At 49.2% G+C, this 56,565-nt stretch carries 59 protein-coding genes, 14 tRNA genes, 4 rRNA genes, 2 pseudogenes and 1 other annotated feature (1 of these 80 only partly in view); of the genes and pseudogenes, 77 read left to right on the top strand and 2 right to left on the bottom strand.

Annotated features, from left to right (window positions below; all coding sequences use genetic code 11):
• From nusG to ABC395_RS24000, 51 genes and pseudogenes are all read left to right on the top strand, one after another.
• Positions 1-337, top strand: the 3' portion of a protein-coding gene (gene nusG, locus ABC395_RS24250; protein WP_009674510.1) for a transcription termination/antitermination protein NusG. 197 nt of this gene lie to the left of the window's left edge; the window shows 337 of its 534 coding nt (coding positions 198-534); its start codon lies off the left edge, out of view; the stop codon is at positions 335-337.
• Positions 338-516: 179 nt separating this feature from the next.
• Complete coding sequence (gene rplK / locus ABC395_RS24245; protein ID WP_103998020.1) at positions 517-942, top strand: 50S ribosomal protein L11; 426 nt, start codon at positions 517-519, stop codon at positions 940-942.
• A gap of 77 nt (positions 943-1,019) precedes the next feature.
• Positions 1,020-1,712 carry a 50S ribosomal protein L1 gene (gene rplA, locus ABC395_RS24240; RefSeq protein ID WP_009674490.1) on the top strand — a complete coding sequence of 231 codons (693 nt, stop codon included), beginning with the start codon at positions 1,020-1,022 and terminating at the stop codon, positions 1,710-1,712.
• 59 nt (positions 1,713-1,771) lie between these two features.
• Positions 1,772-1,921, top strand: a sequence feature (ribosomal protein L10 leader region).
• 62 nt (positions 1,922-1,983) lie between these two features.
• Positions 1,984-2,493, top strand: coding sequence for a 50S ribosomal protein L10 (rplJ, locus tag ABC395_RS24235; RefSeq protein ID WP_413006321.1), 510 nt, complete (start codon positions 1,984-1,986; stop codon positions 2,491-2,493).
• 45 nt (positions 2,494-2,538) lie between these two features.
• Positions 2,539-2,904 carry a 50S ribosomal protein L7/L12 gene (gene rplL / locus ABC395_RS24230; protein ID WP_009674515.1) on the top strand — a complete coding sequence of 122 codons (366 nt, stop codon included), beginning with the start codon at positions 2,539-2,541 and terminating at the stop codon, positions 2,902-2,904.
• A gap of 151 nt (positions 2,905-3,055) precedes the next feature.
• Positions 3,056-3,655 carry a class I SAM-dependent methyltransferase gene (locus ABC395_RS24225; protein ID WP_413006320.1) on the top strand — a complete coding sequence of 200 codons (600 nt, stop codon included), beginning with the start codon at positions 3,056-3,058 and terminating at the stop codon, positions 3,653-3,655.
• Positions 3,656-4,074: 419 nt separating this feature from the next.
• Positions 4,075-7,611, top strand: a complete 3,537-nt coding sequence (gene rpoB, locus ABC395_RS24220; protein WP_413006319.1) for a DNA-directed RNA polymerase subunit beta — start codon at positions 4,075-4,077, stop codon at positions 7,609-7,611.
• A 78-nt stretch (positions 7,612-7,689) separates the two neighbouring features.
• A complete protein-coding gene (rpoC, locus tag ABC395_RS24215; protein WP_413006318.1) occupies positions 7,690-11,310 on the top strand; it encodes a DNA-directed RNA polymerase subunit beta' in 3,621 nt (1,206 codons plus the stop codon).
• Positions 11,311-11,468: 158 nt separating this feature from the next.
• On the top strand, positions 11,469-11,720 hold the full coding sequence (locus ABC395_RS24210; RefSeq protein WP_413006317.1) for a ribosomal L7Ae/L30e/S12e/Gadd45 family protein: 252 nt from the start codon (positions 11,469-11,471) through the stop codon (positions 11,718-11,720).
• 158 nt (positions 11,721-11,878) lie between these two features.
• Positions 11,879-12,298, top strand: a complete 420-nt coding sequence (gene rpsL, locus ABC395_RS24205) for a 30S ribosomal protein S12 (protein ID WP_042235505.1) — start codon at positions 11,879-11,881, stop codon at positions 12,296-12,298.
• 42 nt (positions 12,299-12,340) lie between these two features.
• Entirely contained in the window at positions 12,341-12,811 is a 471-nt protein-coding gene (gene rpsG, locus ABC395_RS24200) for a 30S ribosomal protein S7 (RefSeq protein ID WP_016423665.1), read from the top strand.
• Positions 12,812-12,846: 35 nt separating this feature from the next.
• Entirely contained in the window at positions 12,847-14,922 is a 2,076-nt protein-coding gene (fusA, locus tag ABC395_RS24195) for an elongation factor G (protein WP_413006316.1), read from the top strand.
• A gap of 45 nt (positions 14,923-14,967) precedes the next feature.
• Positions 14,968-16,159, top strand: a pseudogene (tuf, locus tag ABC395_RS24190) (elongation factor Tu).
• A gap of 433 nt (positions 16,160-16,592) precedes the next feature.
• Positions 16,593-16,901, top strand: coding sequence for a 30S ribosomal protein S10 (gene rpsJ, locus ABC395_RS24185; protein WP_103998012.1), 309 nt, complete (start codon positions 16,593-16,595; stop codon positions 16,899-16,901).
• Positions 16,902-16,946: 45 nt separating this feature from the next.
• Positions 16,947-17,570, top strand: coding sequence for a 50S ribosomal protein L3 (gene rplC / locus ABC395_RS24180; RefSeq protein WP_103998011.1), 624 nt, complete (start codon positions 16,947-16,949; stop codon positions 17,568-17,570).
• Positions 17,571-17,586: 16 nt separating this feature from the next.
• A complete protein-coding gene (gene rplD, locus ABC395_RS24175) occupies positions 17,587-18,213 on the top strand; it encodes a 50S ribosomal protein L4 (RefSeq protein ID WP_103998010.1) in 627 nt (208 codons plus the stop codon).
• Positions 18,210-18,500, top strand: a complete 291-nt coding sequence (gene rplW, locus ABC395_RS24170; RefSeq protein ID WP_009676809.1) for a 50S ribosomal protein L23 — start codon at positions 18,210-18,212, stop codon at positions 18,498-18,500. The genes rplD and rplW overlap by 4 nt, the downstream gene beginning before the upstream one ends.
• A 30-nt stretch (positions 18,501-18,530) precedes the next feature.
• Positions 18,531-19,361 carry a 50S ribosomal protein L2 gene (gene rplB / locus ABC395_RS24165; RefSeq protein WP_413006315.1) on the top strand — a complete coding sequence of 277 codons (831 nt, stop codon included), beginning with the start codon at positions 18,531-18,533 and terminating at the stop codon, positions 19,359-19,361.
• Positions 19,362-19,409: 48 nt separating this feature from the next.
• Positions 19,410-19,688, top strand: coding sequence for a 30S ribosomal protein S19 (rpsS, locus tag ABC395_RS24160; protein ID WP_009676795.1), 279 nt, complete (start codon positions 19,410-19,412; stop codon positions 19,686-19,688).
• Between the two features lie 30 nt (positions 19,689-19,718).
• Positions 19,719-20,051, top strand: coding sequence for a 50S ribosomal protein L22 (gene rplV, locus ABC395_RS24155; RefSeq protein ID WP_016423663.1), 333 nt, complete (start codon positions 19,719-19,721; stop codon positions 20,049-20,051).
• 13 nt (positions 20,052-20,064) lie between these two features.
• Entirely contained in the window at positions 20,065-20,727 is a 663-nt protein-coding gene (rpsC, locus tag ABC395_RS24150) for a 30S ribosomal protein S3 (RefSeq protein WP_009676810.1), read from the top strand.
• A gap of 2 nt (positions 20,728-20,729) precedes the next feature.
• Positions 20,730-21,164 (top strand): 50S ribosomal protein L16, encoded by a 435-nt coding sequence (rplP, locus tag ABC395_RS24145; RefSeq protein WP_009676823.1) that lies wholly within the window; start codon positions 20,730-20,732, stop codon positions 21,162-21,164.
• Entirely contained in the window at positions 21,154-21,351 is a 198-nt protein-coding gene (rpmC, locus tag ABC395_RS24140; protein ID WP_009676819.1) for a 50S ribosomal protein L29, read from the top strand. The genes rplP and rpmC overlap by 11 nt, the downstream gene beginning before the upstream one ends.
• Positions 21,352-21,377: 26 nt before the next feature.
• Positions 21,378-21,641: a 30S ribosomal protein S17 gene (gene rpsQ / locus ABC395_RS24135; protein ID WP_217562938.1), complete on the top strand. Its 264-nt coding sequence runs from the start codon at positions 21,378-21,380 to the stop codon at positions 21,639-21,641.
• Positions 21,642-21,673: 32 nt separating this feature from the next.
• Positions 21,674-22,042 carry a 50S ribosomal protein L14 gene (gene rplN / locus ABC395_RS24130; RefSeq protein ID WP_009676804.1) on the top strand — a complete coding sequence of 123 codons (369 nt, stop codon included), beginning with the start codon at positions 21,674-21,676 and terminating at the stop codon, positions 22,040-22,042.
• A gap of 101 nt (positions 22,043-22,143) precedes the next feature.
• The gene (rplX, locus tag ABC395_RS24125) at positions 22,144-22,497 is read left to right on the top strand and encodes a 50S ribosomal protein L24 (protein ID WP_009676802.1); all 354 of its coding nucleotides are present in this window, start codon (positions 22,144-22,146) and stop codon (positions 22,495-22,497) included.
• 29 nt (positions 22,498-22,526) lie between these two features.
• The gene (gene rplE / locus ABC395_RS24120; RefSeq protein ID WP_009676826.1) at positions 22,527-23,069 is read left to right on the top strand and encodes a 50S ribosomal protein L5; all 543 of its coding nucleotides are present in this window, start codon (positions 22,527-22,529) and stop codon (positions 23,067-23,069) included.
• Positions 23,070-23,162: 93 nt separating this feature from the next.
• Entirely contained in the window at positions 23,163-23,348 is a 186-nt protein-coding gene (locus ABC395_RS24115; RefSeq protein ID WP_040953112.1) for a type Z 30S ribosomal protein S14, read from the top strand.
• Between the two features lie 32 nt (positions 23,349-23,380).
• Positions 23,381-23,779, top strand: coding sequence for a 30S ribosomal protein S8 (gene rpsH / locus ABC395_RS24110; RefSeq protein WP_413006314.1), 399 nt, complete (start codon positions 23,381-23,383; stop codon positions 23,777-23,779).
• Between the two features lie 29 nt (positions 23,780-23,808).
• A complete protein-coding gene (gene rplF, locus ABC395_RS24105; RefSeq protein ID WP_009676801.1) occupies positions 23,809-24,351 on the top strand; it encodes a 50S ribosomal protein L6 in 543 nt (180 codons plus the stop codon).
• Between the two features lie 52 nt (positions 24,352-24,403).
• Entirely contained in the window at positions 24,404-24,769 is a 366-nt protein-coding gene (gene rplR, locus ABC395_RS24100) for a 50S ribosomal protein L18 (RefSeq protein WP_413006313.1), read from the top strand.
• A gap of 28 nt (positions 24,770-24,797) precedes the next feature.
• Positions 24,798-25,295 (top strand): 30S ribosomal protein S5, encoded by a 498-nt coding sequence (rpsE, locus tag ABC395_RS24095; protein ID WP_009676829.1) that lies wholly within the window; start codon positions 24,798-24,800, stop codon positions 25,293-25,295.
• Positions 25,296-25,306: 11 nt separating this feature from the next.
• Entirely contained in the window at positions 25,307-25,492 is a 186-nt protein-coding gene (rpmD, locus tag ABC395_RS24090) for a 50S ribosomal protein L30 (RefSeq protein WP_009676811.1), read from the top strand.
• A gap of 31 nt (positions 25,493-25,523) precedes the next feature.
• A complete protein-coding gene (gene rplO / locus ABC395_RS24085; protein ID WP_009676816.1) occupies positions 25,524-25,964 on the top strand; it encodes a 50S ribosomal protein L15 in 441 nt (146 codons plus the stop codon).
• Positions 25,964-27,271, top strand: coding sequence for a preprotein translocase subunit SecY (gene secY / locus ABC395_RS24080; protein WP_009676812.1), 1,308 nt, complete (start codon positions 25,964-25,966; stop codon positions 27,269-27,271). Before rplO ends, secY begins: the two co-directional genes overlap by 1 nt.
• A gap of 85 nt (positions 27,272-27,356) precedes the next feature.
• The gene (locus ABC395_RS24075; protein WP_413006312.1) at positions 27,357-28,010 is read left to right on the top strand and encodes an adenylate kinase; all 654 of its coding nucleotides are present in this window, start codon (positions 27,357-27,359) and stop codon (positions 28,008-28,010) included.
• A complete protein-coding gene (gene map, locus ABC395_RS24070; RefSeq protein ID WP_326053522.1) occupies positions 28,007-28,759 on the top strand; it encodes a type I methionyl aminopeptidase in 753 nt (250 codons plus the stop codon). The genes ABC395_RS24075 and map overlap by 4 nt, the downstream gene beginning before the upstream one ends.
• Positions 28,760-28,769: 10 nt before the next feature.
• Positions 28,770-29,081: a KOW motif-containing protein gene (locus tag ABC395_RS24065; protein ID WP_413006798.1), complete on the top strand. Its 312-nt coding sequence runs from the start codon at positions 28,770-28,772 to the stop codon at positions 29,079-29,081.
• 3 nt (positions 29,082-29,084) lie between these two features.
• The gene (infA, locus tag ABC395_RS24060) at positions 29,085-29,303 is read left to right on the top strand and encodes a translation initiation factor IF-1 (RefSeq protein ID WP_009676800.1); all 219 of its coding nucleotides are present in this window, start codon (positions 29,085-29,087) and stop codon (positions 29,301-29,303) included.
• 88 nt (positions 29,304-29,391) lie between these two features.
• A complete protein-coding gene (gene rpmJ, locus ABC395_RS24055; protein ID WP_003333770.1) occupies positions 29,392-29,505 on the top strand; it encodes a 50S ribosomal protein L36 in 114 nt (37 codons plus the stop codon).
• Positions 29,506-29,525: 20 nt separating this feature from the next.
• On the top strand, positions 29,526-29,894 hold the full coding sequence (gene rpsM / locus ABC395_RS24050; RefSeq protein ID WP_016423661.1) for a 30S ribosomal protein S13: 369 nt from the start codon (positions 29,526-29,528) through the stop codon (positions 29,892-29,894).
• A 21-nt stretch (positions 29,895-29,915) separates the two neighbouring features.
• Complete coding sequence (gene rpsK / locus ABC395_RS24045) at positions 29,916-30,311, top strand: 30S ribosomal protein S11 (protein ID WP_016423660.1); 396 nt, start codon at positions 29,916-29,918, stop codon at positions 30,309-30,311.
• Between the two features lie 122 nt (positions 30,312-30,433).
• Positions 30,434-31,378 carry a DNA-directed RNA polymerase subunit alpha gene (locus ABC395_RS24040; protein ID WP_009676831.1) on the top strand — a complete coding sequence of 315 codons (945 nt, stop codon included), beginning with the start codon at positions 30,434-30,436 and terminating at the stop codon, positions 31,376-31,378.
• A 24-nt stretch (positions 31,379-31,402) separates the two neighbouring features.
• The gene (gene rplQ / locus ABC395_RS24035) at positions 31,403-31,765 is read left to right on the top strand and encodes a 50S ribosomal protein L17 (protein WP_009676799.1); all 363 of its coding nucleotides are present in this window, start codon (positions 31,403-31,405) and stop codon (positions 31,763-31,765) included.
• A gap of 123 nt (positions 31,766-31,888) precedes the next feature.
• Positions 31,889-32,659 carry a tRNA pseudouridine(38-40) synthase TruA gene (gene truA, locus ABC395_RS24030; RefSeq protein WP_413006311.1) on the top strand — a complete coding sequence of 257 codons (771 nt, stop codon included), beginning with the start codon at positions 31,889-31,891 and terminating at the stop codon, positions 32,657-32,659.
• Positions 32,660-32,833: 174 nt separating this feature from the next.
• Positions 32,834-33,271, top strand: a complete 438-nt coding sequence (rplM, locus tag ABC395_RS24025; RefSeq protein ID WP_042235549.1) for a 50S ribosomal protein L13 — start codon at positions 32,834-32,836, stop codon at positions 33,269-33,271.
• A gap of 20 nt (positions 33,272-33,291) precedes the next feature.
• Complete coding sequence (gene rpsI, locus ABC395_RS24020; RefSeq protein ID WP_009676832.1) at positions 33,292-33,684, top strand: 30S ribosomal protein S9; 393 nt, start codon at positions 33,292-33,294, stop codon at positions 33,682-33,684.
• 271 nt (positions 33,685-33,955) lie between these two features.
• A complete protein-coding gene (locus tag ABC395_RS24015) occupies positions 33,956-34,648 on the top strand; it encodes a phosphoadenylyl-sulfate reductase (protein WP_413006310.1) in 693 nt (230 codons plus the stop codon).
• A gap of 43 nt (positions 34,649-34,691) precedes the next feature.
• A pseudogene (gene sat / locus ABC395_RS24010) lies at positions 34,692-35,874 on the top strand (sulfate adenylyltransferase).
• A 66-nt stretch (positions 35,875-35,940) separates the two neighbouring features.
• The gene (gene cwlD / locus ABC395_RS24005; RefSeq protein WP_413006309.1) at positions 35,941-36,699 is read left to right on the top strand and encodes an N-acetylmuramoyl-L-alanine amidase CwlD; all 759 of its coding nucleotides are present in this window, start codon (positions 35,941-35,943) and stop codon (positions 36,697-36,699) included.
• 51 nt (positions 36,700-36,750) lie between these two features.
• Positions 36,751-37,860: an Mrp/NBP35 family ATP-binding protein gene (locus ABC395_RS24000; RefSeq protein WP_413006308.1), complete on the top strand. Its 1,110-nt coding sequence runs from the start codon at positions 36,751-36,753 to the stop codon at positions 37,858-37,860.
• A 22-nt stretch (positions 37,861-37,882) separates the two neighbouring features.
• On the opposite strand, the gene gerD is transcribed toward ABC395_RS24000, so the two are convergent.
• Both gerD and pdaB read right to left on the bottom strand, forming a co-directional pair.
• Positions 37,883-38,716, bottom strand: coding sequence for a spore germination lipoprotein GerD (gene gerD / locus ABC395_RS23995; protein ID WP_413006307.1), 834 nt, complete (start codon positions 38,714-38,716; stop codon positions 37,883-37,885).
• Between the two features lie 143 nt (positions 38,717-38,859).
• Positions 38,860-39,642 (bottom strand): polysaccharide deacetylase family sporulation protein PdaB, encoded by a 783-nt coding sequence (gene pdaB / locus ABC395_RS23990; protein WP_413006306.1) that lies wholly within the window; start codon positions 39,640-39,642, stop codon positions 38,860-38,862.
• A gap of 100 nt (positions 39,643-39,742) precedes the next feature.
• On the opposite strand from pdaB, the gene ABC395_RS23985 reads away from it, so the two are divergent.
• The 26 genes from ABC395_RS23985 (at position 39,743) to glmM (ending at position 55,739) form a co-directional block, all read left to right on the top strand.
• On the top strand, positions 39,743-40,354 hold the full coding sequence (locus ABC395_RS23985; RefSeq protein WP_413006305.1) for a stage II sporulation protein M: 612 nt from the start codon (positions 39,743-39,745) through the stop codon (positions 40,352-40,354).
• Positions 40,355-40,505: 151 nt separating this feature from the next.
• Positions 40,506-40,736, top strand: a complete 231-nt coding sequence (locus tag ABC395_RS23980; RefSeq protein ID WP_009676794.1) for a hypothetical protein — start codon at positions 40,506-40,508, stop codon at positions 40,734-40,736.
• A 316-nt stretch (positions 40,737-41,052) separates the two neighbouring features.
• A 16S ribosomal RNA gene (locus tag ABC395_RS23975) occupies positions 41,053-42,606 on the top strand.
• A gap of 146 nt (positions 42,607-42,752) precedes the next feature.
• Positions 42,753-42,869, top strand: a 5S ribosomal RNA gene (gene rrf, locus ABC395_RS23970).
• 91 nt (positions 42,870-42,960) lie between these two features.
• Positions 42,961-43,037: transfer RNA gene (locus tag ABC395_RS23965), tRNA-Ile, on the top strand.
• A 30-nt stretch (positions 43,038-43,067) separates the two neighbouring features.
• Positions 43,068-43,143 (top strand) — tRNA-Ala (locus ABC395_RS23960).
• Positions 43,144-43,341: 198 nt separating this feature from the next.
• Positions 43,342-46,258: ribosomal RNA gene (locus tag ABC395_RS23955) — 23S ribosomal RNA — on the top strand.
• Between the two features lie 174 nt (positions 46,259-46,432).
• Positions 46,433-46,549: ribosomal RNA gene (gene rrf, locus ABC395_RS23950) — 5S ribosomal RNA — on the top strand.
• The 16S, 23S and 5S rRNA genes sit together here with 14 tRNA genes alongside, the layout of an rRNA operon.
• A 5-nt stretch (positions 46,550-46,554) precedes the next feature.
• Positions 46,555-46,630: transfer RNA gene (locus ABC395_RS23945), tRNA-Asn, on the top strand.
• Position 46,631: 1 nt separating this feature from the next.
• Positions 46,632-46,704: transfer RNA gene (locus ABC395_RS23940), tRNA-Thr, on the top strand.
• 6 nt (positions 46,705-46,710) lie between these two features.
• Positions 46,711-46,782, top strand: a tRNA-Glu gene (locus tag ABC395_RS23935).
• A gap of 9 nt (positions 46,783-46,791) precedes the next feature.
• A tRNA-Val gene (locus tag ABC395_RS23930) sits at positions 46,792-46,867 on the top strand.
• A 4-nt stretch (positions 46,868-46,871) separates the two neighbouring features.
• Positions 46,872-46,947: transfer RNA gene (locus ABC395_RS23925), tRNA-Thr, on the top strand.
• Between the two features lie 8 nt (positions 46,948-46,955).
• Positions 46,956-47,030, top strand: a tRNA-Gln gene (locus ABC395_RS23920).
• 9 nt (positions 47,031-47,039) lie between these two features.
• Positions 47,040-47,115, top strand: a tRNA-Lys gene (locus ABC395_RS23915).
• Positions 47,116-47,127: 12 nt separating this feature from the next.
• Positions 47,128-47,211: transfer RNA gene (locus ABC395_RS23910), tRNA-Leu, on the top strand.
• A gap of 7 nt (positions 47,212-47,218) precedes the next feature.
• Positions 47,219-47,293, top strand: a tRNA-Gly gene (locus tag ABC395_RS23905).
• A gap of 11 nt (positions 47,294-47,304) precedes the next feature.
• A tRNA-Arg gene (locus ABC395_RS23900) sits at positions 47,305-47,381 on the top strand.
• 9 nt (positions 47,382-47,390) lie between these two features.
• Positions 47,391-47,467, top strand: a tRNA-Pro gene (locus ABC395_RS23895).
• Between the two features lie 7 nt (positions 47,468-47,474).
• A tRNA-Gly gene (locus ABC395_RS23890) sits at positions 47,475-47,548 on the top strand.
• Between the two features lie 209 nt (positions 47,549-47,757).
• Complete coding sequence (gene ppc / locus ABC395_RS23885) at positions 47,758-50,544, top strand: phosphoenolpyruvate carboxylase (protein ID WP_413006304.1); 2,787 nt, start codon at positions 47,758-47,760, stop codon at positions 50,542-50,544.
• A 128-nt stretch (positions 50,545-50,672) separates the two neighbouring features.
• Entirely contained in the window at positions 50,673-51,251 is a 579-nt protein-coding gene (gene sigW, locus ABC395_RS23880) for an RNA polymerase sigma factor SigW (RefSeq protein ID WP_009675029.1), read from the top strand.
• A gap of 81 nt (positions 51,252-51,332) precedes the next feature.
• Positions 51,333-51,932 (top strand): zf-HC2 domain-containing protein, encoded by a 600-nt coding sequence (locus tag ABC395_RS23875; RefSeq protein WP_413006303.1) that lies wholly within the window; start codon positions 51,333-51,335, stop codon positions 51,930-51,932.
• A 194-nt stretch (positions 51,933-52,126) separates the two neighbouring features.
• On the top strand, positions 52,127-52,942 hold the full coding sequence (gene cdaA / locus ABC395_RS23870) for a diadenylate cyclase CdaA (RefSeq protein WP_413006302.1): 816 nt from the start codon (positions 52,127-52,129) through the stop codon (positions 52,940-52,942).
• Positions 52,935-54,263: a CdaR family protein gene (locus ABC395_RS23865; RefSeq protein WP_413006301.1), complete on the top strand. Its 1,329-nt coding sequence runs from the start codon at positions 52,935-52,937 to the stop codon at positions 54,261-54,263. Before cdaA ends, ABC395_RS23865 begins: the two co-directional genes overlap by 8 nt.
• Positions 54,264-54,398: 135 nt before the next feature.
• A complete protein-coding gene (gene glmM / locus ABC395_RS23860; protein ID WP_413006300.1) occupies positions 54,399-55,739 on the top strand; it encodes a phosphoglucosamine mutase in 1,341 nt (446 codons plus the stop codon).
• Positions 55,740-56,565 lie beyond the last annotated feature (826 nt).

The raw sequence follows: 56,565 nt of genomic DNA, 5'->3' as shown, positions 1-56,565 counted from the left end.
CGTAGAGATGATTCAAACCGACGATTCCTGGTATGTTGTCCGCAACACGCCTGGCGTAACCGGTTTTGTAGGCTCGACGGGTTCCGGCTCTAAACCGACTCCGCTGCTTCCGGAAGAAGTCGAATCTATTCTGAAGCATATGGGAATGGAAGAACCGAAACCGAAGATCGATTTCGATCTGAAGGAAACGGTTCGCGTGAAGGTAGGTCCTTTTGCGAATTTCGTCGGCACTGTCGAAGAAATTATTGCAGACAAGAGCAAGCTCAAGGTTCATGTCAACATGTTTGGTCGAGAGACTCCGCTGGAGCTTGAGTTCCATCAGGTGGAGAAACTGTAGACTGCATCGATTCAAATCCCTCTATTGAGGAAGTTTCTCTTGCGGAATCAGGTTGCTGATTCTGGCTGGTTCCTTAAGAAAAGCTTAGCCAGATCTGTTTCTTTCGCGGATGGGCTTTTGCTGGTGGGAGGGAAATGATCCCGTCGAACCACACTACGTGCAAGGAGGTGTCATCACACATGGCAAAAAAGGTAATTAAAATGGTGAAACTGCAGGTTCCTGCAGGGAAAGCGAATCCGGCTCCGCCAATCGGTCCTGCTCTGGGTCAAGCTGGCGTGAACATTATGGCTTTCTGTAAGGAGTTCAATGCTAAGACTGCTGATCAAGCGGGTCTGATCATTCCGGTTGTTATCACTGTATTCGAGGACCGTTCGTTCACATTCGAAACGAAAACGCCTCCGGCAGCCGTACTTCTTCGTATCGCAGCTGGTGTCGAAAAAGGTTCCGGTGAACCGAACAAGAAGAAAGTTGCAACGGTTAAGCGTGCGAAAGTTCGCGAAATCGCTGAAACGAAAATGCCTGACCTTAACGCTGCATCCGTAGAGGCTGCAATGCTGATGGTTGAAGGTACTGCTCGCAGCATGGGCATCACGATCGAAGACTAATTCGATTCGTAGGCTTCCCCGGGAAGCCGCAAAACAGTGGGAGGGCAATCCGTTACGACCACAGAGGAGGAATACAAATGGCTAAACACGGTAAGAAATATAACGAAGTGGCTAAGCAGGTTACTGCCGACGCACTTTATGAGCCGGCTGAAGCGATTGAGCTTGTTAAGAAAACAGCTCCGGCGAAATTTGATGAAACAGTTGATATTGCTGTTCGTCTTGGCGTTGACCCAAGAAAACAGGACCAGGCTGTCCGCGGCGTAGTTGTACTTCCGCACGGTACTGGTAAAACTAAGCGCGTCCTCGTATTCGCGAAAGGCGACAAAGCTAAAGAAGCAGAAGCAGCTGGCGCTGATTTTGTAGGCGATCAAGATATGATCAACAAAATCCAGCAAGGTTGGTTCGAATTCGATGTTTGCGTAGCTACTCCTGACATGATGAGTGAAGTTGGTAAGCTCGGACGTCTGCTCGGTGGTAAAGGCCTTATGCCTAACCCTAAAGCAGGTACCGTAACTTTCGACGTTACCAAAGCTGTTCAAGAGATCAAAGCTGGTAAAATCGAATACCGCCTGGATAAAGCAGGACAAATTCATGCTCCACTCGGCAAAGTATCTTTCGACGCTGACAAGCTCTCCGAGAACTTCAAAGCGCTGATCGACGCACTGCTCAGAGCGAAACCTGCCGCTGCTAAAGGTGTATACCTGAAGAGCGTTGCAATTTCCTCCACAATGGGCCCGAGCGTTCGCGTGAACCTTCAATCCTTCAGATAAGTTATTTTACGGTTGACATCTTATGTCGAACGTGATAACATAACTGAGGTCGTTAGTTTAACAAACGAATATATAGACCGTAGACAGCAGGTGCCGATGGGAGCATCCCAAACAGCTTAATGTCCTGCCGAGGTGTTATGATATAAGTTCGGGTTATACCGGAAGTGTCATGCCTTCGTAGAGTCTACGAAGGCATTTCTTATGCTTAGGCTGCGGAAATGCTTGCAATAGATTCGGTGAAAACCAGATTGACAAGAAGTGAGGTGTACCTATGGCAAACGCAAAGATTTTAGCAGAAAAAGAGCAGATCGTATCCGACTTGTCGGACAAACTACGTGCAAGCTCCTGCACAATCGTAACCGACTATCGTGGACTTAACGTTGCGCAAGTAACGGAACTTCGTAAACAACTACGTGAAGCAGGCGTAGAATTCCAAGTTCTTAAGAACTCGATGGTAAGACGTGCAACTGCTAACGCTGAGCTGACGGAACTGGATGCACATCTGACAGGTCCGACTGCTATCGCGTTCAGCAAAGACGACGTTGTCGCTGCAGCAAAAATCCTTAACAACTTTTCCAAGAAAAACGAAAGCCTGAGCATTAAAGCGGGCGTTGTTGAAGGTAAAGTTGTGGATGTAACTCAAATCAAAGCACTGGCTGATCTGCCTTCCCGCGAAGGTCTTCTGTCCATGCTCCTCAGCGTGCTTCAAGCACCTGTACGCAACTTCGCTCTTGCGGTTAAAGCTGTGGCTGAAAAGCAAGAAAGCGGAGCGGAAGCTTAATTTTTACCCAAAAATCATTCGAATGAATATAATGGAGGTTTAACCATGAGTAACGAGCAAATCTTGGAAGCCATTAAAGGCATGACAGTTCTTGAACTGAACGATCTGGTTAAAGCAATCGAAGAAGAATTTGGCGTCACTGCTGCAGCTCCAGTTGCAGTAATGGGCGGCGCTGCTGGCGGTGCTGAAGCAGCTGAGCAATCCGAATTCGACGTAATCCTTAACAACGCTGGTGCTTCCAAAATCAACGTTATCAAAGTTGTTCGCGAAATCACTGGTCTTGGTCTGAAAGAAGCAAAAGACCTGGTTGACAACGCACCGAAGCCTATCAAAGAAAAAGTAGGCAAAGAAGAAGCAGAAGCAGTAAAAGCAAAACTCGAAGAAGCTGGCGCTTCCATCGAAGTGAAATAATTTTGCTTTACACGAGAAACCTCTTGAAGCCTGGCTTCAAGAGGTTTCTTTTGAATTTATAAAGCTTTTTGCATGCTGTTTATGTAGAGCTTCATAATTCCGGGTATTCTAGGATAGGAAAAGTGACTTGAATACAAAGGAGCGATCGGCGTTGACGGATCACTACTATACGCAAAAACCGACAGTGAAACACAATGTGCGGGAAATAGAGTTTGGAGTGGGGGATCGCAAGCTCAGATTGATGACGGACGCCGGTGTCTTTTCCAAGAGCGAGGTCGATTTCGGCAGCCGTCTGCTAATCGAAACCATGGTGCTTCCGGCTAAGGCGCGTATTCTGGATGTGGGCTGCGGTTATGGACCGATCGGTTTGAGTGCGGCTTTTAAGTGCCCGTCCGGTCATGTAACGATGGTAGATATCAACGAACGGGCTATCGAGCTTTCGGCGCAAAACGCGGAACGTAATGGAATCCGGAATATTTCCGTGCATCAAAGCGATAAGCTGGAGGCTGTAAAAACGGAAAAGTTCGATGTCGTTCTGACGAACCCGCCGATACGGGCAGGTAAACAGACGGTGCATGCCATATTTGAGCAGGCTTACGAGTGTCTGAATGCCGGAGGCGCATTATGGGTGGTTATTCAGAAAAAACAAGGATCGCCGTCGGCCTTCGCCAAGATGGAAGAGCTTTTCGGAGAGGCCGATGAAGTCACCAAAGACAAAGGCTATCGTATAATACGTGCTTTTAAGAAATAGTCAAGCGTTTGAGAAAAAAGTTTGACTTGACAATCTTGATATGGTATCATTAAAAAATGTCAGTATTAAGATGGGCTTGATGTCTTTCGTTTAAGAAAATGTCAAGCATTTTTTTTGGAGAGAAATGAATAAAATTTCAAACGTTGAGTATAATGTTGAAATTTTAGGAAATTCTAACAAAATAGTAGTACTAGTCATAACGATGCGGATCAACAAGAAAAACCTCCATCCATTGCAGTCGCTTCTTCGGACGGGCTCTCTGACAAGATCGGAGATGTCCAACCTTAGCGTGCGCCCGGCTTAGACGCCCTTCCTTAAGGGGGTGCCAACATACAAGACGGCGCCGCATGAAGTGTACGTCGATAGAAGTTTTTCTTATTTATTTTTATGAACTGAGTAGACTTAAGGGGTGAATGAAGTTGGCGGGACATCTTGTTCAATTTGGACGACGCAAACGCAGGACTTATGCTCGAATTAATGAGGTGCTGGACATCCCCAACCTGATTGAAATTCAGCAAAAATCATACGAATGGTTTTTGGATGAAGGATTGCGGGAGATGTTTTTAGATATCTCACCGATTCAGGATTTTACGGGGAATCTAGTGCTTGAGTTTATTGACTACAGCTTAGGAGAGCCTAAGTATTCCGTGGACGAATCCAAAGAGCGTGACGTAACCTACGCTGCACCGCTTCGGGTGAAGGTACGTCTGATCAATAAGGAAACCGGAGAAGTAAAGGAACAGGAAGTGTTCATGGGCGATTTCCCGATCATGACCGAGACCGGAACCTTTATTATTAACGGTGCTGAACGTGTAATTGTCTCCCAGCTCGTTCGTTCTCCTAGCGTCTATTATAGCACTAAAGTGGATAAGAACGGTAAAAAGACTTACACAGCTACGGTTATTCCTAACCGCGGAGCTTGGCTGGAATTAGAGACGGATGCGAAAGATATCATTTATGTGAGAATCGACCGCACACGTAAAATTCCGGTTACCGTTCTTCTGCGTGCACTTGGATTCGGAACCGATGCCGAGATTCTTGATCTTCTTGGCGATAATGAATATATACGCAATACGCTCGACAAAGACAACACCGATTCAACGGATAAAGCGCTGATTGAGATTTACGAGCGTCTTCGTCCGGGTGAGCCGCCGACTCTGGATAACGCAAGAAGCCTGCTCGTAGCGCGTTTCTTCGATCCGAAGCGGTATGATCTCGCCAATGTGGGCCGGTACAAAATCAACAAGAAGCTTCATATCAAGAACCGCTTGTTCAACCAGCGACTTGCCGAAACTCTTGTGGATCCTGAAACGGGAGAAATCGTAGCCGAGGCGGGTCAATTGCTTGACCGTCGTCTGCTTGATGAGGTTCTTCCGTTCCTGGAGAAGAAGATCGGATTCAAAGATTATTCCGTGCCTAACGGAGTTGCCGGAGAGGAAATCATTCCGGTTCAAACGATTGATGTATACTCCCCTATTGAAGACGGTAAAGTAGTCAAAGTCATTTCTAACGCTGTCATTGACAAGTCCGTTAAGAATATTACACCGGCCGATATCATTTCGTCCATTAACTACTTTATAAACCTTCTGCATGGAATCGGAAACACGGATGATATCGATCATCTCGGAAATCGTCGTCTCCGTTCCGTAGGCGAGCTGCTCCAGAACCAGTTCCGTATCGGTTTGTCCCGTATGGAGCGTGTCGTTCGCGAGCGTATGTCCATTCAGGATGCGAATGTTATTACACCGCAGGCTCTGATCAACATACGTCCCGTTATTGCGGCCATCAAGGAGTTCTTCGGAAGCTCCCAACTTTCGCAGTTCATGGATCAGACGAATCCGCTGGCAGAACTGACGCATAAGCGCCGTCTGTCCGCTCTCGGTCCGGGTGGTTTGACGCGTGAACGCGCGGGCTTTGAAGTTCGTGACGTCCATCACTCCCACTATGGCCGGATGTGTCCGATTGAAACGCCGGAGGGTCCGAACATCGGGTTGATCAACTCCTTGTCCACCTTCGCGCGGATTAATGAGTACGGCTTTATCGAGGCGCCATACCGCCATGTAGATCCGAAGACCGGTGTGGTTACGGAAGAAATCGTGTATATGACAGCGGATGAAGAGGATAACTACGTCGTTGCTCAAGCGAATGCCGAGCTTACGGAAGAAGGAACATTCGTTAACGACAGTGTCATTGTCCGTTATAAAGATGATATCTTGACTCTGCCTAAAGAGCGCGTCGACTACATGGACGTATCGCCTAAGCAGGTCGTATCGGTTGCGACAGCGCTGATTCCGTTCCTGGAAAACGATGACTCCAACCGTGCCCTCATGGGATCGAACATGCAGCGTCAAGCCGTTCCGCTTCTTATTCCTAAAGCGCCTCTTGTCGGTACGGGAATGGAGCATAAGTCCGCTAAAGACTCCGGTGTCTGTATTGTTGCCAAACATGACGGAATTATTGAAAAAGTTGCCGGCAATGAAATTTGGCTGCGCCGCCAGGAACTGGTGGACGGAAAAATGGTTAACGGCAATCTCATCAAACATAAGCTTCACAAGTTTATGCGTTCCAACCAAGGTACGTGTATCAACCAGCGTCCGATCGTTCAAAAGGGCCAGCTTGTTAAAGCGGGCGACATTCTTGCCGACGGTCCTTCCACGGAACAAGGGGAATTGGCTCTTGGACGTAACGTAGTCGTTGCCTTCATGACATGGGAAGGTTATAACTACGAGGATGCGATCCTTCTGAGCGAAAGACTTGTAAAAGAAGATGTGTACACATCCATTCACATCGAAGAATACGAGTCCGAAGCCCGGGATACGAAACTCGGTCCGGAAGAGATCACTCGCGACATTCCGAATGTCGGCGAAGATGCTCTGAAGAACCTCGACGAGCGCGGAATTATCCGTGTCGGTGCCGAAATCGGCGCTGGCGACATTCTGGTCGGTAAAGTAACGCCGAAAGGCGTAACGGAACTGACGGCCGAAGAGCGTCTCCTGCACGCGATTTTCGGTGAGAAGGCGCGTGAAGTAAGGGATACCTCCCTGCGCGTTCCTCACGGAACCGACGGTATCGTCGTAGACGTGAAAGTATTTACGCGTGAGAACGGCGACGAACTGCCTCCGGGCGTTAACCAGCTCGTTCGCGTCTACATTGCCCAGAAGCGTAAAATCTCCGAGGGCGATAAAATGGCCGGACGTCACGGTAACAAAGGGGTTATCGCGCGTATCCTTCCTGAGGAAGATATGCCGTTCATGCCGGACGGAACGCCTGTAGAAGTCGTTCTTAACCCGCTGGGCGTACCTTCCCGTATGAACATCGGTCAAGTACTGGAAGTCCATCTGGGTATGGCCTCCAGAGCGCTTGGTATCCACGTGGCTACCCCGGTATTCGACGGAGCGCGCGAGTACGACGTGTTTGACACGATGGAAGAAGCCGGCATGCAGCGCAACGGTAAAACCAAGCTCTATGACGGCCGCACAGGCGATGCTTTTGAACGCGAAGTAACCGTTGGCGTCATGTATATGATCAAACTGGCGCACATGGTTGATGATAAAATCCACGCCCGTTCCACGGGTCCTTACTCTCTCGTTACACAACAGCCTCTGGGTGGTAAAGCCCAGTTCGGCGGACAGCGTTTCGGGGAGATGGAAGTGTGGGCCCTTGAGGCCTACGGTGCGGCTTACACGCTTCAGGAAATCCTGACCGTGAAGTCGGATGACGTGGTCGGACGCGTTAAAACGTACGAATCCATCGTCAAGGGCGAGAACGTTCCGGAGCCGGGAGTTCCGGAATCGTTTAAAGTATTGATCAAAGAGCTTCAAAGCTTGGGTATGGACGTTAAAATCCTGTCCGGCGACGAAGAGGAGATCGAGATGAAAGAACTCGATGATGAGGAAGATACGACCAGTGACAAGCTTAATCTGAACCTTGAAGGGGCAGAAATTGGAGTCGAATAGCTGCAACTGATAGAGGAAAGGCGGACATAGCAGTCCGCCTCCTTCCCATAACTAGCACATTCTAAGGAGGGTTGCTCCTTGTTGGACGTAAACAACTTCGAATTTATGAAAATTGGATTGGCCTCACCTGAGAAGATCCGTTCGTGGTCCCGTGGGGAAGTTAAAAAACCGGAAACCATCAACTACAGAACATTGAAACCGGAGAAAGAAGGTTTGTTCTGCGAGAAGATTTTCGGACCGACGAAAGACTGGGAGTGTCACTGCGGTAAATACAAGCGTGTGCGTTACAAAGGTGTCGTTTGTGACCGCTGCGGCGTTGAAGTTACACGTCAGAAGGTTCGCCGCGAGCGTATGGGACACATCGAGCTTGCCGCTCCCGTATCCCACATCTGGTATTTCAAAGGTATTCCCAGCCGCATGGGTCTTGCGTTGGATATGTCTCCTCGTTCCCTTGAAGAGATTATCTACTTTGCATCCTATGTAGTAACGGACCCGGGAGATACGCCTCTTGAGAAGAAGCAGCTTCTTTCCGAGAAAGAATACCGGAGCTACCGTGAGAAATACGGCTATGCTTTCCAAGCGGGTATGGGTGCCGAAGCCGTTAAGAAGCTTCTTCAGGATATCGACATCGATAAAGACGTGGAATCCTTGAAAGAAGAACTCAAAACAGCACAAGGCCAACGCCGTAACCGGGCGATTAAACGCCTGGAAGTAATGGAAGCGTTCCGTAATTCGAAAAACCGTCCTGACTGGATGGTTCTTGATGTGCTGCCGGTTATTCCTCCGGAACTTCGCCCGATGGTTCAGCTCGACGGCGGACGTTTTGCGACTTCCGACCTTAACGACCTGTATCGCCGCGTTATTAACCGTAACAACCGTCTGAAGCGTCTGCTTGACCTGGGCGCACCGGATATTATCGTTCAGAACGAGAAGCGTATGCTTCAGGAAGCGGTTGACGCCCTGATCGATAACGGCCGCCGCGGCCGTCCTGTAACGGGTCCGGGTAACCGTCCGCTTAAATCTCTCAGCCACATGCTGAAAGGTAAGCAGGGCCGTTTCCGTCAGAACTTGCTCGGTAAACGTGTTGACTACTCCGGCCGTTCCGTTATCGTTGTAGGTCCTAGCCTCAAAATGTACCAATGCGGTCTGCCTAAAGAGATGGCATTGGAACTGTTCAAACCGTTCGTTATGAAAGAACTGGTGAACAAAGGCCTTGCGCATAACATTAAGAGTGCGAAGCGCAAAGTAGAACGTGTCAGCCCGGAAGTTTGGGATGTTCTTGAAGAAGTGATTAAGGAGCACCCGGTTCTTCTGAACCGTGCCCCCACACTGCATAGATTGGGTATCCAGGCGTTCGAACCGATTCTGGTCGAAGGCCGCGCCATCAAGCTGCATCCGCTCGTATGTACGGCCTATAACGCCGACTTCGACGGTGACCAAATGGCCGTTCACGTGCCGCTTTCCGCTGAAGCGCAGGCTGAAGCACGGCTTCTCATGCTTGCGGCAGGCAACATTCTTAACCCGAAAGACGGCAAGCCGGTCGTCACTCCATCGCAGGATATGGTTCTGGGAAGCTTCTATCTGACTACGGACAACAAGCATGGCCGCGGTGCGAACCTGATCTTCCGTTCCGTGAACGAAGCCGTTTCCGCTTATCAGAACGGCACTGCCGAGCTGCATGCCCGCGTAGCGATCCCTGCGAAGGTTTTGAACAAGAAGAACTTTACGGAAGCTCAGCAAAACGCTTATCTGATTACGACTATCGGTAAAATCATCTTCAACGAGATTTTCCCTGATGATTTCCCGTACATCAATGATGCGACTAAAGCGAATCTGCTTAACGGTCCTTCCGATGACTATTTCGTGTTTGAAAAAGGCTCCAACATCCGTGCAAGAATGGAAGAGCTTCCCGAAGCGAAAGCGGTCGGTAAAGACTACCTCGGTTCGATTATTGCCGAGTGCTTCCGTAATTACCATACGACCAAAACTTCGGTCATTCTCGACAAGATCAAAGAACTCGGCTTCACATACTCCACTAAAGCCGGTATCACGGTTGCCGTGGCCGATGTTGTGGTACCTAACGAGAAGAAGAAGATCCTCGAAGATTCCGAAGAAAAGGTACGCACAGTAACGAACCAATACCGTCGCGGTCTTATTACCGATGACGAGCGTTATGACCGTGTTATCGCGATCTGGAGTAAAACGAAGGATGAAATCACGGATATCCTGATGAGATCCCTCGACAAATACAACTCCATCAACATGATGGTGGAATCCAAAGCGCGGGGTAACAAATCGCAAATCACTCAGCTGGGCGGTATGCGTGGTCTGATGGCCAACCCGTCCGGTAAAATTATCGAGTTGCCGATTAAATCGAACTTCCGTGAAGGTCTTACCGTCTTGGAATACTTTATTTCCACGCACGGTGCCCGTAAAGGTCTTGCCGATACGGCCCTTCGTACAGCGGATTCGGGTTACCTGACTCGTCGTCTCGTTGACGTAGCCCAGGACGTTATCGTCCGTGAAGACGATTGCGGAACGGACAAAGGTTTCATCGTCAGCAAAATTCAGGACGGCAAAGAAGTTATTGAAGACCTGTTTGACCGTATTGAAGGCCGCTACGCGTTCGAAACGATTCGTCATCCGGAAACGGGCGAAGTTATCGTTAACCGCAATGAGCTAATCGAAGCGAACATTGCGAACGCGATCATCGATGCGAATATCGAACGTCTTCAAATTCGTTCCGTGCTTAGCTGCCGCTCCCGTCACGGGGTCTGCAAGAAGTGTTACGGACGTAACCTGGCGACGGGCCAGCACGTTGAAATCGGGGAAGCTGTCGGTATTATCGCGGCTCAATCCATCGGTGAGCCCGGAACCCAGCTTACCATGCGTACGTTCCATACCGGGGGCGTTGCCGGAGACGATATCACGCAAGGTCTTCCGCGTATTCAAGAGCTTTTCGAAGCCCGGAATCCGAAAGGTCAAGCGATTATCTCCGAAATCGACGGACTTGTTAAAGAGATCCGCGAAGCCAAGGATCGCCGTGAAATTGAAGTTCAGGGCGAAGCCGAATCCCGTGTATATGCGGTGCCGTACGGTTCCCGTGTAAGAGCGATTGTCGGTCAGACGATCGAAGCCGGGGATGAGCTTACCGAAGGTTCGATCGATCCGAAGGAAATGCTCCGTATCAAAGGTATCCGTGGCGTTCAAAACTACATCCTTCAAGAGGTTCAACGCGTTTACCGGAACCAGGGTGTAGAAATTAACGATAAGCACGTCGAAGTTATGATTCGTCAAATGCTTCGCAAAATCCGTATCGTTGATGCGGGTGACACTACGCTTCTGCCAGGTTCCTTCGTAGATATGCACGAATACGAAGAAGCGAACAAAGTAGCTTTGTTTGCGGATAAAGAACCTGCCGTTGCCAAACCGATTCTTCTCGGGATTACGAAAGCATCGCTGGAGACGGACTCCTTCCTCTCCGCAGCGTCTTTCCAAGAGACGACACGCGTATTGACGGATGCCGCAATCAAAGGCAAAGTCGATCAGCTGCTCGGTCTCAAAGAGAATGTTATCATCGGTAAGCTGATTCCTGCAGGTACGGGTATGACCCGTTACCGGAACATCCGGGTCGTAGATCCGAACCAGGAGCCGGCTGAAGAAGAAAATGCAGAAAAAGAAGCGGTATCCGTTGAATAAACGGAACTGATTCGGCAATAAAAGGCCCGTCTCCCGAGAGTGTGTAAAAAATATCAAAGGAGACGGGTAATATTCTTGACACTACCCTGCCGAGATGCTAAGATATCGTAGTGTGCCTAAATTAATATTCTTTCCTGTTCTTTGGGGGATATGGGATTATGACATATGACAAAGTAAAACAGGCGTCGAAATTAAGTGTCGGCACAAAGCAAGCAACGAAAAGCGTCGAGCTTGGTCAGGCATTAGAAGTTATTGTTGCCAAAGATGCAGATCCGCGATTGACTACTAAGATTGTTAATCTCTGTACCAAATCAGGAATAGAGATTACTTACGTAGATTCTATGAAGCTGCTTGGAAAAGCATGTGGAATCGAAGTGGGAGCCGCTGTGGCTGCGATCGTCGATAAATAGTAAGGCCGAGTGTTTTTGTTTCTAGATTTCATGTGAGAATAACCAGCTTATTTTTGCTGAGTCTAAAAACAAAAACTTTCCTTTGCTTTTTTACGACTCGCCTGGATCTGTGGGCTTGCAATAAAGGAAGTAACAAATGCTAGAGAGGAGGTGGCGGCATGCCAACAATTAACCAGCTAGTTCGTAAAGGACGTCAAGCTAAAGTCGTTAAATCGAAATCCCCAGCTCTCCAAAGAGGTTTCAACGCCCTGAAAAGAGAGTCCACGGAAATCAGCGCTCCACAAAAACGTGGTGTTTGTACTCGTGTAGGTACAATGACTCCGAAAAAACCGAACTCCGCACTTCGTAAATACGCACGTGTGCGTTTGACGAACCGTGTAGAGGTTACTGCATACATTCCGGGTATCGGACACAACCTGCAAGAACACAGTGTTGTTCTGATTCGCGGCGGAAGGGTTAAAGACCTTCCGGGGGTACGTTACCACATCGTTCGCGGTGCACTGGATACGTCCGGTGTTAACAACCGTATGCAAGCTCGTTCCAAATACGGTACGAAGCGTCCTAAAGTTAAGAAGTAATAATTTTTCAAGCATTTATTTTTTGGGGAAAGGGGGATCACTATGCCTCGTAAAGGTCCAGTAACACGCAGAGACGTATTGCCAGATCCGATTTACAACAGCAAATTGGTTACTCGCTTGATTAACCGCATCATGATCGACGGTAAAAGAGGGGTAGCACAATCGATTCTATACAACGCATTTGAACTCGTGCAAGAGCGTACCGGTAAGGAGCCGATGGAAGTTTTCGAACAAGCCATCAAGAACATCATGCCGGTGCTGGAAGTTAAATCTCGCCGTGTCGGCGGTGCTAACTACCAAGTTCCGATCGAAGTTAAACCTGAGCGTCGTACGACTCTTGGTCTGCGTTGGCTCGTAAACTACTCTCGTCTTCGTGGTGAGAAAACCATGGAAGAGAGACTGGCTTTCGAAATCATCGACGCTAGCAACAACACCGGTTCTTCCGTTAAGAAACGTGAAGATGTACACAAAATGGCAGAAGCGAACAAAGCGTTTGCTCACTACCGTTGGTAGGATTCAGATCCTCGAATTAGGAAGGAGACAAAACCATGGCAAGAGAGTTCTCCTTAAAAGATACGCGTAATATCGGGATCATGGCGCATATTGATGCGGGTAAAACGACGACAACCGAACGGATCCTGTATTACACAGGCCGTACCCACAAAATCGGCGAGGTGCACGAAGGTGCAGCTACGATGGACTGGATGGAGCAGGAACAGGAGCGCGGAATTACGATTACTTCCGCCGCTACCACTGCTGCATGGAAGAATCACCGCATTAATATCATTGATACCCCGGGACACGTTGACTTCACAGTAGAAGTTGAACGTTCCCTGCGTGTATTGGATGGAGCTGTTGGCGTATTCAGTGCCAAGGAAGGCGTAGAGCCTCAGTCTGAAACCGTTTGGAGACAGGCTGACAAGTACAGCGTTCCTCGTATTGCTTACGTGAACAAAATGGATATCATCGGCGCTGACTTCTTGGGAGTAGTTGATTCGATGCGTGACAAGTTGGGTGCCAATGCGGTAGCTATTCAGCTTCCGATCGGCGCTGAGAATGACTTCGTTGGCATCATCGACATCATCGAAGAGAAAGCTATTCTTTACAAGGATGACCTTGGTAAAGAAGTAGAAGATATCGAGATTCCTGCGGAGTACAAAGACAAAGTCGCTGAACTTCGTATGGAGCTTGTCGAGAAAGTTGCCGAGCTGGACGAAGAACTTACAATGAAATACCTGGAAGGTGAAGAAATTACGGTTGCCGAGCTGAAAGCGGCTCTCCGCAAAGGCGTAGTATCCGTTCAAATCTTCCCGGTTATCTGTGGTTCTTCTTACCGTAACAAAGGGGTTCAGCCTATGCTGGACGCCGTAATCGACTATTTGCCGGCTCCAATCGACGTTCCTGATATTCAAGGTGTTCTTGAAGACGGAACGGAGACGATCCGCAAATCCTCCGATACGGAACCTTTTGCTGCGCTTGCATTCAAAATCATGACCGACCCTTACGTTGGTAAACTCACGTTCTTCCGTGTGTACTCCGGCGTACTGCAGTCCGGCTCCTATGTTCTGAATGCTACCAAAGGCAAGCGTGAGCGCGTTGGCCGTATTCTTCAAATGCATGCGAACAGCCGTCAAGAAATCTCCGAAGTTTATGCAGGGGATATCGCGGCAGCCGTAGGTTTGAAAGATACCGGTACAGGCGACACCCTCTGTGATGAGAAAAATGCGGTTATCTTGGAGTCCATGAACTTCCCTGAACCGGTTATCGAAATCGCAGTTGAGCCTAAAACGAAAGCCGACCAAGACAAAATGGGCGTTGCGCTTTCCAAGCTTACCGAGGAAGATCCTACATTGCGCGCCAGCACCAACGAGGAAACCGGTCAAACGATTCTCGCGGGTATGGGTGAGCTTCACTTGGAAATCATCGTTGACCGTATGCGTCGCGAATTCAAAGTGGACACCAACGTAGGTAAACCGCAGGTTGCTTACCGCGAAACGTTCAAGTCTGGTGCCAAGGTTGAAGGTAAATTCGTTCGTCAATCCGGTGGCCGTGGTCAATACGGACATTGTTGGGTTGAGTTCGAACCGCTGGAACCGGGTAGCGGCTTCGTATTCGAAAGCAAAATCGTCGGTGGTGCTATTCCAAGAGAATACATCGCTCCGATCCAAGCTGGTATCGAAGAATCCATGAAGAACGGTGTAATCGCCGGTTTCCCTGTCGTGGACATCAAAGCAACTGTCGTTGACGGTTCTTACCATGATGTTGACTCCAACGAAATGGCGTTTAAAATCGCTGGTTCCATGGCTCTTAAAGCAGCTAAGGACAAATGTAACCCGGCCCTGCTTGAGCCGATCATGAAAGTAGAAGTAACGGTTCCGGAAGAGTACATGGGCGACGTAATGGGCGACCTGAACTCCCGCCGCGGACGCATTGAGGGTATGGATAACCGTTCGGGTGCGCAAATCATCCGTGCTAAGGTGCCTCTCTCCGAAATGTTCGGTTACTCCACGACACTTCGTTCCAGAACGCAAGGTCGCGGTGTTTACTCCATGGAAATCTCGCATTATGAAGAAGTGCCTAGAACTATTGCAGAAGAAATCATTGCAAAGAACAAAGGCGCTTAATATAAAATTAAGCTTAAACTTTATCCCGAGGAGGAATTGTTTAACATGGCAAAGGCTAAATTCGAACGTAATAAACCGCACGTTAATATCGGTACTATTGGTCACGTCGACCACGGTAAAACAACTCTGACAGCTGCGATCACTAACGTACTGTCCAAAAGATATGGTGGATCTGCAGTAGCTTTCGACCAAATCGATAAAGCACCAGAAGAGCGCGAGCGTGGTATCACTATCTCCACAGCACACGTAGAGTACGAGACTCCTAACCGTCACTACGCTCACGTTGACTGCCCAGGTCACGCCGACTATGTTAAAAACATGATCACTGGCGCGGCTCAAATGGACGGAGCGATCCTGGTTGTATCCGCAGTCTGACGGCCCTATGCCGCAAACTCGCGAACACATCCTTCTTTCCCGTCAAGTAGGCGTTCCTTACATCGTCGTATTCATGAACAAATGCGACATGGTTGAAGACGAAGAGCTTCTTGAACTGGTTGAAATGGAGATCCGTGATCTTCTTTCCGAGTATGAGTTCCCAGGCGACGACACTCCGATCATTCGTGGTTCCGCTCGTGAAGCTCTGCAAAACCCAGACGGCGAATGGGCTGACAAAATCATCGAGCTCTTCGAGCAAGTTGATACTTACATCCCAACTCCAGAACGCGAAACTGACAAGCCTTTCCTTATGCCTGTCGAGGACGTATTCTCCATCACAGGTCGTGGTACAGTTGCTACAGGCCGTGTAGAGCGTGGTACTGTTAAAGTACAAGACGAAGTTGAAATCGTCGGTATCGCTGAAGAAACTCGCAAATGCGTAGTTACAGGCGTAGAAATGTTCCGTAAGCTTCTTGATTCCGCTCAAGCTGGTGACAACATCGGCGCACTGCTTCGTGGTGTAGACCGTAAAGACATCGAGCGCGGACAAGTTCTTTCGAAGCCGGGTTCCGTTAACCCGCACACTAACTTTTCTGCACAAATCTACGTTCTGACTAAAGAAGAGGGTGGCCGTCATAAGCCTTTCTTCACAGGTTACCGTCCTCAGTTCTACTTCCGTACAACTGACGTAACGGGTATCATCACCCTGCCAGAAGGTACTGAAATGGTTATGCCTGGTGATAACATCACCGTAACGGTAGAACTGATCAACCCAATCGCTATCGAGCAAGGTACTAAGTTCGCGATTCGTGAAGGCGGCCGTACTGTTGGCGCCGGCGCAGTAGCAACAATCAGCAAATAATTTCGTCTAACGACGATCTTCATATGAAACACGTACTGTAACGAGACCCCTGTACTGTAACGAAGTAAGACGAAGGCCCTGCCCTTGGTGGCGGGGCCTTTTTATATGAAAGTGATTAATCGGTCAATGAAGTTCGGTCATACACATGCTGAGGCGGCAAAGACGTCAACAAGCACACGATTCATAAAGAAAATCGAACGATTATGCACATGAAAGCGACATTTTCGGAAACCTTTTTGTTTCTAGATATTTGTCGTATAAAAATGTTGCATTTATCTTTGGTATTCGATATAATAGTGAGCGTTGGTCTGTGACGTTGCGATGATGTGAGAGGTTGCTGGCACACCCGGCCCCTTTGCCATGGGAGTGGTTGTCAGGAGATTTTCACGGAGTATGTCCGATACTAAATTGGGCGATAGAAGGAGGGACTTATATGGCAAAGCAAAAAATTCGTATCCGTTTGAAAGCTTATGATCACAGAGTGATCGATCAATCGGCTGAGAAAATCGTTGAAACTGCCAAGCGTTCCGGAGCAAGTGTTTCCGGTCCGATTCCGCTTCCAACTGAGAAGCAAGTTATCACGATTCTTCGTGCGGTACACAAATACAAAGATTCTCGTGAGCAATTCGAGCAGCGTACACACAAGCGTCTGATCGATATCGTGAATCCTACACCACAAACTGTGGACGCTTTGATGAGACTGGACTTACCGTCCGGCGTAGACATTGAAATTAAACTGTAAAGCTTCTATATATAGAAGAAACGAAAAGGAAAAGAGGTGTCAACGATGAAAGGTATCTTAGGTAAAAAACTTGGAATGACTCAAGTGTTTACACCGGAAGGGAACGTAGTACCTGTCACTGTTATCCAAGCTGGACCTTGTGTGGTTCTGCAGAAGAAAGATGTGGATAACGACGGTTACGAATCGATCCAAATCGGTTTCGCGGACAAGAAAGAAAAAAATGCAACTAAGCCTGAAATTGGTCATGCCAAGAAGGCGAACACTGCTCCTAAGCGCTACGTTAAAGAATTTCGTGGAGTGGCACTGGGTGAGTACGAAGTTGGTCAAGAGCTGAATGCTGATCTTTTCAGCGAGGGTGAATTTGTTGACGTGTCCGGAACTTCCAAAGGTAAAGGATTCCAAGGCGTTATCAAAAGACACAATCAGCATACTGGACCAATGTCTCACGGCTCCCGATATCATCGTGGACCGGGTTCGATGGGTTCCATCGCAGCTAACCGTGTAATGAAAGGCAAGAAATTGCCAGGACATATGGGTAGCGAAACCGTAACCCTGCAAAACCTGCAAGTTATTAAAGTTGATGCGGAACGCAACGTAATTCTTGTTAAAGGCTCCATTCCTGGTCCTAGAAACAGCTACGTAAGCGTGAAATCCGCGGTGAAAAAGTAAGAAAGGAGGAAGACTGATGCCAAAAGTAGCTCTTTATAATGTATCCGGCTCGCAAGTCGGTGAAGTAGAACTGTCTGATGCAGTGTTCGGTATCGAACCTCACGTACACGCTCTGCATGAAGCTGTTTTGCTCCAGCAAGCATCCGTTCGTCAAGGAACCCACAAGGTTAAAGGACGTTCTGAAGTACGCGGCGGCGGACGTAAGCCGTGGAAGCAAAAAGGTACTGGCCGTGCTCGTCAAGGTAGTATCCGTGCTCCACAATGGAAGGGTGGCGGTGTCGTATTCGGACCGACTCCTCGCAGCTATGGTTACAAACTGCCTAAGAAGGTTCGTCGTCTTGCAATCAAGTCGGCCCTGTCCTCGAAGGTAATCGATAACGACATTATCGTTCTGGACCAGCTTCAAATGAACGCTCCGAAAACGAAAGAATTCGTAGCTATTTTGAAAAACCTCAATGTAGAGCGTAAAGCTCTCGTGGTTGCTGCTTCTTACGAAGATAGTGTTGCTCTCTCCGCTCGTAATATCCCTGGAGTTAAATTCGTCGTTGCTGATGGAATCAACGTACTCGACGTAATGGTTCATGACAAATTGATCATTACGAAGGATGCGGTTCAGAAGGTAGAGGAGGTGCTTGCGCAATGAAGAACCCACGCGATATTATCAAGCGCCCGGTCATCACGGAACGTTCTACAGAAATGATGGCTGATAAGAAATATGTGTTCGAAGTTGAAATCCGTGCTAACAAAACGGAAATCAAGCAAGCGATCGAACAAATTTTCAAAGTTAAAGTATCGAGCGTAAACACACTCAGAATGCCGGCTAAACCGAAGCGTCAAGGACGTCACTCCGGTTACACTTCCGAATGGAAGAAAGCCATCGTGACACTCAGCGCTGACAGCAAAGAGCTGGAGTTCTTTGAAACGGTATAACAATATCTCTAAAGTAAGGAGGTAACACAGGTGCCAATTAAAAAGTATAAACCGACCTCTCCAGCAAGACGTGCCATGTCGGTATCTTCTTTCGAAGAAATCACGACATCCGTACCGGAGAAATCCCTGCTTGCTCCTCTGAGCAAACAAGCTGGTCGTAACAACCAAGGTAAAATCACTACTCGTCACCACGGTGGCGGACATAAGCGTAAATACCGCATCATCGACTTCAAACGCAATAAGGACGGCATTCCGGGTCGCGTTGCTACGATCGAATACGATCCAAACCGTTCCGCTAACATTGCTCTGATCCACTATGCAGACGGTGAGAAGAGATACATCATCGCTCCTAAGGGTCTGAAAGTCGGCGACCAAATCCAATCCGGATTGGGTTCTGACATTAAAGTAGGTAACGCGCTGGCTCTGGAAAACATTCCGGTCGGTACAGTTATCCACAACATTGAGTTGAAGCCAGGCAAAGGCGGACAATTGGTTCGTGCTGCCGGTACGGAAGCTCAACTGCTCGGTAAAGAAGATGTGTACGTGACTATCCGTCTTTCCTCGGGCGAAGTTCGCAAAGTGCTTAAAGGCTGCCGCGCGACTATCGGTTCTGTAGGTAACGAAGATCACGAACTCGTGAAAATCGGTAAAGCAGGACGTAATCGTTGGCTCGGTAAGAGACCAGAAGTCCGCGGGGTAGTAATGAACCCGAACGATCACCCGCACGGTGGTGGTGAAGGCCGCGCTCCAATCGGACGTAAGTCTCCGTTGTCCCCATGGGGCAAACCGACACTCGGTTATAAAACTCGTAAAAAAGGCAAAGCTTCTGACAAGTACATTGTACGTCGTCGCACGAAGTAATTTATACACATCTGAATACTTTATGGTTCAGAGAAGGGAGGGGCTTCAATGGGTCGCAGCTTGAAAAAAGGTCCTTTTATCGACGGACACCTGATGAAAAAGGTCGAAGAACTGAATGAGTCGAGCAAGAAAACGGTAATCAAAACTTGGTCTCGTCGTTCTACGATTTTCCCGCAATTCGTGGGCCACACAATCGCGGTGTATGACGGAAGAAAACACGTGCCTGTATACGTAACGGAAGATATGGTCGGACACAAACTCGGTGAGTTTGCACCAACTCGTACGTACAAAGGTCACGATGACGACAAGAAAACAGGCAAGCGCTAATCGTTATTTTTACTGGGAGGAGGTACTACTATGCAAGCTAAAGCTGCTGCTAAATTCGTTCGGATCGCTCCTCGCAAAGTGCAGCTGGTAATTGACTTGATTCGCGGCAAACAAGTAGGCGATGCGGTTGCAATCCTTCGTCATACTCCAAAGTCAGCTTCTCCGATCGTGGAGAAAGTTCTGAACTCCGCAATTGCCAACGCTGAGCACAACTATTCGATGGATCCTAACAAACTTGTTATTAGTGAAGTTTATGTGAACCACGGTCCAATCATGAAAAGATTCCGCCCTCGTGCGATGGGTCGTGCAAGCCGTATCAATAAACGTACCAGCCACATCACTGTTGTGGTATCTGAGAAATAAGGAGGGATAACGTGTGGGTCAAAAAGTAAGCCCGGTGGGTCTTAGAATTGGTATTATTCGCGATTGGGAATCCAAATGGTATGCTGAGAAAGATTTCGGCGACCTGCTGATGGAAGACGTTAAAATTCGTGAATATCTGAAGAACAAGCTGAAAGATTCTGCAGTGTCCCATATCGATATCGAGCGCGCGGCTAATCGCGTTAACGTTACGATTCATACAGCTAAACCTGGTATGGTTATCGGTAAAGGTGGAGCGGAAGTTGAAAACATCCGTAACTACATTGCCAACATGACAGGCAAAAAAGTACACATCAACATTGCAGAAGTGAAAAACCCTGAGCTTGACGCTGTCCTCGTTGCAGAAAGCATTGCACAACAGCTTGAGCGCCGCGTATCTTTCCGTCGTGCTATGAAACAAGCGATGCAAAGAACGCAAAGAGCGGGAGCTAAAGGAATTAAAGTTTCGACCAGCGGTCGTCTGGGCGGAGCGGAGATTGCCCGTACGGAAGGATACAGCGAAGGAACAGTTCCACTCCACACGCTTCGTGCGGATATCGATTATGGTACAGCTGAAGCGCACACGACCTACGGACGGATCGGCGTGAAAGTATGGATCTATCGTGGAGAGGTACTTCCGACAGCTAAGAAAAAGGCTCAATCGGAAGGAGGCAACTAATCATGTTAGTACCTAAACGTGTAAAACACCGTAAAGAACACCGCGGTAAAATGAGAGGTCGCGCTAAAGGCGGCACTGAAGTTGTGTTCGGCGAATACGGTCTCCAGGCTCTCGAGCCTGCGTGGATCACAAACCGTCAGATCGAAGCAGCACGTATTGCCATGACTCGTTACATCAAGCGTGGCGGTAAAGTGTGGATCAAAATCTTCCCTTCGAAGCCAATTACCCAAAAGCCTCTTGAAGTTCGGATGGGTAGCGGTAAAGGTAACGTTGAGAAATGGGTTAGCGTAGTAAAACCAGGTAAAGTTATGTTCGAACTTGCCGGTGTTAGCGAAGAAGTTGCTCGCGAAGCTATGCGTCTTGCTATGCACAAGCTTCCCGTTAAATGTAAGTTCGTGAAGAAAGAAGAAGTGGGTGGTGAAGCACATGAAGGCTAGTGAATTCCGCAACTTAACCACTGCTGAGATTGAACAAAGAATTAACGGTTTCAAGGAAGAACTTTTTAACCTCCGTTTTCAACTAGCTACCGGACAACTGGATAACCCGGTTCAAATTCAGAAGCTGCGCAAAGAAATCGCCCGTGCGAAAACAGTTTTGCGTGAAAGAGAACTCGGGATTGGTTAAGCAAATTCAGAAGGGAGGGCTCGTATATGGCAGAGCGTAACGAACGTAAAGTCCAAATCGGTAAAGTGGTCAGCGACAAAATGGATAAAACCATCGTTGTAGCCGTGGAAACTTACAAAAAACACGACTTGTACCACAAGCGGATTAAATATACGAAGAAGTTTAAAGCTCACGATGAGAACAATGAAGCGCAAATTGGCGACACCGTGAAAATCATGGAAACTCGCCCATTGTCTAAAGACAAGCGTTTCCGTCTCGTTGAGATCGTTGAAAAAGCAGTTATTGTTTAACCAACAGGTATAATCCGAAAGGAGGGACTAACATGATTCAACCATTATCTCGTTTGAAGGTTGCGGACAACTCCGGTGCGAAACAGCTGATGTGCATTCGTGTGCTTGGCGGTACTGGTCGTCGTGTAGGCAATATCGGTGATTTGATCATCTGCTCTGTGAAAGAAGCAACACCAGGGGGCGTTGTCAAAAAAGGTGATGTAGTCAAAGCGGTTATCGTTCGTACGAAGAGCGGAGCTCGTCGTAAAGACGGATCTTACATCACATTTGATGAGAACGCGGCAGTTATCGTAAAAGATGATAAGAGCCCTCGTGGAACTCGTATTTTCGGACCAGTTGCTCGTGAACTTCGTGATAAAGACTTCATGAAGATCGTTTCTCTTGCTCCTGAGGTTATCTAACACAGGCAGCTCAATTAAATTGCGGCGCGGCTTTCTTCTGGAAAGTCCGGCAGCTCTTACGAAGTTAGCTTTCATACGAAAGCTTAGGAGGTGTAATCAACATGCCAAGAACGAAAAAGAGACTTGAGTCTCATAACCATAAACTGCATGTAAAGAAAGACGACACAGTTTTTGTTATCTCCGGCAAAGACAAAGGTAAGAAAGGTCGCGTTCTCGCAGCTTACCCGCGTGAAAATCGTGTTCTGGTCGAAGGCGTGAACATGATCAAGAAACATGCGAAACCTTCCCAGCAGAACCCTCAAGGCGGAATCATTACTCAAGAAGCTGCAATTCACGCTTCCAACGTAATGCTCGTGGATCCTAAGAGCGGCAAACCGACTCGTGTAGGTTACAAGGTCCTTGAAAACGGAACTAAAGTACGTATTGCGAAAAAATCCGGCGAAGCTATCGATTAATCGACTAAGTGCGGAAAGGAGGCACCAGAATGGCAGCAAGAATGAAAGATCGTTTCTTGAATGAAATCACTCCTGCTCTGATGCAGAAGTTTAACTACACCACTGTTATGCAAGTTCCTAAGATCGAGAAAGTAGTCATCAACATGGGGGTTGGTGAGGCTGTATCGAACTCCAAGGTGCTCGACAGTGCCGTAGAGGATCTGCAAAAAATTGCGGGGCAAAAACCGGTAATCACTCGTGCGAAGAAATCCATCGCGGGTTTCAAACTTCGTGAGAACATGCCGATCGGCGTTAAAGTAACACTGCGCGGCCAACGCATGTATCAATTCCTGGACAAATTGTTCAACGTATCGCTTCCGCGTGTACGTGACTTCCGTGGAGTTTCCTCCAAAGCGTTCGACGGACGCGGTAACTACACGCTGGGTCTTAAAGAGCAATTGATCTTCCCAGAAATCGAATACGATCAAATTGATAAAGTTCGTGGTATGGACATCGTTATCGTAACAACTGCGAAAACGGACGAAGAAGCTCGTGAACTGCTTACCCAACTCGGAATGCCGTTTGTGAAGTAAGAACAAATCATCACGGAGCTTTCGGAAGGAAGCCCCTGCCGATAATGATCGGAGAGAGTTTTCAGGCGAAAACTTGTAGGAGGTGTAATTTAAGTGGCAAAAACTTCGATGAAAATCAAGCAACAACGTCCCCCTAAGTTCAAAGTGCAGGCGTACACTCGCTGCGAACGTTGCGGCCGCCCGCATTCCGTTCTCCGCAAATTTAAAATTTGCAGAATTTGTTTCCGTGAACTAGCATATAAAGGCCAGATTCCAGGTGTGCGTAAAGCAAGCTGGTAATCCACTTATTTTCGGGAAGGAGGTTCACATCCATGGTTATGTCTGATCCAATTGCAGATATGCTTACACGCATTCGTAATGCAAACATTGTTCGTCACGAGACGGTAGAAATTCCGGCTTCCAAGATCAAGAAAGAGATTGCTGAAATCCTCAAAAATGAAGGTTTCATCCGTGACGCTGAATTCGTAGAAGATAACAAGCAGGGCATCATCCGCTTGTTCCTGAAATACGGTCCGAATAACGAGCGCGTAATCACCGGTTTGAAACGTATCAGCAAACCTGGTCTACGCGTATACACAAAATCCCAAGAGATCCCTCGGGTACTTGGCGGTCTGGGTATCGCTATCATCTCCACTTCCGGTGGCGTGATGACGGACAAAGAAGCTCGTCAAGCAAAATCCGGCGGAGAGGTTCTCTGCTACGTTTGGTAATTTAGACTCGATTGAATGGAGGTGCAAACATGTCTCGTATTGGTCGCAAACCAATTACTGTTCCAAGTGGCGTTGACGTAAAGCTTGAGAACACGACAATCACGGTAAAAGGACCGAAAGGAACCCTTTCCCGCGAACTTCACAAAGATATGAAGGTATCCGTACAAGACAATGTCATTACGGTTGAAAGACCTTCTGATCATAAACTGCATCGTTCCCTGCACGGCACGACTCGCAGCGTATTGAACAACATGGTTACAGGAGTAACGCAAGGTTTCGAGAAGAATCTGGAACTCGTTGGCGTAGGTTACCGTGCTAACAAAACCGGAAACAAACTCGTCCTGAACGTAGGTTACTCTCACCCGGTTGAAATCAACCCTGAAGGCGGAATCGAATTCGACGTTCCTAGCAACACGAAAGTGATTGTTAAAGGGATCGATAAAGAACTCGTTGGCGCAACTGCTGCCAAAATCCGTGCCGTTCGTGAACCTGAGCCGTACAAAGGTAAAGGTATTAAGTACGAAGGCGAGCGTATTATCCGCAAAGAAGGTAAAGCTGGTAAGAAGAAGTAAGGCGGCCTAAGGCCGGCCTGACATCGGAATACAGATGAAAGGAGTGCAACCCATGATTACTAAAGGCGATAAGAATAAAGCACGTCTGAAAAGACATCTGCGTGTTCGTAAGAAAATTCAAGGGACGACAGCACGTCCTCGCTTGAACATTTTCCGCTCTGAGAAGCACATGTACGCGCAAATCATTGACGATGTGAACGGAGTAACAGTGGCATCGGCATCCACTCAGGACAAAGAGCTTAAAGAGGTTGGCAACGGCGGTAACGTCGAAGCCGCTCGTAAAGTCGGCGAACTGATTGCGAATCGTGCGAAAGAAAAAGGCGTAAGCCAAGTAGTATTTGACCGCGGCGGATATCTCTATCACGGACGTGTTCAGGCTCTGGCCGAAGCAGCTCGTGAAGCTGGTCTAGAATTCTAAGAAAACATTTCATAAGGAGGTAAACGACTTGCGTGTAGATCCTAACACTTTAGAGCTGACTGAAAAAGTTGTTCATATTAATCGCGTTGCTAAAGTTGTAAAGGGCGGACGTCGCTTTAGCTTTAGCGCTCTTGTCGTAGTAGGCGATGGTAACGGCTATGTCGGCGCTGGTATCGGTAAAGCTTCCGAAGTTCCTGATGCAATCCGCAAAGGAATCGAAGATGCTAAGAAGAACCTCGTCCATGTTCCTATCGTTGGAACTACGATTCCTCACCTTGTAACTGGTCACTTCGGCGCTGGACGTGTGCTGTTGAAACCAGCATCTGAAGGTACCGGTGTTATTGCTGGCGGCCCTGTTCGTGCAGTACTCGAACTTGCTGGCGTTGGCGACATTTTAACAAAATCCCTGGGTTCTTCGAACTCCATGAACATGGTGAACGCTACTTTAGAGGGTCTTTCCCGTCTGAAGAAAGCGGAAGAAGTAGCCAAACTTCGCGGCAAAACCGTTGAAGAGTTGATGGGTTAAGGAGGATAAACATGTCTAAACTTCAAATTACCCTAAAACGTAGTCTGATCGGACGTCCGGAAACACAGAAGAAGACAGTTCAGGCTCTTGGTCTGAGAAAGCTGAACCATTCTGTTGTTCAAAGCGACAATGAAGCAATCCGTGGTATGATTAATCAAGTCAGCCACCTTATCGAAGTTAAAGAAATTCAAGCATAAGTAACCTATTCAATCTGGAGGAGGTGCAACTATGAAATTACATGAGCTGAGCTCTGCAGAAGGCGCACGCCACACTCGCAAACGTCTCGGTCGCGGTGTAGGTAGCGGACTCGGAAAAACTTCCGGACGCGGTCACAAAGGTCAGAACGCCCGTTCCGGCGGTGGTGTTCGTCCCGGCTTTGAAGGTGGACAAAACCCACTTTACCGTCGTCTCCCTAAGCGTGGTTTCGTGAACCCGACGCGTAAGGAATTTGCTATCGTTAACCTGGAAGACCTGAACAAGTTCGAAGCTGGTACGGAAGTAACTCCTGAGCTTCTGATGGAAACGGGTGTTGTAAAATCACCTAAAGATGGAATTAAGATTCTTGGAAACGGCGAACTCACTGTAAAGCTTACAGTTAAGGCGAACAAGTTTTCCCAATCTGCGGTAGATAAAATCCAGGCTGCCGGCGGTCAATCCGAGGTGATTTAATGTTCCGGACCCTGTCCAACATCTTTAAAGTAGAGGATTTGCGTAAGAGAATCATTTTCACGCTTCTCGTGTTAATCATCTACAGAATCGGCGCCTTCATTCCGGTACCCAATATCAATGCAGAGCTTTTGAAGCTGCAGGATCAGGCCAACCAGAATAGCGTGTTCGGGCTGCTGAATACTTTCTCCGGCGGTGCGCTTTTCCAGTTCTCCATCTTCTCGATGTCGATCTTTCCGTACATTACGGCTTCGATTATCGTTCAACTACTGTCCATGGACGTTGTTCCAAGGCTTACACAGTGGGCGAAAGAGGGAGAAGTGGGGAGGAAGAAATCGGCCCAGCTTACTCGTTATTTAACGGTTGTGCTTGGCGTGATTCAAGCTTACGGATATGCGATCATGTTTAACAACTCCTTCCAAGGGCTTGTGATCAATCCTAGCTTTGCTACCTACTCTCTGATAGCGATTGTCTTGACGGCAGGAACGATGTTCCTGATGTGGTTAGGTGAGCAGATCACTGAAAAAGGAATCGGAAACGGGATTTCGATTATTATCTTCGCGGGAATCGTAGCTGCTATTCCGACAGGAATCAGTCAGATTTACCAGACGCAGTTTGCGAATGCAGGAGATGCCCTGTTCCTGAACATCTTGAAAATCGTCCTCATTCTGATCGTAGTGGTTGCCATTATCGTTGGCGTTATCTACGTTCAGCAGGGAGTTCGGAAGATCCCCGTACAATACGCTAAACGTGTTGTAGGGAGGAAAATGTACGGCGGACAGAGCACTCACATTCCTATGAAAGTGAATGCTGCAGGAGTAATTCCGGTCATCTTTGCCGTATCACTGCTTCAATTCCCGACGATTATTGCAGGTTTCTGGGCGGGGAATCCATTTGCGGATTGGATTATCCGTAATCTAAGCATTAACAATTCGGCGCCGATTGCGCTTGCTCTATATGTACTACTGATTGTCGGCTTCACCTATTTCTACACGTTTGTACAGATTAATCCGGTGCAAATGGCCGATCAAATGAAGAAGAACGGCGGTTATATTCCAGGCGTTCGTCCCGGAAAACCAACTTCCAGCTACCTGACAAGAGTAATGTCGAGAATTACTTTGTCCGGCGCCTTCTTCCTGGCTTTCATCTCGATTCTCCCAATGATCTTCGGGGCTCTGGCAGGTCTGCCAACTTCGGTTCGGATCGGCGGAACTTCACTTCTCATCCTTGTGGGTGTGGCATTGGAGACGTTGAAAACAGTAGAAAGCCAACTGATCAAACGTCATTACAAAGGATTTATCAACAAATAGCAATAGGTTCTGATGTAGGCACTTTGTTGCGGCATCGGCACCTATTGTGCTGTTCGTACTACTAAGTGCCGAAGGAGGGGAAAACGTGAACGTTTTATTTATGGGTCCTCCGGGTGCGGGTAAAGGTACTCAGGCGGAGAAAATTGTCAGCGAATTTCAGATTCCTCACATTTCAACCGGCGATGCCTTTAGATTGGCAATGAGTCAAGGGACGCCGCTCGGCATAGAAGCTAAATCCTATGTCGATCAAGGCAAACTTGTTCCAGACGAAATCACTAACGGTATTGTTCGTGAACGTCTGCAGCAGCCGGATTGCGACAAAGGATTTCTCCTCGATGGTTTTCCGCGTACGATTGCTCAAGCGGAAGCATTGGATGAAATCCTGCAATCTTTAGGTAAGCGAATCGATCACGTCATTAACTTGAAAGTCGATCGCAGCTTCCTGCTGGCCAGACTGACCGGTCGCCGTATCTGCAAATCCTGCGGCGCCACGTATCACGTGATTTTCAATCCTCCGAAGCAGGAAGGCGTATGCGACAAATGCTCCGGCGAATTGTATCAGAGATCCGATGATACGGAAGAGAAAGTCGGTACCCGCTTGGACGAATACACGTCGAAGACAGCACCGCTTCTTGAGTACTACGAGAAACGTAACGTATTGCGCGAGGTTGACGGGGAGCAGGACATCGAAGATGTAACTTCCCAAATCAGTTCATTGCTGCGAGGTCATTCTGAATGATCATTTGTAAGTCCGAAGTAGAATTGGAACTTATGCGCGAAGCAGGTCGGATCGTAGCCGAGACCCACAAGTTGATGGCTGAATCGGTTCGCCCCGGCATCACGACTAAGGACCTGGATAAAATCGCTGAGGAATACATTCGCAGTCAAGGTGCCGTTCCCTCTTTCAAAGGCTACAACGGTTTCTCTGGAAGCATCTGCACTTCAGTTAATGAAGAATTGGTGCACGGCATTCCCGGCAGCCGCAAATTAGTCGAAGGCGACGTTATCAGCATTGATATCGGGGCACAATATAAAGGATATCATGGTGATTCGGCCTGGACTTATGGCGTCGGTGAAATTTCTGAAACCGCAAAGAAACTTCTGGAAGTAACTGAACGTTCGCTGTTTGCCGGATTGGCGGAAGCCAAACCGGACGCCCGGCTGTATACGATCTCACACGCTATACAGCAAGTGATTGAAGACGCGGGTTTCTCGGTTGTTCGTGAATATGTCGGTCACGGGATCGGCACGGAGCTTCACGAAGATCCGCAGATTCCCAACTATGGGATTCGGGATAAAGGCCCCCGGCTTAAACCGGGTATGGTACTTGCAATCGAGCCTATGGTGAACGTCGGACAGCGATTCGTAAAGACACTCGAGGATGATTGGACCGTTGTTACCGTAGATAATTCCTTATGTGCACATTTCGAACATACCATTGCCATTACGGTAGACGGTTATGAAATATTAACCCAGCTGAAGGCTTAGGGTGACCGAATTGGTAGATCAGGAACAGCTGCCGCAGCCCGGTCAAATCGTAAAAATTCTCCGAGGCAAAGATCAAGGTCAATATGCGGTTATCATCCGAACGGAGGATGACAGATTCGTCTGGATTGCCGATGGTGATAAACGCAGATTCGACCAGCCGAAGAAGAAGAATGTTCAGCATCTTCAGCTTCAGCACAAGATCAGCGGAGAAGTTTCCAGAAGTTTAACGGAAAGCAGCCGTGTTACGAATGCCAAGTTAAGACATGCGGTGAAGAAGTTTATCGACAGTCTACAATCTGAGGCAGATGAGAAAGGAGAATAATCAGTGGCTAAAGAAGATGTAATTGAAGTGGAAGGTACAGTAATCGAACCTCTTCCGAACGCGATGTTTAAGGTAGAGCTTGAGAACGGACATAAAATTTTGGCCCATGTTTCCGGAAAAATCAGAATGCACTTCATTCGGATTTTACCTGGCGACAAGGTTACTGTAGAATTATCCCCATATGACTTGACGAGAGGTCGTATAACCTATCGATTCAAATAAATAGCTGCAACGCCGCAGTCTTAGCCGACATAGCGGCCAACCCTTACGAAGCAAGTTTGCGGTGGCAAACTCTCAGGAGGTAATAAACATGAAGGTAAGACCGTCGGTCAAGCCGATCTGCGAAAAATGCAAAGTCATTCGTCGCAAAGGCAACGTTATGGTAATTTGTGAAAACCCGAAACATAAACAAAAACAAGGTTAAAAGGAGGTGCACGTTCAACAATGGCACGTATTGCTGGTGTAGACTTACCGCGTGACAAGCGCGTAGAAATCGCATTGACGTACATTTTTGGTATCGGTAAAACGACTTCTCAGAAAGTTCTGAGCCAAACTGGCGTTGACGCATCCACTCGTGTTCGCGATCTTACGGAAGAAGAAGTAAGCAAAATTCGTGAAGTTATCGACAAAACGATCAAAGTGGAAGGCGACCTTCGTCGCGAAATCGCTCTGAACATCAAACGTCTGGTTGAAATCGGATGCTACCGTGGTATCCGTCATCGTCGCGGCCTGCCTGTTCGTGGTCAACGCACGAAAACCAATGCTCGTACACGTAAAGGTCCTCGTCGGACTGTAGCTAACAAGAAGAAATAATAAAGGGGGTTAGAGTGAACAATGGCTAAACCTAAAAAAGTCGTCCGTACGAAACGTCGTGACCGTAAAAATATTGAATCCGGTGTGGCACACATCCGTTCCACATTCAACAATACAATCGTAACGATCACGGATCCTCATGGAAACGCGCTTTCCTGGGCAAGTGCCGGTAACCTGGGCTTCAAAGGATCCCGTAAAAGCACTCCGTTTGCTGCGCAAATGGCTGCCGAATCTGCAGCTAGAGCAGCTATGGAACATGGTCTGAAAGTTGTTGAAGTCATGGTTAAAGGCCCTGGTGCCGGCCGTGAAGCAGCAATTCGTTCTTTGCAGGCTGCTGGTCTCGAAGTCAACCTGATTAAGGACGTAACACCAATTCCGCATAACGGTTGCCGTCCTCCAAAACGTCGTCGCGTGTAATTTCAAGTCGGCATGTGGTATAAATATTCTAAACATGTGAATAATGATGTTGAAGGATAGGCATACTACATCGTTTATGGAAATGTTCCAGGGTAACGACGTTTTGAAGGAGGGTTAATTTCATGATCGAAATCGAAAAGCCAAAAATAGAGACCGTATCTTTAAGCGAAGACGGAGCTTACGGCAAATTCGTCGTAGAACCGCTGGAACGCGGATACGGGACCACATTAGGTAACTCACTACGTCGTATCTTACTGTCTTCACTACCGGGTGCTGCGGTTAGCTCTGTACAAATCGACGGAGTTCTTCATGAATTCTCGACTATTCCGGGAGTTATGGAGGACGTTACGGAGATTATTCTGAATCTGAAAGGTCTTTCTTTGAAAATCCATTCAGACGAAGAAAAAGTATTGGAGATCGACGCCGAAGGAGAAGGTAGAATCACAGCTGCTGATATTCGCGGAGATAGTGATGTGGAGATCTTGAACCCGGATCTTCATATCGCGACTCTATCGTCTGACTCTCGTCTTCACATGAGAATTCATGCGAACAGAGGCCGCGGTTATGTACCGGCTGATAAGAACAAACGGGATGAGCAGCTTATCGGTGTCATTCCGGTTGACTCGATCTACACTCCGATCACGCGTGTAAACTACACGGTAGAGAACACTCGTGTCGGCCAAGTGACGAACTACGACAAACTAACCCTCGAAGTGTGGTCGGACGGAAGTATTCGCCCTGAGGAAGCAGTAAGTCTTGGTGCGAAGATTCTGACGGAACACCTAATGCTCTTTGTTGGATTAACCGATGAAGCTAAAGATGCGGAGATCATGGTAGAGAAAGAAGAAGATAAGAAAGAGAAAGTTCTCGAGATGACGATCGAGGAACTGGATCTTTCCGTTCGTTCTTACAACTGCCTAAAGCGTGCCGGTATCAATACCGTGCAAGAGCTGATCACCAAAACCGAAGAAGATATGATGAAAGTGCGTAACCTTGGCCGTAAATCTCTTGAAGAAGTTCAAGAGAAGCTCGAAGAGCTGGGTCTTGGCCTGCGTACGGAAGAATAATCACCTCAGAAGGAGGGTTAAGACATGGCATATCAAAAGTTAGGCCGTGACTCCAGTGCGCGGAAAGCATTGTTCCGCGACCTCGTAACGGACCTTTTCATTAACGAGCGCATTCAAACAACTGAAGCGAAAGCGAAAGAAGTTCGCTCTATCGCCGAGAAGCTCATCACATTAGCGAAACGCGGAGATCTGCATGCTCGTCGTCAAGTAGCTGCATTTGTTCGTCGTGAAACCGCAGGAGACCAGGATGCAATCCAGAAGTTGTTCTCCGAGCTGGCAACTCGCTATGCTGAGCGTCCAGGTGGATACACTCGTATCCTGAAACTGGGACCTCGTCGTGGAGATGCTGCTCCTATGGTATATCTGGAACTGGTAGACCGGGCGTAACGAAGGGTGGGAAAGGGTGGACAGAATCTTTGGATTCTGCTGAAGCCCTTTTTTTGCAATCTGATCGGATTGTACTCACCTCCCGATCACCTGTCCCGTTCGATATACGGAGGGTATGGTTTCGTGAGAAATATAAGAATAACGGTAAGTTATGACGGCACCTCGTACTCGGGTTTTCAGACGCAGCCACATGGCAATACGGTCCAGGATTATCTGGAACGAGCCATTCGGATGCTGTCCGGGGAGACGGTGAAGATCACCTCATCAGGGCGGACGGACGCTGGCGTTCACGCCCGCGCTCAGGTGATCAACTTCACTACAGCCTCCCAGATCCCCGCAGAACGCTGGTGCCTTGCTCTTAATTCCAGGCTTCCGAAAGATATCGTTGCGCTTCGTGCGGATGAGGTGCCCCTATCTTTTCATGCCCGCAAGTCGGCAAAACGAAAAACCTATTCCTACACGATCCGTACCGCACGGATACCGGATACTTTTCAACGCCGATACCAATTCCATCATCCCAACCCTTTGGATGTGGATGCCATGAGAGACGCTCTAGCGGCGATCTTAGGCACGCACGACTTCTCCTCGTTCTGTTCGGTCAAAACCGTAGCCGAATCGCGTATTCGTACGATTTATGACGCTTGGATCGTTGAAGAACCGGATCAAATGTCTATAGAGCCCGACCAGCCCGGACAGCTTCGTTTTTACTTTACCGGGAGCGGTTTTCTCTATAACATGGTCCGGATTCTCGTGGGAACATTGATACAAATCGGGGAAGGCAAACGCCCAGCCGAAGAAATGGCTGCGATTTTGAGGGGACGTAACCGGGCGCTTGCGGGCCCGACGGCCGAAGCCCACGGGCTGATGCTGTGGAATGTAGAATACGCGGAATAATGTAATTTAATTCTTGCTATTCCCTGGACTATGCTGTAAAATATGTGATGGTGTTTCTTGAAGGGCTACCCCACGGCCCCGACTTCAAAAACACTCAAAGATTCAAGACGTATTTTAACCTATGACTATGTTTGTTAATAAAGTTCGGAGATATATTTTTAGGAGGATCAGAGCATGCGTACCACATATATGGCTAAGCCCAATGAAGTTGAACGCAAATGGTACATCATTGATGCTACCGGCAAGACGCTCGGACGTCTGGCTAGTGAAGCTGCAAGCATTATCCGCGGCAAACACAAACCGCAATTCACACCGCACGTGGATTCCGGAGATTTCGTAATCATCATCAATGCCGAGAAGATTCATCTGACCGGCAACAAACTGCAAGACAAGAAATACTACCGTCACTCGATGCACCCAGGTGGTCTGAAAGTTACGACAGCTCAAGATATGCTGAACAAGAAGCCTGAGCGTGTACTGGAACTTGCTATTCACGGCATGCTTCCTAAGACTCGTCTTGGCAACAGCATGAAGCTGAAGCTGAAAGTATATGCAGGGGCGGAACATCCACACCAAGCACAACAACCAGAAGTTTGGGAACTTCGGGGTTAATAGAAAGGGAGGACTGACTTGTGGCACAAGTTCAATACTACGGAACCGGTCGTCGTAAGCATTCGGTAGCACGTGTACGTCTAGTACCGGGCGAAGGACGCATTATCATCAACAAGCGTGACCTTAACGAATACTTCGGCCTGGAAACGCTGAAACTAATCGTGAAACAACCTCTGACGCTGACTGAAACAATCGGCAAGTACGATGTACTCGTACTGGCTAACGGCGGCGGAATGAGCGGACAAGCCGGCGCAATCCGCCATGGCATCTCCCGCGCACTTCTTAAAGCAGATCCTGAATTCCGCGGATCTTTGAAACGCGCTGGATTCCTGACTCGTGATCCACGTATGAAAGAACGTAAGAAGTACGGCTTGAAAGCAGCTCGTCGTGCACCTCAGTTCTCGAAACGTTAAGATCGGTTTATACAAAGCAAACCCTTCCGGGTACAGAAATGTACCGGAAGGGTTTTTTTGTGTCCTTTTGACCGTTACGAACAAATGATTGCTAGTTACGGACGTTATCTTTATCTAAATATCCGATATAACGAACGAACATATCGATCTTTTGTTCAATATGATATAAAGATCGTCTCTAGGCTATTGACAACGATAAGTTGTGTTTTATAATGAAATAAAATAACAAAACACATTAGGATACTCGGAATTAAAACGGGAGGGTACAAATATGAATTTGTTCGAAAAGGAAGCATTAATAAACAAAGCGGCCGATGAATTCGAGAACCAGTCACCCGAAGAGCTTATTCGTTGGGCGGTGAACACATTTCCAAGCATAACGCTCGCTTGCAGCTTTGGTGCGGAAGACGTGGTTCTGGTGGATATGCTGCATAAAGTAAGCCCGGAAACAGACATTTTCTATCTAGACACGAATGTACATTTTCAGGAGACCTACGTTACAAGGGACCGCCTGCAGGATCATTATCAAAAGTCTTTTATTCAAGTACAACCTAAGCTCACTTTGGAAGAGCAAACGGCTCAATATGGTGCCGAACTGTGGTTGTCCGCGCCGAACGAATGCTGCAACATCCGTAAAGTCGATCCTTTGACGGATATTTTGAAAAATTACGATGCATGGATTACGGGAATTCGCCGGGACCAAGCTCCGACCCGGGCAAACGCCAAGAAGGTTGAATACGATGTAAAATTCGGTCTCGTTAAGTTTAATCCGCTTGCCGGCTGGACTTCGGACGATGTATGGGAGTATATTCGTTCCAATGGCATTATTTATAACGCTCTTCACGATCAGAACTACCCGAGTATCGGCTGCAGCCATTGTACAAAAGCGGTAGCTCCGGGTGAAGATCCGCGTGCGGGACGCTGGGCAGGGAATGACAAAACGGAATGCGGACTCCATAAGTAAACGGGAAACCGACATTATCAGAAGGACTAAAGGAGAGACATCCATGCAATCATCAATTGCGCCTCACGGCGGAACACTGATTAACCGCCTGGTTATGGGTAGTGAACGCGATCAACTACTTGCGGCCGCGGACGATCTGCCTCAAATTCGCATAAACAATTGGGCCATTTCCGATCTTGATCTTATTGGGGTAGGGGCTTTCTCACCGCTCACCGGCTTTCTGGATGAGAAGGATTACCTATCGGTTGTCGACCGCATGCGTCTGGCGGATGGTACCGTCTGGAGCATACCCGTGACCCTGGCGGTTGAAGAGTCGGCTGCCGAGGGACTTACAGTCGGTACACGAGCCGTTTTGGTAGGGGAAGAGGACGGCGTCGTATACGGTCTTATTGACGTCACCAGCATCTATAAAGCCGATCAGACTGCATGAGGCCCGTAAAGTCTTCAAAACGGATGATAAGGAGCATCCCGGCGTTCAGAAGCTATTATCCAGACCATCTACCTACATCGGGGGCCCTGTGCAGGTCTTAAATAGACCGAAGCCGGCTAAGTTCGAAGACTTTTACTACGATCCGGCCGAGACCCGCCGAATTTTTGCCGAAAAGAACTGGCGGACTATCGTAGGGTTCCAAACCCGTAACCCGGTCCACCGGGCTCATGAATATATTCAAAAGTCGGCTATGGAAATCGTTGACGCCTTGTTCTTAAATCCGTTGGTCGGCGAAACCAAGTCCGATGATATTTCCGCCGATGTCCGGATGAAAAGCTATCTGGTTCTCCTTGAAAATTATTATCCATCGGACCGTGCTTTTCTGGGGGTTTTTCCGGCCGCCATGCGCTATGCGGGTCCGCGGGAAGCGATTTTCCATGCTTTAGTCCGCAAAAATTACGGCTGTACCCATTTTATCGTGGGCAGGGACCACGCGGGTGTAGGCGATTACTACGGCACTTATGAAGCACAGGAAATCTTCAGTAACTTTACACCGGAAGAGATCGGCATTACACCGCTTTTCTTCGAACATAGTTTTTATTGCACAAAGTGCGGGAATATGGCATCGAGCAAAACATGCCCGCACGATAAAGCTGACCACCTGCATCTGTCGGGCACGAAAGTACGCGCCTTGCTGCGTGACGGCCAGTGTCCGCCTCAGGAGTTCACACGTCCGGAAGTGGCCAAAGTGCTCATAGACGGCATGTCAGAGCCTGTAGGCACGTCCGCACAGTAGGTATATTTGTCCACCCTGTCCCATATAGATGAATGGAGTCTATGGGGAACAGAGGTGGATTTTTTCATGCGGAGACCAAGAAAAAGGTTTGTCGTATGGCTGACCTGGGACAGCGGCATTAAGATCATCATGGCGGCCCTGCTGGTAATGCTGATGGCCTTTATGTACACCTACGAGCTGCCCTCGACCCGCACATGGAGCGAATGGTCGATGCCCCTTTCAGGGAAAACGGTTGCTCTGGATGCCGGGCACGGAGGACCTGACGGAGGGGCGGTCAGCCAATCCGGCGTTATCGAGAAGGATATCAATCTCGCGATCACTCTATATCTGCGTGATTATTTGCAGCAGGCGGGCGCTATTGTGGTGATGACCAGGGAAACGGATACGGATTTGGCCCAAGAGGGAACGAAGGGACTCAGCCGGCGGAAGACAGAAGATCTGCTAAGCCGCGCCGAATTCATAAACAGCAAGAAAGCCGACTTGTTCATAAGTATTCATCTCAATAGTATTCCGTCCGATAAGTGGAGAGGCGCACAAACGTTCTACTACCCGAATCATCCTGACAACGCGACTTTGTCCACCCTCATTCAGAATGAACTTAAAAAGAATTTGGAGAATACGGAGCGGGTCGCCAAAAAGGCGGACAAAGGCGTTTATTTGCTGAAAACGTTGAAAATGCCGAGTGCACTCGTTGAAGTCGGGTTCTTGTCCAATCCGGAAGAATCGAGACTGCTGGCCGACGACAAGTACCAGAAGAAAGTCGCCGCGTCCGTCTATCAAGCGATTTTGCGTTATTTCTCCGGGGAGAAAGTGCGTTCGTCCTAATCGGTATGGTATAATGATCTGAACAGAAATAAGCCTACCGAGGTGGAACAAATGGTGACCAAAGAGCTTATCCGGCAATCGCTTCAGCCTATAACCGATCCGACTTACGGAGCTTCTATCGTAGAACTGAACTTCGTTAAAGACGTGGTCATTAAAGAGAACCGTGTTTCTCTTACGTGTGTTTTGTCCGTTACGGATGAAAGCTACAAAGCAAGTATAAAAGAACGCATTGAATCCGCTTTGTCCCAAATTGGAGCCGAAGGGGTTCATATTCGTTTTCGGGAAATAACGGATTATGAGAAAAACCAGCTCCCCGCTCTTGAGGGTGTATCCTCGGCGGAAAGCGGTGAAACTGCCGGTGCAGACGCCGGGACGGGGGAAGGAGCGGCTCCTTTGCTGAATCCGGATTCTCCCGTCAATTTTATCGCCGTTGCAAGCGGTAAGGGCGGCGTTGGGAAGTCTACCGTTACGGCGAACCTTGCTGTCGCGTTGGCGCGTCTCGGCAAAAGAGTGGGGATTATGGACGCCGACATCTACGGTTTCAGTATTCCGGACATGATGGGCATAGAGGAACAGCCTCAGCTCGTCAATAACCGGATCCTCCCCGTAGAAAAATTCGGCGTTAAAGTTATCTCCATGGGGTTCTTTGTAGAGGATAACTCCCCGGTGATTTGGCGTGGCCCTATGCTGGGCAAGATGCTCCATAACTTCTTCCACGAAGTGGATTGGGGAGAACTGGACTATCTGCTGCTTGATCTGCCTCCAGGAACGGGCGACATCGCGCTGGATATTCATCAGCTGCTGCCGCAAAGCAAAGAGATCCTTGTCACGACTCCGCACGCTACGGCTGCATTTGTGGCAGCGAGAGCGGGCGCTATGGCCGTGCATACGAAACATGACATTATCGGTGTGGTGGAGAACATGGCCTACTACGAGTGTTCCAAATGCGGTGAGAAGGATTACGTCTTCGGCCGCGGTGGAGGGGGCATGCTGGCGGAACAGCTGCATACCCAACTGCTTGCCCAAATTCCATTGGGCGCACCGGACAACCATATTTCCGAACCCGATTATTCCCCGTCGGTTTATAAAGAAGAGTCCACTACCGGACAACTATATTTGGACCTGGCACGGAGTGTCGTTCAACAAACCCGAAAGGACTGATGCGTACGCATCAGTCCTTTTGTTAATATTCGGAATCTTGATCTTTTTTGCCCTTTTTGTTCGGGGATTCCTTTTCATCCTGACCTTGCTCTCCTTGATCGCCTTCCTGACCCTGATCTTGTTTGTTTTTTTGTTCTCCTTGGCCGCCGCCTTCGCCCCCGGAACCCTGACCGCCTTGTTCACCCCCGCCTTGGCCGCCTTTGCCACCTTGCCCACCCTGGCCGCCACCTTGACCGCCTTGCCCTTGACCTCCGGCTTCTTTGGGGATAATGCCCTCCTCCATGACTTTTCTCATGATGGTGAGCATTTGAGCCTGGAATAAGGGGCTCTGGAAAGACTCCTGTATAACATTCATCATCTGTTGGCGGTATTGGGTAGTTCGGGTCAGTTCCATCATAAGCTGCTGGTATTCGGGGTTTTTCATGATTTGCAGGAGCTGTTTCTGATACTCCGGATCTTTCATTAAATCCTTATGGAGCTGCTTATCCTGCGTACTCACTACTTTGGCGAAATCACCGGCGAAACGCGGATCTTTCATCATATCCCTTACGAATTTGCTGCTTTCCGTACTTGTCAGCACATCTTTGACCGCAGTTTGCATCTGCAATTTCTGACCTTCGGTCAACATGCTGACCGAAGAATTGCCCGAACCTGCCGAGGATAAACTGGAGCGGGAAGCTTTATCGATCGCCGCACGGCCTTCGTCTGACTTTAGAATGTCAAGCACCATGGATTTGGTTTCTTTATAATTTCCTTGGGATGATGAAGATCCCTGTGAAGAATTGTCGGAGCTGCAGGAAGCTAAGAGAAAAACCGCAAATAAGGCAGGAACATAACGCACCGTTTTCCGATTCATTGTGCACACAAGCTCCCTTCCCCTGAATTAGTACCGTTAGTATGCGTGGGGGGGAGCCTTTTCATAAACGGGTGCCATGGTTGATTACTGAGAAATTTGGGCGGATTTGCCCTCTTCAAGACATGTATGTACGATTACGGGAATTAGTAAACCTGTTTAAACGACTGTTCTTCAACGGCTTTATTCTCGGTCTGCGCCTGTTTCATTAGTTCCGAAACCGTCACGAATTCATATCCCTTGCTCTTGAGCTGGTCGATAATGGCAGGAAGAGCCTCATGGGTCTGTTTGGATGAATCGCTGGCATGGAGCAGAACGATATCGCCGGGATGCGCTTTGCTTACAACGCGGCTGATGATGGTCTCCACTCCGGGATTTTTCCAATCCAGAGAGTCCGTATCCCACTGAATAACCTTATACCCTAACTGGTCCGCGATACCGAGCACCCTTTTGTCGAAATCGCCGTTGGGCATACGGATCAAATTAGGACTTTTACCGGTAAGCTCCTTAAGGACACCATCTGCTGTCTGGATTTGTTTACGGATCTCCTCGTCACCCAGACTGCTGTAGTTCACGTGCTTATGGCCGTGACTTCCGATTTCATAGCCGTTCTTAACGATCCGGTTTACGATATCGGGATGGCTTTTGCTCCAGGGCGAGGAAAGAAAGAATGTTGCGTTTTTAACACCCTTTTGTTCCAGTACATCCAGTATCGGAGCCGTACGAGTTTCACCCCATGAGATGTCGAACGTCAAAGCGATCTGTTTCTTTTCCGTTTTTACATTGTAGATAGCCGCAGGACCCCCGCTTGAAAAAACCGCCATATTCCCCCGTTCCGAATAAACGATACCTGCGGCGAAAACTACGGCGACACCGATAAAGACGGCTTGTTTTATTTTCTTGCCGTTAAAGACGTAAAAATGGCTCACGCTTGCTCCAGCCTCCTTCTCCTTGGACTTGTATTCCGGCTTAGTAAAATGTATGCTCGTACCATCGAGTTATGCGTTAAAGAGAAAGGAGAACGGGAAATTGAAGTGGAGAGAGCTGTTTAAGCATTTCGGTGAAATGAAACACTATCTGATTGCTTCCGTTTTGGTTTTTGCAGCCGGGTTAGTAATGGGGATGATGTACCCCGACCGCTTTCAGGCTTTCTTGGATCAGCAGATGCAGGGCCTGGAGAAAATTTCGGGACTGGTTAAAGGCAAGGAAAACCTTAGCCTCTGGTTGTTTATCGTTATTTTTCTGAATAATGCTATTAAGTCATTGATGTTTGTATACCTCGGTCTGTTTTTCGGTATTCTTCCCTTAATGGTTCTCCTGGTAAACGGGATGCTGCTGGGTTATGTCATCCAATATCAGATGGAGGCGCAAAGCCTCGCTTATGTTCTGAAAGGAATCCTGCCGCATGGAATCCTGGAGATACCGGCTATTATCGTGGCCTGCGCTTATGGCCTCCGACTCGGTATTCTTGTTATCAAAATGATCGGGGGACTTTTCACTTCCAAAAGAAGCGGGAACGCCGCCGCCGAGTTCAAGCGTGTTATGAGGTTGACACGCCCTTTAATTTTACTTGTCGTAGGAACGCTGCTTCTGGCGGCAGTCGTGGAAAGCACAGTGACTCTTTGGCTTTTAAAAGGATAACAATTGTAAAAATTTTCTTAAGCTCCGTCATAAAAATGACCAAACATGAGCATAACAGTAAAGCGGAACGGTTACCTGCGTTCATTAGGTGTAGGGGCCTTCCCGCTGTTGTGTATGCAGAGTCGATTTTGAGGGGAGCTAGAATAAGTTGATGCTTGGATTTCTTTTTAATGACAGGGAATGCAGAGAACTGGACTATGTACTAAGAAAAGAATTAGACGAAATGCTCTTCGATCTTAACGATAAGAGAATGGACGAAGAGATTAAGAAAGCTATAGAGTCCCGCTATAAGGTCATCTTCAGGATGTATGCAAGGCTTGCTTCGCCTAGGGAAATATCCAAATACGCAAGGAACCGTGTCCAGCATCAAAAAAAGTCTTGACTGAAGGCAAGCTTTCATGGTAAATTGAATTTCGCTGATTCGACAAGTTTTTCATTTAACAAGCCAAGCAAAAAAAGAATTTTAAAAAAAGCTTGCAATGAATAGTCGATCTGTGATATATTAATTAAGTCGCCGCTGAAACTTAGCGGGTTACGACGAAGCGATAAATGATAGAAATTGTCCTTTGAAAACTGAACAACGAGTGATTGAAGCGTCTCAGTAATGAGACATTAAATGAGAAGAAATTCTCGTCAGCAACGAATGTTTGAGCTTAATCAGCTTGAGATAAACCGCTGGCCTTACGGCCGGCACAACTTTATCGGAGAGTTTGATCCTGGCTCAGGACGAACGCTGGCGGCGTGCCTAATACATGCAAGTCGAGCGGACTTGAAGAGAAGCTTGCTTCTCCGATGGTTAGCGGCGGACGGGTGAGTAACACGTAGGCAACCTGCCTGTAAGATCGGGATAACTACCGGAAACGGTAGCTAAGACCGGATAACCGGTTTCTCCGCATGGAGAGACTGTGAAACACGGAGCAATCTGTGGCTTACGGATGGGCCTGCGGCGCATTAGCTAGTTGGTGAGGTAACGGCTCACCAAGGCGACGATGCGTAGCCGACCTGAGAGGGTGAACGGCCACACTGGGACTGAGACACGGCCCAGACTCCTACGGGAGGCAGCAGTAGGGAATCTTCCGCAATGGACGAAAGTCTGACGGAGCAACGCCGCGTGAGTGATGAAGGTTTTCGGATCGTAAAGCTCTGTTGCCAGGGAAGAACGCCAAGGAGAGTAACTGCTCTTTGGGTGACGGTACCTGAGAAGAAAGCCCCGGCTAACTACGTGCCAGCAGCCGCGGTAATACGTAGGGGGCAAGCGTTGTCCGGAATTATTGGGCGTAAAGCGCGCGCAGGCGGTTTTTTAAGTCTGGTGTTTAATCCCGAGGCTCAACCTCGGTTCGCACCGGAAACTGGGAGACTGGAGTGCAGGAGAGGAAAGTGGAATTCCACGTGTAGCGGTGAAATGCGTAGAGATGTGGAGGAACACCAGTGGCGAAGGCGACTTTCTGGCCTGTAACTGACGCTGAGGCGCGAAAGCGTGGGGAGCAAACAGGATTAGATACCCTGGTAGTCCACGCCGTAAACGATGCATGCTAGGTGTTAGGGGTTTCGATACCCTTGGTGCCGAAGTTAACACAGTAAGCATGCCGCCTGGGGAGTACGCTCGCAAGAGTGAAACTCAAAGGAATTGACGGGGACCCGCACAAGCAGTGGAGTATGTGGTTTAATTCGAAGCAACGCGAAGAACCTTACCAGGTCTTGACATCCCTCTGACCGGCTTAGAGATAAGCCTTTCCTTCGGGACAGAGGTGACAGGTGGTGCATGGTTGTCGTCAGCTCGTGTCGTGAGATGTTGGGTTAAGTCCCGCAACGAGCGCAACCCTTGAACTTAGTTGCCAGCAGGTAGAGCTGGGCACTCTAAGTTGACTGCCGGTGACAAACCGGAGGAAGGCGGGGATGACGTCAAATCATCATGCCCCTTATGACCTGGGCTACACACGTACTACAATGGCCGGTACAACGGGAAGCGAAGGAGCGATCTGGAGCCAATCCTAGAAAAGCCGGTCTCAGTTCGGATTGCAGGCTGCAACTCGCCTGCATGAAGTCGGAATTGCTAGTAATCGCGGATCAGCATGCCGCGGTGAATACGTTCCCGGGTCTTGTACACACCGCCCGTCACACCACGAGAGTTTACAACACCCGAAGTCGGTGAGGTAACCGCAAGGGGCCAGCCGCCGAAGGTGGGGTAGATGATTGGGGTGAAGTCGTAACAAGGTAGCCGTATCGGAAGGTGCGGCTGGATCACCTCCTTTCTATGGAGACTCGGGTCCTGCAACGGACCCAGTCAAGAAGGCAGTGCCTTCAACCTTCAATCACTCGTTGTCAGTTTTGAAAGGGCAAGAACCTTTCAAGCTACAAACCTTCTGGAGTTTGGCGACTCCGGAGACCACGCAATTCGTTTGGTGACGATGGCGGAAGGGAACCACGCGTACCCATCCCGAACACGACCGTTAAGCCTTCCAGCGCCGATGGTACTTGGACCGAAGGGTCCTGGGAGAGTAGGACGTTGCCAAGCGAACCCACTTTGTGGGTTTTTATTTTGCGAAAAGAGCAGGCAGTTGCTTGCTGGCACGCAAGACCAAAGTGAGTAAGCACTCACGACATACGGGCCCTTAGCTCAGCTGGTTAGAGCGCACCCCTGATAAGGGTGAGGTCGGTGGTTCGAGTCCACTAGGGCCCACCATTTCCTGACAACCATATAAGGAACTCTTTTGGGGCCATAGCTCAGCTGGGAGAGCGCCTGCCTTGCAAGCAGGAGGTCAGCGGTTCGATCCCGCTTGGCTCCACCAAAAACCGTCTTCAACATCCTCATAATTTCCAGTAAATTACGGGTTGATCTGAAGATGCATGATATGGTAAGATACTTCTTGCCGCTTTGAGCGGTAACGAAGCAAGTTGATCCTTGAAAACTAGATAGCGAAACATGTAACTAGAATCATCCAAAACCTTGATGGTTTGATGTGTTCATCAATATTGTATTGATGAGAGGTCAAGCTAATAAGGGCACACGGAGGATGCCTAGGCGCTAGGAGCCGAAGAAGGACGTGGCGAACGACGAAATGCCTCGGGGAGCCGTAAGCAGGCTTTGATCCGGGGATGTCCGAATGGGGGAACCCAGCTGTGGTAATGCGCAGTTACCATGCAGTGAATACATAGCTGCATTGGAGGCACACCCAGGGAACTGAAACATCTAAGTACCTGGAGGAAAAGAAAACAATAGTGATTCCGTCAGTAGCGGCGAGCGAACGCGGATTAGCCCAAACCAAGGAGCTTGCTCCTTGGGGTTGTAGGACGTCAACATGGCAAAAGTTCATTAGGTGAAGTGATCTGGAAAGGTCCGCTGCAAAAGGTAACAGCCCTGTAGCCGAAAGTGAACGTATGCCTAGACGGATCCTGAGTACGGCGGGACACGTGAAACCCCGTCGGAATCCGGCAGGACCATCTGCCAAGGCTAAATACTCCCTAGCGACCGATAGTGAAGCAGTACCGTGAGGGAAAGGTGAAAAGCACCCCGGGAGGGGAGTGAAAAAGAACCTGAAACCGTGTGCCTACAAGAAGTCAGAGCCCGTTAACGGGTGATGGCGTGCCTTTTGTAGAATGAACCGGCGAGTTACGTTTGCATGCGAGGTTAAGCTGAAAAGGCGGAGCCGCAGCGAAAGCGAGTCTGAATAGGGCGACTATAGTATGCAGGCGTAGACCCGAAACCGTGTGATCTACCCCTGTCCAGGGTGAAGGTGCGGTAACACGCACTGGAGGCCCGAACCCACGAATGTTGAAAAATTCGGGGATGAGGTGGGGGTAGCGGAGAAATTCCAATCGAACTCGGAGATAGCTGGTTCTCCCCGAAATAGCTTTAGGGCTAGCCTCGGGGGATGTGTCGTGGAGGTAAAGCACTGATTGGGTGCGGGGCCCGCCAAGGGTTACCAAGTCCAGTCAAACTCTGAATGCCACAGACATTACCCCGGGAGTCAGACAGTGAGTGCTAAGATCCATTGTCAAGAGGGAAACAGCCCAGATCATCAGCTAAGGTCCCCAAGTGTGTGTTAAGTGGGAAAGGATGTGGAGTTGCACAGACAACCAGGATGTTGGCTTAGAAGCAGCCACCATTTAAAGAGTGCGTAATAGCTCACTGGTCGAGTGACTCTGCGCCGAAAATGTAACGGGGCTAAACACACCACCGAAGCTATGACTTGCACCTTGTGTGCATGGGTAGGGGAGCGTTCTGTACGGAGTGAAGGTAGATCGTGAGGACTGCTGGACTGTACAGAAGTGAGAATGCCGGTATGAGTAACGAAAAGATCAGTGAGAATCTGATCCGCCGAAAGCCTAAGGGTTCCTGAGGAAGGTTCGTCCGCTCAGGGTAAGTCGGGACCTAAGGCGAGGCCGAAAGGCGTAGTCGAAGGACAACAGGTTGAAATTCCTGTACCACCGTAAGCCGTTACGAGCAATGGAGTGACGCAGCAGGGTAGGGACGCGGACTGATGGATGTCCGTCCAAGCAGTGAGGCTGATGTGTAGGCAAATCCGCACATCATAAGGCTGGGCTGTGATGGGGAGCGAAAATTACAGTAGCGAAGGTCTTGATCTCACACTGCCGAGAAAAGCTTCTAGCCAGGCGAAGGTGCCCGTACCGCAAACCGACACAGGTGGGCGAGAAGAGAATTCTAAGGCGCGCGGAAGAACTCTCGTTAAGGAACTCGGCAAAATGACCCCGTAACTTCGGGAGAAGGGGTGCCCCGGTAGTGTGAATAGCACGAGGGGGCCGCAGTGAAAAGGCCCAAGCGACTGTTTAGCAAAAACACAGGTCTATGCGAAGCCGCAAGGCGAAGTATATGGGCTGACGCCTGCCCGGTGCTGGAAGGTTAAGGGGAGCGGTTAGGGGTAACCCGAAGCTGTGAACCGAAGCCCCAGTAAACGGCGGCCGTAACTATAACGGTCCTAAGGTAGCGAAATTCCTTGTCAGGTAAATTCTGACCCGCACGAATGGCGTAACGACTTGGGCGCTGTCTCAACGAGAGATCCGGTGAAATTTTAATACCTGTGAAGATGCAGGTTACCCGCGACAAGACGGAAAGACCCCATGGAGCTTTACTGCAGCTTGATATTGGACTTTGGTACGATCTGTACAGGATAGGTGGGAGCCTTTGAAGCCTGAGCGCCAGCTTGGGTGGAGGCGCCGTTGGGATACCACCCTGATCGTATCGGAGTTCTAACCTACTACCGTAATCCGGTAGAGGGACCGTGTCAGGTGGGCAGTTTGACTGGGGCGGTCGCCTCCTAAAGAGTAACGGAGGCGCCCCAAGGTTCCCTCAGAATGGTTGGAAATCATTCGAAGAGTGCAAAGGCATAAGGGAGCTTGACTGCGAGACATACAGGTCGAGCAGGGACGAAAGTCGGGCTTAGTGATCCGGTGGTACCGCATGGAAGGGCCATCGCTCAACGGATAAAAGCTACCCTGGGGATAACAGGCTTATCTCCCCCAAGAGTCCACATCGACGGGGAGGTTTGGCACCTCGATGTCGGCTCATCGCATCCTGGGGCTGAAGTAGGTCCCAAGGGTTGGGCTGTTCGCCCATTAAAGCGGTACGCGAGCTGGGTTCAGAACGTCGTGAGACAGTTCGGTCCCTATCTGTCGCGGGCGCAGGAAATTTGAGAGGAGCTGTCCTTAGTACGAGAGGACCGGGATGGACGTACCGCTGGTGTACCAGTTGTCTCGCCAGAGGCATCGCTGGGTAGCTATGTACGGAAGGGATAAGCGCTGAAAGCATCTAAGCGTGAAGCCCCCCTCAAGATGAGATTTCCCAGTATGTAAGACCCCTTGAAGACGACGAGGTAGATAGGTTGGAGGTGGAAGCACAGCAATGTGTGGAGCTGACCAATACTAATCGGTCGAGGGCTTGACCACCAAACATGTGCGGAGTACAGGTTACTTCGAAAGCATATGCTACGTGTTCATGAGAATGTTCACGGCATCAGAAGCATACCCAGCGTATGCACCACAAGATCTTTGGATGGATCGACTGCACGTTTCGCTGCTAGTTTTCAGGGAGCAACCCTGATGTGTCTGCATAGACACCTGTTTGGTGACGATGGCGGAAGGGAACCACGCGTACCCATCCCGAACACGACCGTTAAGCCTTCCAGCGCCGATGGTACTTGGACCGAAGGGTCCTGGGAGAGTAGGACGTTGCCAAGCGATATTCCCTGATAGCTCAGTTGGTAGAGCACTCGACTGTTAATCGAGTTGTCACAGGTTCGAGTCCTGTTCGGGGAGCCACGCTTCCATAGCTCAGTAGGTAGAGTGCTTCCATGGTAAGGAAGAGGTCACCGGTTCGAATCCGGTTGGAAGCTTATTAGGGCCCGTTGGTCAAGGGGTTAAGACACCTCCCTTTCACGGAGGTAACAGGGGTTCGAATCCCCTACGGGTCATTACTGGGCGGACGCTTAGCTCAGCTGGGAGAGCATCTGCCTTACAAGCAGAGGGTCGGCGGTTCGATCCCGTCAGCGTCCACCACCATGCCGTTGTAGCTCAATTGGTAGAGCAACTGACTTGTAATCAGTAGGTTGGGGGTTCAAGTCCTCTCGACGGCACCACGTTTTATTGGGGGTTAGCCAAGCGGTAAGGCAACGGACTTTGACTCCGTCATGCATAGGTTCAAATCCTATACCCCCAGCCATTTTAGTACGAGCCATTAGCTCAGTTGGTAGAGCACCTGACTTTTAATCAGGGTGTCGAAGGTTCGAGTCCTTCATGGCTCACCATTGTTCCAACTTGCGCGTGTGGCGGAATTGGCAGACGCACTAGACTTAGGATCTAGCGTCTTTGACGTGGGGGTTCAAGTCCCTCCACGCGCACCAGATTTATGCGGAAGTGGCTCAGCGGTAGAGCATCGCCTTGCCAAGGCGAGGGTCGCGGGTTCGATTCCCGTCTTCCGCTCCATAATTTCATATGTGCCCTTAGCTCAGCTGGATAGAGCGTTTGACTACGAATCAAAAGGCCGGGAGTTCGAATCTCTCAGGGCACGCCATTCATATTTCGGGACGTAGCTCAGCTTGGTAGAGCACCTGGTTTGGGACCAGGGGGTCGCATGTTCAAATCGTGTCGTCCCGACCATATGTATGCGGGTGTAGTTCAATGGTAGAACTCCAGCCTTCCAAGCTGGTAGCGTGGGTTCGATTCCCATCACCCGCTCCATACATAACCAACAAAGATCTCATAGAGGTCTTTTTTTATTTATCCGAAATCATTCAGAGTTAAAACTTACTTAGCTTTCCTTTAATTCTCAAGCATTTTTCGCCAAAAATAGCTATAATGCAACGCGTGAATGTGGTAAAATATTCTGAAATGAGCATGAAATCAGACGAAATTTGGTGTGATTATCAGTAGAGAGAAGAGGCGAGGACATGTCGGATAACGAAACAATCGTTCAGAAAAATTCTACGAACAACTTGCTTCGCAGAGATGTGCGTTTTCTTGGGCATATTCTTGGGGAAGTACTGGTCCATCAAGGAGGCAATGAGCTCCTGGCAGTCGTAGAAAAGATCCGCGAACTGAGTAAATCCCTTCGGGCTCAATATGACCCAGCCATCTATGCGGAATTTAAAGCGACGATCGACGGGCTGCAGCCTGAAATTCGCCACCGGGTTATTCGTGCTTTTGCGATTTACTTTCAACTCGTTAATATTGCCGAGCAAACCCACCGTATTCGCAGAAAGCGCGACTATGAGCGTTCTTCGGGAGAAACGGTTCAGCCCGGCTCCATCGAAAGCATTGTTCAGCAGTTGAAGCAGAATCAGATCTCCTACCGTGAGGTTCAGGAAATTCTGCAGACGATCTCGCTTGAACTCGTTATGACTGCCCATCCTACAGAAGCTACACGCCGCGCGGTTCTGGATATTCACCAGCGTATTTCACAGGACGTGATGTACCTGGATAATCCGACGCTCACCTACCGGGAGAGAGAGCAGCTTAGAGAAAAGCTTCTGGCCGAGGTTATGACGCTTTGGCAAACCGACGAACTGCGCAACCGGAAACCGACTGTCATCGACGAAGTTCAGAACGGCCTTTATTATTTTGATGAAACCTTATTTGATGTTCTTCCTGAGGTTTACCAAGAGTTGGAGCGTTGTTTGGATAAATACTATCCGAATGAAACATGGCACGTGCCTAGTTTCCTTAAATTCGGTTCCTGGATCGGCGGAGACCGTGACGGTAACCCATCCGTTACCTCTGATGTTACTTGGGAGACGCTGGAGCTGCACCGCGGCCTTGCTTTGAAAAAGTACGAAACGATTCTCGTAGATGTCATGTATCACTTAAGCTTCAGCAAGAACCTTGCTGAGATCAGTGATGAGCTGCAGAAATCCATTGAGGCCGATCATGAAGTTTTTGGTCCCCGCAATGATTTCTGGAGCAATGACGACGAGCCATACCGTACGAAGATTGCTTACATGATCGAGAAAGTTAAAAACACGGGGAATTCCCAAGTGGCAAGCTTACAGAAGTATACCTCACCGGATGAAATGATTGCGGATCTCTATGTGATCGAAAGAAGCTTGCGGAGCCATTTCGCCGATTATGCGGCGGACCGGTATATCAAGAAGCTGATCCGTCAGGTAGAATTGTTCGGATTCCATCTGGCTACCCTCGACGTTCGTCAACACAGCCGCGAGCATGAGCTGGCTATGACGGAAATCCTTAACCGGATGGGTATCGTAGAGGACTACAGCAAGCTCAGTGAGAAGGAGAAAATCGAGCTGCTGAGCAAGCTTCTCGACGAGCCGCGGCCGATTACATCCCCTTACATGGTATACTCCGAGTCCACTCAGGAATGTCTGGATGTATACAGAAATATTTATAAGGCGCAGCATGAGTTCGGACGCTATTGCTTGAACAGCTATCTGATCAGTATGACTCAGGGCGCGAGCGATATGCTGGAAGTGATGGTCTTTGCCAAGGAAGTGGGACTCTACCGCAAGGAAGCCGACGGTACGGTTGTAAGCACCATCCAATCGGTGCCGCTTTTTGAAACGATCGACGACCTGCATGCGGCTCCGGAAATTATGGATACTCTTCTTAAAATTCCGGCGTATCGTGCAAGCTTGGACCCTATCGCGCCTATGCACGAAATTATGCTGGGTTATTCCGACAGCAATAAAGACGGCGGCGTTATTACCGCTAACTGGGAGCTGCGCGTCGCACTGCGTGCTCTTACGGATACCGGCAACAAAAACGGCGTTAAGCTGAAGTTCTTCCACGGACGCGGCGGTTCGCTCGGACGCGGCGGTATGCCGCTGAACCGGAGCATCCTGGCGCAGCCGGTAGATACGATCGGCGGCGGTATTAAGATTACGGAGCAGGGCGAGGTGCTTTCATCCCGCTATTCGCTGCAAGGTATTGCGTACCGCAGTCTTGAGCAGGCCACGTTTGCCTTGATCAAAGGAGCGGTGCTGGCACGCAATCCGCAAAAGCATCCGCTTGAATCGGAATGGGAAAGCATCATGAAAGGAATTTCGGAAAAAGCGCAGAATAAGTATCAGGACCTTATTTTCCGTGATCCGGATTTCATGACTTTCTTCAAGCAATCGACGCCTCTTCCCGAGGTCGGAGAACTGAATATCGGTTCGCGTCCTTCCAAACGTAACAACAGCGACCGGTTTGAAGATTTGCGCGCGATTCCGTGGGTATTCGCCTGGACGCAGAGCCGTTATCTCCTTCCGGCCTGGTATGCTGCGGGTACGGCGCTTCAGGACTTTTATCAAAATAAGGCAGAAAATATGGCGGTTCTTAAGAACATGTACGAGAACTGGCCTTTCTTCAAATCGATGATCGACGGTTTGCAAATGGCACTGGCCAAAGCGGACCTTCTCATCGCCAAAGAGTATGGCAGCCTGCTTAAGGAAGACAGCATCGCCAAACGCATTTACGAGCTGATCAGCGAAGAATACGACCTGACTTCCAAGCTGATCCTGGAAATTACCGGACAGCAGGAGATTCTGGATAACGTGCCGGTTATTCAAGAGTCTATCCGACTTCGCAATCCGTACGTCGATCCGCTCAGCTACCTCCAGGTGGATCTGCTCAAAGAACTGCGCGGAGCGCGTGAGAATAACGAAGACGACAGCTTCCTGCTGCGTGAAGTTCTTCTTACGATCAACGGCATTGCAGCCGGCCTCCGCAATACAGGCTGATAACGGACAACATCGCATAGGCACTGAAAACAAAGAGTCAAGCCGTCCTCCGGGCGGCTCGACTTTGTGTGTTTTACCGAACATAAGTGAAAAGAAGCCCCGTACTTCCTAGGGTTGGAGGAGTTATCTTGAATTTAGTAGAAACACGATTAGCCAAGCTTGCAAGGAATGGAGATCGTGGTGCTTTTGAGGAACTGGTGAATTTGTATAAAGATAAAATATTTCACCTGGCCTACAGAATGCTCGGTAACAAGCAGGAAGCCGAAGATGCAGTGCAGGACACTTTCCTGCGCGTCTACAACAACTTAGACCGGTATGACGAGAATCAGAAGTTTTCCACCTGGATCTTCCGTATCGGAACCAACTTATGCATAGACCGGCTGCGCAAACGCAAACCGACCTATTCCCTCGACGCCGAAATGCCGGACAGTGAAGGGAACGATTTTTACGCCATGCTTGCGAGCAAAGATGAGCTGCCCGAGGACCAGATCGTTCTTTCGGAAACACAGCAAGTAATTCGCAGAGCCATCCAAACCTTGCCGGAAAAATACAAATCCGTCGTTATCCTGCGCTATCTCCACGATATGTCGCTCCAGGAAATCGGAGATGTACTCGGTATGCCCGTTACGACCGTCAAGACACGGGTCCACCGCGGCCGGGAGTATTTACGAAAAAAATTAGATACGGATGCAAATTTTTCTCTGTAAGCCCGATTTTTTTGAAACATCTTCTCCCGCCATACGTATGGTACTATACTATCGGCCAAGAACGAGAAAGGAGTGGCTTCGATGAATTGCAAACAGGCCCTCCCTTTGATGCACGAATATTTGGATGGGGACTTGCAGGGGGCCCAGGCGCTGGAGCTAAAGCAGCACCTTTTGTCATGTCCGGAATGCAACTCGCTGTTCCGGCAGATGGAAACGACGGATGCGCTCGTTCGTTCCATTCCTGCTCCAACCGTGTCAAGTGATCTCACGAACCGTATTATGGGCAGTCTCCCTCCCGTTAAGAAGCGGAAGCCGTGGACGCAGTGGATCCGCAGACATCCTGCGGTTTCGGTAGCGGCTGTTTTTCTGTTAACGATGGCGGGCAGCTTTATGACCCTGTGGAATAACAACACCGAGTTAATGGTACGGGGTGCAGACCTGGAACGGGTTATCATCCAAGGCGATAAAGTGATCGTGCCCAAAGGAGAGACGGTTAAAGGCAATCTGGTGGTCGAGAACGGCCAACTGGTTGTAGAAGACGACGCCAATGTGGAAGGGAATCTGGTCGTTATCGACGGCAATATGAATTTGGCTTCGACGGCTCATATAACCGGGGATAAAATTCGCATTGACGAAGCTCTAAGCTGGATCTGGTTTAAACTGAACGATCTCATGCATTGACCTGCTTAACCCAAACAGCATGCATATCTCATACAGCCAAAGTCCTCATGGGGTATCCCGGAGGGCTTTTTTCTTTTGTAAACCGAAATGGGGGAGAATAGAAGAATCGTTCGGATTGTGGTATTATCAAGGAATAGACAGATAAAAATAAGAAAAAAATCTGGATTTTTACGCGTTGATTTGGGGGAACTCCAGTGGAATTATTCGCAGATATTTCCATCACAGATATTATTGATATCTCGATTGTCAGCTATGTGGTTTATAAATTGATTATGCTGCTGCGCGGAACAAGAGCCGTACAGCTTATGAAAGGGATCATCGTCGTACTGGTCGCTTGGGCGCTGAGTGTCGCTTTCAACCTGAACACGCTGCAGTGGATCATGAACCAGATGTTTACGGTGGGTCTGATCGCCATTATTATTATTTTCCAGCCCGAGCTTAGAAGAGCCTTGGAACAGCTGGGCCGCGGACGTCTTTTCTCGCGAAGTTCGATGGATGTGGACCAGGACGTCAACATCCGCATCGGTGAAGTGATTAAAGCGATGAATTACTTGTCCAGGCGGAAGATCGGGGCTTTGATCGTATTTGAAAAAGAAACAGGCCTGACCGATTACATCGAGTCGGGAATCGCTGTAGGCGGACGGATCAGTTCCGAGCTGCTCATTAATATATTTATTCCGAACACGCCTTTGCACGACGGCGCGGTTATTATCCGGAACAACCAGCTGATGGCGGCGGGTTGTTATTTGCCCCTTTCGGAAAATCCATTTATCAGTAAAGAGCTCGGAACCCGGCACAGGGCGGCTATCGGAATGAGTGAGGTTTCGGACGCCGTTTGCCTGATCGTGTCGGAAGAGACGGGACAAATCTCGCTGTCGCTCAACGGGCAGGTTGTGCGGGATATCAAGGAAGAATCCTTGATTTCGAAGCTTTTTGATGAATTGAAGCCGAAAGCCAAAGACCGTCAAAACCCTTTCAAGAAATGGTGGGAGGGACGCAAACGTGGATAGATGGCTTAGAAATACAAATGTCGTCCGGGTAATCGCGGTCATTATCGGAATACTTCTGTGGGCGGTTGTCCGGATGGAAGGGACTAACGTTACGAATTCGTCAACATCCGGAATTAAAGAGCTGCCGATCAGCAATGTGCAAATCACACCGAAGTACGATTCGGATAAATATTATATTTCTTCGATTGAGCCCAGCCGGGTGCAGGTGATTTTGAAGGGGAAAGACTCTGCGCTTAAGCGGGTGAGCACGAGTGAATATAAAGTGGTACTGGATTTGACCAAGGCAGGCGGTAAAGGAGAATACGTGCTTCCTCTGGAAGCGGTCGGCTTCCCGTCGTCTTTGCAGGTGGATATCGTGCCGCGGAACGTCAAGGTAGTCGTCGAAGAGCAGGAAATGAAGGAAGTTCCCGTGAAGATTAATGTAAAAGGAACTCCGCAGCCCGGCTATAAATCCGGCGATCCTATCGCCAAACCGAGCAAGGTGCATGTATCCGTTCCGGCAAGCAAAGCGGATGAGGTGGCAACGGTCCAAGGCGAAATCTCGGTGGATAAGGCGGATTCGGCGGTAACCAAGCAGGTGAAGCTGAAGGTCTATAACAAAGACGGCCGCGAATTGCCATACGATATAAGGCCTGCCGTGGTGGACGTGGATGTTCCCGTTACGAGTCCGTTTAAAACGGTGCCTCTGCAGATCCAGCTGACCGGCAGCCTGCCTTCGGGCTACAGCATCGGATCGATCAAGCAGAATCCGGATAAGATCATGGTTTACGGACCGCAAAACGTGCTGGACGGCATGGATTTCTATTCGGGAGTTACGCTTAAGATCGATGGACTCAAAGAAACGAAAGAATTTACTTTAGACATTCCTTTGCAAAAAGGAATGACTCAGATTGAGCCGACGAAGGTGCAGGTAACCGTTGAAATCGTCTCCTCCATCAAAAAGGATTATCCGGGAATCCCGCTGAAAATAGTAGGACAGGCGGAAGGAACGGAAGTGAAGTTCACGGACCCTGCTAACGGCAGCATCACGCTGTCTCTGGAAGGAGCGGCGCCTCAAATCGAGGCCGTTAAACCGGAAGATATTCAGGCTATCGTGGATGTGAGCAATCTGCCCCCGGGAACGCATGAACTGCCGATAACACTTAACCTGCCGCCGTATATCAAGGATGGCGGTACCGCGGTTACGAAGGCTAAGGTCGTCATTACGGCGGCCCAGACGCAAACCGAGTCGAAAAATCCGAGCGCTACGCCGATCCCGACTCCGACTCCATCCCAGAAACCGGACACGGCGGAGGAAACGGTCCCTAAAAATGAGCCGTAACCCCTTAAACGGGAATTTTCCTTCGTAAGTTATAAGGGATATGTTAAAATCATGACAAGTTACCAGGATTTATAAAGAGATGATTAAACCGATACGGTCTAAACGTGCAGTTTATGAGAAGAGGGGAAGAGAACGATGGGGAAATATTTTGGAACGGATGGAGTTCGCGGGGTAGCTAATCAGGAACTTACACCGGAGCTGGCTTTTGAGATCGGACGCTGCGGAGGGTACGTGCTAACACGCCAGGCTCAGCATCCGAAAGTAGTCATCGGCCAGGACACGCGTATTTCGGGTCCTATGCTGGAAGCGGCGCTGGTCGCAGGTCTCCTGTCGATCGGAGCGAACGTGATCCGCCTCGGCGTCGTCTCTACGCCTGCCGTCGCGTATTTGACGCGCGTGCTTGGCGCCGACGCCGGCGTTATGATCTCCGCCTCCCATAATCCCGTGGAAGACAACGGGATCAAATTTTTCGGCGGAGACGGGTTTAAGCTGCTCGATGAGACGGAGCTTGAAATCGAGCGCCTCCTCGACGCGGACGGCGACGAGCTGCCGCGGCCGGTGGGCGGCGAGATCGGTACCGTGTCGGATGACCCGAAGGCGAAGTTCCTGTACGCCGACTTCGTTAAGTCGACCGTGCAGCATTCGTTCGGCGGCATGAAGATTGTGATGGACTGCGCGAACGGGGCCGCTTACGAGCTGGCGCCTAAGATTTTCCGCGAGCTGGGTGCGGAAGTGATTACGCTCGGAGCGGAGCCGAACGGCCGCAACATCAACGAGGGCTGCGGTTCGACTCATCCCGAGAATCTGCAGAAAGCCGTCGTGGAGCACGGCGCGAACCTCGGCCTTGCGTTCGACGGTGACGCGGACCGGCTTATCGCGATTGATGAGAACGGGGAAGAAGTCGACGGCGACTTCATCCTGAGCATCTGCGGTGACGCGATGAACCGTGCGGGCAAGCTCAATCACAGCACGATTGTAACGACCGTAATGGCCAATATAGGCTTCTTTAAGGGAATTGAGGGCCACGGCCTGAAAGCGACCCAAACGGCCGTTGGAGACCGTTACGTGATGGAAGAGATGCGTAAGGGCGGCTACAACCTGGGCGGCGAACAGTCCGGGCATGTTATTTTCCTCGATTACAATACGACCGGTGACGGTATTCTTACGGGCTTGCAGCTCGCCGATACCCTCGTGGCGGGAGGCCGTCCGCTTAGCGAAGTGAAGCGGATTATGCGGAAGTTCCCGCAGGTGCTCGTCAACGTGCGCGTAGCGGATAAAAGCAAGCTGCAGGACAATGCAGCTATCGCAGGCGCGATCAGTGCCGTAGAGAACCAACTGGGCGACAACGGCCGTGTACTGGTTCGTCCGTCGGGGACGGAGTCTCTTATCCGCGTTATGGCGGAAGGACCGGACAAAGACACGGTGGAAGGCTACGTGAATGACATCGTTGAGGTCGTGAAGCGGGAACTGGGTTAATTCAATTCGCGATTTACGGGCTGTTTTGCCGGGGAAATGTGGTTACAAACTGCTGTGTTAATCGGTAAAAGCAATGGATAGGATAATAGGTAAAGGCCGCTTTTCTCTTGCGAGGGAGCGGCTTTTTTGCGTGAGGATAGAGGGGCGAGCGTTATGCAGTCTTACGGTGCAGATAGAGGAAAGCGTCATCAAGTCTAACCCGGCCGAAGCGGGTGTATACCTTCGATTTACACAAGATTTAGCCTCCTGTTATGGGGCTTGTATCTCATTTTGCAGTGTGAGAGTTGCAAAGCGGAGTCAAAATGAATATGATGGGTATATGTTTTTTTACTCATACAGAGAAAGGTGGATAGATTTCAGCAACAACAAGCGCCAGAACTTGCGCGGGAAGCGTCACAATTGTACATGCGGGTTAAACGACTCGTATGGCAAAGAAAACGCGGAGCCGGCAAGTTGACGAGGTGAAGGTGTTCGAAATTTCGGCGGGGACCTTCCGGTAGTTCATTCCTACCGACAAGCTGGAGAGCAAACTGTCCGGGTGACCGGGCACACAAGAATCCAGCCGAATGATTCATAGATTAGGATCAGGGCCGCATGCTTATTCTATAGCAGGGACGGTTCTGGTTAAGGCTGCAGACGGGTCGTACGGAAACCGCTTAGGCGGACGAACGGAGCAGTCGTTGTTAGACGGTAGAGCGGACCCCGGCAGGCGGGCGTCTGATAGGGATCGATTTATTCTACCTAACTCGTTGTTGCACGAGAGATTGGATTCCAGCAGGAGCGGGAAGCTTTTGCAAGGGTCGCTGTATATCGAGCGTTTTGAGTG

Origin of the sequence: Paenibacillus canaveralius (genome assembly GCF_047238265.1) — a bacterium.
In the GTDB taxonomy this organism is placed as follows: Bacteria; Bacillota; Bacilli; order Paenibacillales; family NBRC-103111; genus Paenibacillus_F.
The sequence above is the reverse complement of the archived record's forward strand: the minus strand, read 5'-3'. Positions and strand labels throughout refer to the sequence as shown.

Bases quoted from the DNA above. Each gene is read 5' to 3' on its own strand.
- fusA (WP_413006316.1), top strand. From the start codon at position 12,847: ATGGCAAGAGAGTTCTCCTTAAAAGATACGCGTAATATCGGGATCATG.
- rpsQ (WP_217562938.1), top strand. From the start codon at position 21,378: ATGGCAGAGCGTAACGAACGTAAAGTCCAAATCGGTAAAGTGGTCAGC.
- rplV (WP_016423663.1), top strand. From the start codon at position 19,719: ATGCAAGCTAAAGCTGCTGCTAAATTCGTTCGGATCGCTCCTCGCAAA.
- secY (WP_009676812.1), top strand. From the start codon at position 25,964: ATGTTCCGGACCCTGTCCAACATCTTTAAAGTAGAGGATTTGCGTAAG.
- rpmJ (WP_003333770.1), top strand. From the start codon at position 29,392: ATGAAGGTAAGACCGTCGGTCAAGCCGATCTGCGAAAAATGCAAAGTC.
- map (WP_326053522.1), top strand. From the start codon at position 28,007: ATGATCATTTGTAAGTCCGAAGTAGAATTGGAACTTATGCGCGAAGCA.
- rplW (WP_009676809.1), top strand. From the start codon at position 18,210: ATGAAGAACCCACGCGATATTATCAAGCGCCCGGTCATCACGGAACGT.
- rplX (WP_009676802.1), top strand. From the start codon at position 22,144: ATGCCAAGAACGAAAAAGAGACTTGAGTCTCATAACCATAAACTGCAT.
- rplF (WP_009676801.1), top strand. From the start codon at position 23,809: ATGTCTCGTATTGGTCGCAAACCAATTACTGTTCCAAGTGGCGTTGAC.
- ABC395_RS24040 (WP_009676831.1), top strand. From the start codon at position 30,434: ATGATCGAAATCGAAAAGCCAAAAATAGAGACCGTATCTTTAAGCGAA.
- rpsK (WP_016423660.1), top strand. From the start codon at position 29,916: ATGGCTAAACCTAAAAAAGTCGTCCGTACGAAACGTCGTGACCGTAAA.
- rplA (WP_009674490.1), top strand. From the start codon at position 1,020: ATGGCTAAACACGGTAAGAAATATAACGAAGTGGCTAAGCAGGTTACT.
- rpsG (WP_016423665.1), top strand. From the start codon at position 12,341: ATGCCTCGTAAAGGTCCAGTAACACGCAGAGACGTATTGCCAGATCCG.
- gerD (WP_413006307.1), bottom strand. From the start codon at position 38,716: ATGAATCGGAAAACGGTGCGTTATGTTCCTGCCTTATTTGCGGTTTTT.
- rpsS (WP_009676795.1), top strand. From the start codon at position 19,410: ATGGGTCGCAGCTTGAAAAAAGGTCCTTTTATCGACGGACACCTGATG.
- rpsM (WP_016423661.1), top strand. From the start codon at position 29,526: ATGGCACGTATTGCTGGTGTAGACTTACCGCGTGACAAGCGCGTAGAA.
- rplM (WP_042235549.1), top strand. From the start codon at position 32,834: ATGCGTACCACATATATGGCTAAGCCCAATGAAGTTGAACGCAAATGG.
- rpmC (WP_009676819.1), top strand. From the start codon at position 21,154: ATGAAGGCTAGTGAATTCCGCAACTTAACCACTGCTGAGATTGAACAA.
- rpmD (WP_009676811.1), top strand. From the start codon at position 25,307: ATGTCTAAACTTCAAATTACCCTAAAACGTAGTCTGATCGGACGTCCG.
- rplJ (WP_413006321.1), top strand. From the start codon at position 1,984: ATGGCAAACGCAAAGATTTTAGCAGAAAAAGAGCAGATCGTATCCGAC.
- rpsH (WP_413006314.1), top strand. From the start codon at position 23,381: ATGGTTATGTCTGATCCAATTGCAGATATGCTTACACGCATTCGTAAT.
- rplN (WP_009676804.1), top strand. From the start codon at position 21,674: ATGATTCAACCATTATCTCGTTTGAAGGTTGCGGACAACTCCGGTGCG.
- rplP (WP_009676823.1), top strand. From the start codon at position 20,730: ATGTTAGTACCTAAACGTGTAAAACACCGTAAAGAACACCGCGGTAAA.
- ABC395_RS24210 (WP_413006317.1), top strand. From the start codon at position 11,469: ATGACATATGACAAAGTAAAACAGGCGTCGAAATTAAGTGTCGGCACA.
- rplD (WP_103998010.1), top strand. From the start codon at position 17,587: ATGCCAAAAGTAGCTCTTTATAATGTATCCGGCTCGCAAGTCGGTGAA.
- ABC395_RS23980 (WP_009676794.1), top strand. From the start codon at position 40,506: ATGCTTGGATTTCTTTTTAATGACAGGGAATGCAGAGAACTGGACTAT.
- rpsJ (WP_103998012.1), top strand. From the start codon at position 16,593: ATGGCAAAGCAAAAAATTCGTATCCGTTTGAAAGCTTATGATCACAGA.
- rplQ (WP_009676799.1), top strand. From the start codon at position 31,403: ATGGCATATCAAAAGTTAGGCCGTGACTCCAGTGCGCGGAAAGCATTG.
- cwlD (WP_413006309.1), top strand. From the start codon at position 35,941: ATGCGGAGACCAAGAAAAAGGTTTGTCGTATGGCTGACCTGGGACAGC.
- rplO (WP_009676816.1), top strand. From the start codon at position 25,524: ATGAAATTACATGAGCTGAGCTCTGCAGAAGGCGCACGCCACACTCGC.
- rplE (WP_009676826.1), top strand. From the start codon at position 22,527: ATGGCAGCAAGAATGAAAGATCGTTTCTTGAATGAAATCACTCCTGCT.
- rplC (WP_103998011.1), top strand. From the start codon at position 16,947: ATGAAAGGTATCTTAGGTAAAAAACTTGGAATGACTCAAGTGTTTACA.
- rplL (WP_009674515.1), top strand. From the start codon at position 2,539: ATGAGTAACGAGCAAATCTTGGAAGCCATTAAAGGCATGACAGTTCTT.
- ABC395_RS24000 (WP_413006308.1), top strand. From the start codon at position 36,751: ATGGTGACCAAAGAGCTTATCCGGCAATCGCTTCAGCCTATAACCGAT.
- rplK (WP_103998020.1), top strand. From the start codon at position 517: ATGGCAAAAAAGGTAATTAAAATGGTGAAACTGCAGGTTCCTGCAGGG.
- rplR (WP_413006313.1), top strand. From the start codon at position 24,404: ATGATTACTAAAGGCGATAAGAATAAAGCACGTCTGAAAAGACATCTG.
- rpsL (WP_042235505.1), top strand. From the start codon at position 11,879: ATGCCAACAATTAACCAGCTAGTTCGTAAAGGACGTCAAGCTAAAGTC.
- ppc (WP_413006304.1), top strand. From the start codon at position 47,758: ATGTCGGATAACGAAACAATCGTTCAGAAAAATTCTACGAACAACTTG.
- ABC395_RS24015 (WP_413006310.1), top strand. From the start codon at position 33,956: ATGAATTTGTTCGAAAAGGAAGCATTAATAAACAAAGCGGCCGATGAA.
- glmM (WP_413006300.1), top strand. From the start codon at position 54,399: ATGGGGAAATATTTTGGAACGGATGGAGTTCGCGGGGTAGCTAATCAG.
- ABC395_RS23875 (WP_413006303.1), top strand. From the start codon at position 51,333: ATGAATTGCAAACAGGCCCTCCCTTTGATGCACGAATATTTGGATGGG.